This is a genomic window from Sphingomonas colocasiae (genome assembly GCF_019880585.1).
Taxonomy (GTDB): Bacteria; Pseudomonadota; Alphaproteobacteria; order Sphingomonadales; family Sphingomonadaceae; genus Sphingobium_A; species Sphingobium_A colocasiae.
Map to the genome: position 1 here is coordinate 284,679 of NZ_JAINVV010000012.1, position 55,140 is coordinate 339,818.

Genomic DNA, 55,140 nt, shown 5'->3' on the forward strand with positions numbered 1-55,140 from the left:
GCCCGTGGTGTTGCGCCCGAACAAGGTGCCTTGCGGTCCACGCAGCACCTCCACCCGATCAAGGTCGAAAAGGCCCATGCCATGGCTCGTGCGGGCCGCGATGTACACGTCGTCGATATAGACGCCGACCGGCGAAGCCTGGTTCGAATTATACTCGTTCGCGACGCTGATGCCGCGAAGCGAAAAATTCGGCTGCGTATTGCCATAAGGACTGCTGACCTGAAGATTGGGGACAGCGGTAGCCAGTGCGGCGGAGTTGGATATGCCCTTGTTCTGGAGCGTATCTCCGCCAAGTGCCGATATCGCGAGCGGAACCCGCAACAGGGATTGTTCGCGCCGCTGCGCGGTCACGACGATATCGCCCGGTGCCTCGGGCTCGGCGGATTCCACGGCGGGCACCTCCCGCGACAAGGGGGCATTCGTCGCCTGGGCCAAGGCCGGAGAAGAGGCGGTGACCAGCAACACCAGGGCGGCGTGGCGCGGATGCGCGGAAAAATTCTTCATCAACCTCTCCCGTCATGATCGATCCGTCGTCTGCGGATCCTGAAACGATCGGATCTTATCTAGCGGGATGCACGGCGCCTGGCTTTGCACAGACTTATGGCGAGATTTGACAAAAATTGCGCACCGCTTGCGCGTCGGCGCGCTTGCGGGCTTTCCTTGTGGCGCGTGGTCCACACGCCAGGAACAAGACTGAGAGGATCTCGAATGCATCCGTCGGCCCATGCGCGCTCGATGCCGCTGAAACCGGCGATCATCATCGCGGAATCAGGCGAAACCATCGATTATGCCACGCTCGACGCGCTCGCGAACCGATCGGCGCACGCCTTGCGGTCGCTCGATCTGAAGCGCGGCGATATCGTCGCGACGCTCTTCGACAATGGACCGGAGGTGTTTATCTTCGGTCTCGCGGCGCAGAGGACCGGGCTCTATCTCACGTCCATTTCGAACAAGCTGAGCGCCGCCGATATCGGCTATATCGTCAGGGATTGCGGCGCCAGGCTGCTCATCGCCAGCGATGGGTTTCGCCGCCTTGCCAAGCAAGCGCTCCCCGATTGCCCCGGCGTTACCCTGATGACCTGGTCCGATCGATCGGACCAGGAACAATCGTGGCAGGCATTGGCCAGGAGCCAACCCGCGTCGGCAATCGCCGATCAAAGCCCGGGCACCGACATGCTCTATTCCTCAGGGACCACCGGCCGCCCCAAGGGGGTCAAGTTTCCACTCCCGGAAGGCGACATCGACCATCCGACGCCGCTGATGTCGATGGGGAGCGCGCTCTACGGGATGGGCCCCGGTTCGATCTATCTTTCGACATCCCCTCTCTATCACGCAGCCCCGCTTCGATGGGCAATGACGATGCACCGACTGGGAGGAACGGTGGTGGTCATGGAGCGGTTCGACGCGGAACGGGCTCTTGCATTCATCGAGCAATACCGGATCACCCATGCGACCTTCGTGCCCACCCATTTCATCCGCATGCTGAAACTGCCCGAAGAGTCGCGAACCCGCTACGATCCCTCGTCGCTGCAGGCGGCCATCCACGCCGCGGCGCCCTGCCCCGTTCCGGTCAAGCAGGCCATGATCGATTGGTGGGGACCGATCCTGCACGAATATTATTCAGGCACCGAGCAATGCGGAATCACCGCCCTTTCCTCCAGCGAGTGGCTCGTCAGGCCAGGTTCCGTGGGCAGGGCGGTGCTCGCGACGCTGAAGATCACCGACGAAGCGGGCAACGAGGTACCGACCGGCGTCGACGGGAATGTCTGCTTCGCCGATGGGCCGGCGTTCCAATATCACAATGATCCCGACAAGACCGCCCAAGCCTATGACCGCAACGGCTGGGCGACACTCGGCGATATCGGCCATGTCGACAAGGATGGCTATCTCTTCCTGACCGACCGCAAGAGTTTCATGATCATCTCCGGCGGGGTCAACATCTATCCGCAGGAGATAGAGGATTGTTTGATCACACATCCGAAAGTCATCGACGCGGCGGTCATCGGCATCCCCGACGACGAGATGGGCGAGAGTGTCCTTGCCATCGTCCAGCCAGCCCCCGGCACCACGGTCGATGCGGCGCTTCGCGATGAATTGCGCAACCATGTTCGAAGCGCGCTGGGGGGTGTGAAGACACCGAGATCCTTCGAATTCCGAATGCGATTGCCTCGCGAACCCACCGGCAAACTCATGAAGCGCACGCTCATCGACGAGTTTCGGGCCAATCCGTCAGCGTGCGATGACATGACCGGTTTCAGACAGTTCCGGTGATTTCGATCGCGTCCCCCTCCCACGCACAGCCATTGCGGGGCAGCCTTTGCGCACGATGCCCTGAACCGCCGATTTTCATCAGACCGAATGGCGCGCGGTGGACGTGGTTCGCGTCAGGCCGGCAGAACCCCACCCGCCTTCACCAACATTTCTCGCCCAGACGCGCGGGTATCATGCCACCGTCGACCCGCAGGTCGGTTCCCGTGATGAATGAGGCCTGGTCGGACGCCAGAAATGCGGCCGCCATGGCGATATCCATCGGAGCGCCCCAGCGCCGCAGCGACGTCTGTTCGAGAACGGCGGCGGCCGCCTCGCCATGCTCCACCTCATAACGCCCCATGGGGGTGTTTATGATACCCGGCGAAATGGAGACAATGCGTGCGCCCTTTTCCGCCCACCGCGCGGATCGCAAGGCGGCCGCGCGGATCGTCGCGCGTTTCGAAAGGCCATAGGCGGGGCCGCTCAGCCCCGAATAGTGGAACGAATTGTCTCCGATGCCGCCGCCCGCATCGACGAGAATATGTTCGACCTGATCGAGAAGATCCCCGGCATAGGGCGCATCGAGCAGCCGATCGACCTCTCCGTCCGCCGGCGCGAGATGACCTGCAACGGATGCGACAAGAACCGCGACCGTTCCGTTGATCAGAAAAGCTTCCATTGCGTCGAGCAGAAGCGCCGTGCCAAGCACGTTGGTGCGGATGATCGTTTTCCAGTCGGCCATGCCCGACGACACCCCCGCGGTATGCGCGATCACACCGAGCATTCCATGATCGCGAACCAGGGCCGAGAGCGAGGCCAGCGTCTCGCCGTCCGCCAGATCCCCTGCCACGCTTCCTACAATGCGATGCCCTTCCTCCGTCAATCTCCTTGAAAGCCGATCGACCCTTTCGGCCGAGATATCCGCCAGCACCAGATCATGGGTTCGCCCGAATTCGCGAGCACAGGCGACGCCGATGCCGCCGCATCCCCCCGTCACCACCGCCAGCCGCCGACTGATCGCCGGTTCCATCCCGCCCTCCTCTTTCGCATTATCTATATATCTTGTTATATTATTGATCGGCGGGGATCAACAGTCGCCGACTTGCCCCGGCGGCGGCGGCCACGCAGTTGCCAAATGCCGGGGACAAAGGCATCGAGGATGCGGGCGGCTTCAAGGCCGGCCCGGCGCGAAAAGACGGCGAGATCAAGGGATGCGAGCAACCACACGGCGCGGATCGGCGGATGGCGAGACCGAAGCACTCGGCAAGCAGCGCGCCTATAACAGCCAGTCGATGACCGAGCGGCGCTCCCGGATCATTGCCGCGACGCTTGCGACGATCGAGGAAAACGGCCTCGCCAAGACAACGATCCGGACAGTCAGCAAGCGCGCGGGCGTCGCGCTGCGGACGCTGTACCTGTATTTCGACAATCGCGAGGCGATGATCAGCGTCGCGATCAAGGAGTTTTTCCACCAGTCAGTGGAAGCGGGAAAAGACGAGGACGGTCCGGCCACCCTCGACCAGATGCTGGAGCGGTTCGATCGGTTGAGCGACGTCATCAAGAATTCGCGCGCCTATTCGGCGGCGCTCGCCCCGATCTATTTCTCGACCAATCTCGACAGCCGTATCTACGACATATTGCGCAACATCGCGCTGTCGCACGTCTTCCCATATCTCGACATCTGCCTGAAATCGGCGCGCATGCGCCCGAGCGCGCAGATGAAGGATCTGATCTGCACGCATATCGCCAACACCGAATATGCCGTGATCAACGATGCCCTGGCGGGCAGGCTGCCTGAAGCCAGGCTTGCGCTCTGCCTGAAGATCGCCGTCCTGTCCTGTATCGCGGGCTTCATTCCCAAACCGCCCAAGGATCTGGTCACCACGCTGCAGGAATTGCAGTCCACCCTTTGATACCAGGGTGGGGGATGCTGACGCATCCGTACCCCGCACCGCTCAAGCGTCACGCCACGCCTCGATGATCGGCCCGAGCGTCGCGCGGCATGCCGCACGCGCCCCGTTCCGCGGCATGCCCGGTAGCGATCACGCCACACATGCGGGAGCCGGCACGGTTTCGCGCGACGCCCGGAGATGAAGGCTCGGCAAGGCCGATCATCGTGCATCGACCGATCATCATCGCATGCCTTCCCACGCTTCGGCCACCCAACCCCGATCATGCGCTCGCCCGGGCCCGCATCGGGCTCCCCACTTGAACATTATATCAAGATATATATTCTTGCCTTTGGAAAGCGGCTGAGTCGCTGTGCAAGGGTGGAGGAGAGGATGGCCGATCGCCGGCACGAAGATGATGGAATCCTGGACGTTCTCGTGCTGGGCGGCGGCTTTGGCGGGCTGCACAGCCTGTATCGGCTGCGCGAGGACGGGCACCGGGTGCTGGTGCTTGAGGCCGCACCGGATGTTGGCGGCGCATGGTATTGGAACCGCTATCCGGGTGCGCGCTGCGACGTTGAAAGCCTTGTCTACTGCTATACTTTTTCGCCGGTCATCGATGCCGAATGGCGGTGGAGCGAGCGCTATGCGGCGCGCGACGAGATCGTGCGCTATCTTCGCTGGGTTTCGGAACGGCTCGACCTGAGAAAGGACATCCGCTTCGATTCGCGGCTTGCCAAAGCGCATTACGACGCGGCGGACAATCTCTGGAATTTCGAGACCGAAGGCGGCGATCGCTACCGGGCACGGCACTTCCTGTCCGCCGCCGGCCCGATCTCCGCCCCGATCATGCCGGACATCCCCGGGCTCGACCGATTCCAGGGGGACATCATCCACACCGCACGTTGGCCGGAGGCCTATCCCGATTTCGCCGGCAAGCGCGTCGGGATCATCGGCACGGGATCTTCGGGCACCCAGGTGATCCCGATCGTCGCGCAACAATGCGAAAAGCTCACCGTCTTCCTGCGCACGCCCAATTTCTACTCGCCCGCGCGCAACCGGCCGCTGACCGATGCCGACCATCAATGGTGGCAGCAGAATCGCGACCTCACCCGCGAGCGCCTGCAGCAGGGCCGGCGCTGGGGCGGCGGCGACATCATGCTCGACGACGAAATCAACGACGCGATGTTCGAACCCGCCTCGAACTTCACGACCGAGCGCCGCCGTGAAATCTATGAAGCGCGCTACGCCAATGGCGGCGGCGTCGTCGGCTGGGCGTTCGCCGACGCGATGGTCAGCGTCGACGCCAACGAGGAAGCCGGCGATTTTCTGCGCGAGAAGGTGCGCGACGCCATCGTCGATCCCGCGATCGCGGACAAGCTCACACCGCGCGGCTTCGCCTATGGAACCAAGCGGGTCACCGTCGGCACCGATTTTCCCGAAACCTTCAATCGCGACAATGTCGAACTTGTCGACGTGAAGACCGAAACGCTGGAGGGGTTCAACGAACGGGGCGCGATCGTCGCGGGGCGCGAGATTGCGCTCGACTATCTGATCGCCGCGTCGGGCTTCGACGCGTTGACGGGTGCGCTGACGACGATCGACGTGCGCGGCAAGGACGGCCGCTCGCTCGGCGAGATATGGGCGGACGGCCCGCAGACCTATCTCGGGATCAGCGTTCTCGGTTTTCCGAACATGTACATGATCGGCGGACCGGGCAGCCCGTCGGTTCTGACCAATGTCGTGATGACCAACGAAATGCAGGTGGAGTGGATCGCCGACCTGATCAACCATGTCGAAGACAATGGCTATGTCCGGTGCGAAGCGACCGCCGAAGCGCAGAACGAATGGACCGAAAAGGTCGGCGCGCTGGTCCGGGGCAATTTGTGGGAGACCGCCGAAAGCTGGTATGTCGGCGCCAATGTTCCCGGCAAACCGCGCGTGATCCTCGCCTATGCGGGCGGCTATACCGCGTACAAGGCCGAATGCGCGGAGATCAGCGCCGCCGGTTATCCCGGCTATCGCTTCACAACCGAGAACGGCCATTAGAGTGATTTCGAAGCAGGCGCCCCCACCTGTCGGTTCGCGGCCATCGGGCCGGCGGAGCCAAGTGACGGGAAACAAGATATTCAGAGTCGGCCCGGTTCGATCTGAACCGGATCGACTCCAGCCTTGATGAAGGGACGGCGCCAAGGCGCCGCCCCCTCTCCCCCTTTTCGAGAGCGCAATGGCTTGGAGTCTGTTTGAAGATGCGCCTTTGGCGCATTGCTGCGCCAGCCTTGGAAATGTGCTCTTCCGCGCATTTCCAAACGGACTCTCAATCCAGCCAGGCAGGCGCGCGCTTTTCGATAAAGGCGCGCGCGCCTTCACGCGCATTGGGCGAAGCGAGCACGTTCGCGATCGCCTCTTCCTGCGCGGCTAGAACGGCGGTCTCGTCACGATCGGCGGCGAGCCGCGTCACCCGCAGGCTTTCCCGAACCGAGCTGGGCGCATTGCCGGCAATGGCCTGTGCGATCTCGACGGCGGCCGTGATCTCCTGCCCGGCGGGCACCAGCCGGTTCGCCAGCCCGAACGCGCAGGCGCGCTCCGCCGACAGGCGTTCGCCGGTCACGACCATCTCGATCGCCAGCGCCCGCGGCAGCGCGCGCGCGATACGGTGGCACCCACCGGCGCCGGCGATCAATCCGCGCTTCACCTCGGGCAAGGCAAAGACCGCATTCTCGCCGGCAACGATCATGTCGCAGGCAAGTGCGAGTTCCATCCCGCCGCCAAAGGCGCCGCCATGGACCGCGGCGATCCAGGGTTTGGCCCTGGGCGCATAGACGAAGCCGGCGAAGCCGGCGCCGAACGGCATGAGTTCGTCCACGCGCCCCGCGGCGACCACCTTCAGGTCAACACCTGCGCAAAAGGACTTGCCGCGCGCCGCGAGGATCGCGACGCGGATCGACGGATCCGCCTCGATCCGCATCGTATATTCGCCGAGTTGCCGCGCGAGCGCGCCATTGACCGCATTATGCGCCCCGGGCCGGTTGAGCGTGAGCAAGACGACGTGATCGCCGATACGCTCGAACAGAACCTCCGCCTCCTGCCCGTCCGCCTGCACATCGATCGCCATCGTCAGTCCCTCCAGCTCACAAGTCCGTCGAGCGCTTCGATTTCGTCGCCGCGGATCAGGATCGGGTTAATCTCCAGCGATTCGAGATCGGGGCCAAGCCGCAGCGCCTCGTCGCCGATCCGCGCGATGATATCGGCCAGCCGGTCGAGATCGGCGGGCGGGATGTTGCGGAAACCCTGAAGCAGGCGGAACCCCCGCAGCTTCGCCAGCATCGCCCGCACCTCTCCCGCGCTCACGGGGAGCGGCGCGGTCGCGGCATCGGCGACGAGTTCGACCAGGATGCCGCCCAGTCCCACGGTGATCGTCGGCCCCCAATTGGCATCGCGGGTCACGCCCACCAGCAGTTCCACGCCGCCTTCACGCATGGGCGACACGATGACCCCGTCGACCCGCGCATCCGGCCGCGCGGCAGCGACCGCATCGACGATCGCGTCGAATGCTTCGCCGAGCACCTCGCGCGCGACATTGAGGCGGACGCCGCCGGCTTCGGTCTTGTGCGCGATATCGGGCGAAAGAATCTTCATCGCGAACGGCCCGGCATCGCCGATCGCCGCCGCTTCGGCGCGCGTCTTCACGACATAGGCGGGAATGACCGGGATCGATCGGGCGGCGAGATGATCGAGCACGGCGCGCTCGGTCGCGAGCGGAGGGCGTTCGGCGGGATCGATCGCGGCCTGGGCCAGCAGCAGCGATGGCGCCGCCGTATCGAGCCGCGCCGACCACCAGGCGGCCTTGCCGGCGGCACGCAGCATGACATCGATCCCGCAGACGATGTGCGGCAAGCCATGTTCGGCGATCGCCCGACGCGTCACATCGGTCAATGTCCTCGCGGTGGTCAGCACCATGATCGCCGGCTTGCCGAGCGTCGCGACCGTGCGGCCGATCGCGGTCAGCGCGCCGGGCAAGGTCGCCTGCCCCTCCACCACCGGAACCGCCAGATTGACCGCGATGAGGCCGATATCGGGTGATGAGGCGGCGATCGGCAAGACCCGCTCGAACAGCATCTCGTCACGCACCGCCGCACCGGTGACGTCGAGCGGATTGAGTGTCGATCCGAAGCCCGGCATGACCGCCGCAAGCGCCGCCGCGACGTCCGCCGAATGCGGCGGCACGCACACGCCCGCATCCTCGGCGCCATCGGCGACCAGGGTGCAGGCACCGCCGGAGATCGAGATGAATTCGAGCCCGGAGGCAGGCAAAGGGCCCGTCGCCGCCAGCAGGCCGGCGGTGACGATCAGATCCTCGGTCGAAAAGACCCGGATGATGCCAAGCCGCTCGCACACCGCGTCGAACACCGTATCGTTTCCGGCAAGCGAGCCGGTGTGCGCCTTCGCCACCTCGGTCGCCAGTGCGCTACGACCGATTTTCAGGATCACGATCGGCTTGCGGCAGGCGCGCGCGCGCGCCGCGGCCCGTTCGAAGCGCGCAGGGTCCCGAATGGATTCGGCGAAGATCGCGATGGCACGCGTCTCGTCATGGTCGACCAGATAATCGACGACATCCGCAAGCGTCAGCTGGCCTTCATTGCCCGTCGCGGCGACGAAGCTTGTGCCGATATTCTGGCTGTGCGCGAATTCGTTGAGTTCGCTCGCCGTCGCGCCGCTCTGCGACACGATGGCGATGCTGGGCGGCAACAGCGGCAGCAGCGCGGGGATCGCGGACACCGGCGCCCGCGCGGTGACATTGTTGAATCCCAGCGAATTGGGTCCCCAGACATTCATGCCAAGCGCGCGCGCCTTCTCGAGCAAAGCCTGCTGCGAAGCGACGCCCTCGCTTCCCGCCTCGGCATAGCCCGCGGTCAGGATGACGGCATTGCGAACACCCGCCGCCGCGGCATCGTCGAGCGCATCGAGCACCGCCGCCTGGGGAACGGTGACAAAGGCCAGATCGATCGGCGCGCCGACCGCACGGCATGACGCGAAGCCCTTCATTCCCAGCACGTCGATACCCGCGCGATTGATCGCGAAGACCTTGCCCTGATAGCCGAAGTCCCGGAAATTCTTGGCGATGAATCCGGTCCATGGCGATTTTTCGGTGGCGCCGATCACAGCAATGCTCGTCGGCGCGAACAATGTCGCCAGGGGATGGCCGGCCGCCGCCGCATTCGTCATCGCATCCATCCTCACGCCCCGCCCTCAACCGCAGCCATCAGCGTCTCGATGGCATCGGCGAAATCCTGCTTGAACTCCTGAACGACCGCCGTGGCGGAGCGGATGCTGTCGACCAGACCGACACCCTGGCCGACCCAATAGCTCGAAAGCGCCTTGGCCTGCGGATTGCCGGCATCGGCCGCGCGCTCGATGCGGGCGAAGGTCGGCACGCTGATCAACGCCATCATCGGCATCGGCAAGGCACCGGGGCTTTGCGGCCCATCCCATGCGTCGTGCCATGCCGAGCGAAGCTGGCGGCTCGGTTTGCCCGTCCGCGTGCTCGAACGGATCGTATCGCGCGACGTAGCGGCGACCATCTTGTCCTTGAAGGTTTCGCTCGTCTCCGCCTCGGTCGTCGCCAGCCAGATCGATCCGGTCCACGCGCCGGCGGCCCCCATCGCCATGCACCCGGCCATCTGCGCGCCGGTCATGATCCCGCCCGCAGCCAGCACGGGCACGTCGCGGATCGGTTTGACCGCCTTGATCACTTCGGGAACGAGCACCAGCGTCGAGACCTCGCCGCAATGGCCACCGGCCTCGCCACCCTGGGCGACGAGCAGGTCGACACCGGCATGAACCTGGCGCACCGCATGCTCCTTCGCACCGACGAGCGCGCCGACGGGCACGCCATGCCTGCGCGCGCGGTCGATCATCGAAGCAGGCGCGATACCGAGCGCGTTCACCATCAGCCGGATCGGATGCCGGAACGCGACATCCATCAGCGCCTCGCCCGCTTCGGGCAGGGTGGGCAGGAACAGCTTGTCCACCACATCTTCGCGATTGGCCTGGATCTGATGGTTCCGCAGAAGATCGACCGCGAAATCGATATGTTTCTGCGGCACCCGCGCGACGATCTCGTCGATATCGATATCGGTGCCCAGCGCCTGGTTCTCGGGGATCAATATGTCGACGCCATATGGCTTGCCGTCGACATGATCGTCGATCCAGCGGAGCTCCTCCTCAAGCGATTCCGGCGTAAACGAACTGCCGCCAAGCACCCCGAAGCCGCCGGCCCGGCTGACCGCCGCGACGACATCGCGGCAATGGCTGAATGCGAAAAGCGGGAAATCCGCGCCGACGAGCTTTCGGATATTGTCCATTACGATATCTCCAATGAATATGTGCAGGGCGCGCGGTCACCGGCCCGGGGCGCGGCGATATGCCTCACCCCCCAAGCCCCAGGCCGCGCATCGCGATCAGCGTGCGCTGGATCTCGTTGCTGCCGCCGCCGACGACGTACATGATCGAAAGCCGCAGGATCTCCTCGACCAGCCCGTCCGCCGGCGCATCCGGGGCATCCGCGCCGAGAAGCGCCTGCCCACCGAGCAGATCGAGCCCGGCCTCGCAGATCGCCTGAGCAAGCTCGCTGGCATGGATCTTCGCCGCCGCCGCCTCGACCAGCGGGGGAACGCCGTCATCCATCATGCGAAGCGACGCCATCGCCAGCTCGCGCCCCGCCATCAGGCTGGCGGCGAGTTCGCCGATGCGCTGAACGATCGCCCGATCGGCGCGCAAGACCGCATCATCGCGGATCGCATCGATGATGCGGCCGAGCACGACCGCGAGACGCGATACGAACGCCCCCATCGTGATCCGCTCATTGGCCAGCGCGTTCGACAGGATCGCCCAGCCCTGCCCCTCCTCACCGAGCCGATACGCCGCCGGGATGCGGACATCGTCGAAGAAGATGCTGCAGAAGACATGGCCGTGCAGGCCCGTCATCGGGCGGACGCTGATCCCCGGCGTGTCCATCGGCAGGATGAACAGGCTGATTCCCGCACGCCTGGCATCCGGATCGGTGCGGGCCGCGAGGATCATGTGCGACGCGCGCTGCCCGTCGGTGGTCCAGATCTTCTGCCCGTCGATGCGATACTCGTCCCCGTCGCGGCGCGCACGCGTCCTGAGGCTTGCAAGGTCCGATCCCGCCTCCGGCTCGCTATAGCCAAGGCAGCCGGTCACGCGGCCCGCACGGATCAGCGGCAACAGCTCGCGCTTCAGCCGCTCGCTGCCATGTGCGATGATTTCGGGCGCAATGATGCGGCACGGGCAGATCATGGCATGCCCCGGAGCATCGGCCAGCTGCATTTCCTCAATAAATGCAAGCAGTTCGAAAGCCGTTGCCGCCATGCCGCCGGCGTTTTCCGGCCAACTCAGCGTCGTCCAGCCGTCGCGGCCCAGGCGCGCGGCGAAATCCAGATCCCAGTCACGTTCCTCGAAGGGCCGCGCGGCAAGCGCGGTCCGATCCGACAGCGTCCAGTTCTCGGCCAGCCAGTCGCGGAAACGGGCGCGGAACCGCATCGCGGGATCGTGCGCGGGCGCCAGCAGCGATTCCAGCGCGGATGCGCCGTCATCGACCAGGACCGCGCCCAGCGCGGCGGCCGCCCGGGTGGCGCCGCCCAGCCGTGCGGTGTCGCCATGCACGCGCCGGAACAATCCCGGCGCTTCATGCTCCTCTGCGAAGCCGATCGCGCCGAAACAATGCTGGGTCTCGAGCGCGACCCTCCGCAAGGCGGCTCCCGCAAAACCGACCGCCGAAGCGGCAAGCATCTGCCAATGCGGCGCGGCCGCATCCTGCCCACGGGCAGCCGCAAGCAACATCAGCCGCGACGCATCGAGCCTGATGCGACCATCCGCGAGCTTGTGCTGCACCGCCTGGAAAGACCCGATCGCCTGACCGAACTGGCGCCTGATCCGGGCATAATCGACGACCGCGTCGAAACCGCGCAGCGCGGCGCCCAACGCACGCGCGCACAGGGCGAGGCGCATGGTCCACAACAACGGCGCGACGCCCTCGGCCAGGTCATGGGTCCGCTCGAGCGCCACCGCCTCCAGCCGGAGATCGCACAGCCCGTCGACAAGCGCCGCCACCGGCGCGACCGTCACGCCCGGGCTGTCGCGTCGGACGAGGCCCGCCCTTCTCCCTTCGCCGTCGAAGAGCAGGATATGATCGGCTTCGCGCGCGCCGTCGACGAGGCGCAGCCTGGCCGAAACATGACCATCGGCGAATTCGGCACGTCCGGCGCCGATATCGCCGGTTTCGCCAAAGGCGATCGCGACCCGGCTTCCCTGGGGAGCGAAACCCGGCAGCGCGATATTGAGCGATATGCTTTCCGCGAGCGGAATGCCCGATCCCGCGCGCCCAAGTTCGATCAGGACGCGCAGTCCGTCCTCGAAACGCCCCATATCGGGGGATTCGCAAAGCAAGGGCAGGCCGAGATCCAGCGCACGCGACCATGCGCCGCCCTCCACCGCCGGGCCGGCAAAGCTTCGGGCCACCGAGTCCAGAAGCATCCCGATATCGAGTGCAGCTTCGCCCTCTCCGTCCAGGCCACGCTCCTCCGTCGCGACGGCGCTCATGCCGCGCGCCAGTGGCGATAGCCGTCCGGCGCTTCGAAGACGTCTCCGGCCATGCCGACGGGCTCGACACCCGAGAGCAGCATCCGCAGCGTCGCGTCATCCTCGCGCGGGACACGAGCGACGAAGCGGCTGCCCTGCGGAGCGCGGCCGACGATGGTGGCGAACGCCGGTGTGCCATCGCGGCGAAACGGCACACTCAAGGCTTCGATACGACCTGGCCCGATATGATCCTCGTCAAGCCGAGGCACCGGACCGCGCAGCCGGTCGGCATCGGCCTGAACGTCGAAATCCTGCGGAAAAAGCGGTTCGCGCGGCTGGGTGCGCGACAGGATGATCGTGTGATTGTGCGTCGCGAACCCGCCATTCGCGAAGATCAGGCCGTGGCGCGCGCCGGCGCGCAGCGTTCCGGCCATCGCGGCCGCGGCATGCATCATGCAGTTCCCGATCGGCCCACCACCGAAGGTCAACCCGCCGTAGACGCTGGGCAGCCGTTCAAGCGGCCAATCGAGCACCCGCCGCGCCATCTTCGGAATGCAGGGGAAGCAGCTGTACAGTTCGACGCAATCGAGATCCCGCGCGGCAAGGCCGTTCATCTCCAGCGCACGGCCGATCGAGGCGATCATCGCCGGTGAATGCGCATAGCTGTCGCGTGCAAGGAAATCCTCGTCCTCATGGGCCGCGGCCCCCGCGCCGACGAAGACGATCCTCTCGTCCGGCACACCGCGTTCGCGCGCCACTTCCAGACTGGTCACGATCAGCGCCGCGCCCTGGTTGACCGCGCTGTTCGCCACCATCAGCTTGCTATAGGGATAGGCGATCATCCTGTTCCGCGGCGTCACCTCCAATATGGCGTCCGGTTCATGGACGGCGCGCGACCAGGCATAGGGATTGGCGGCGGCCGCCTGCGAATAGGCGGACCAGAGCCGCGCGGTTTCCGCCTGGGCCTCCGCGAATGTCTGCCCCCAGGCCGCCCGCGTCGCGGATTCGTACAGGGGGTAGACGTCGGTCGGCGTCATCAGTCCGTATTTGCGAAGAAAGGGGCGCACCGACGCATCGAGAAGATCGCGCATCGCATCCGGCTTCTGCGCGTCGGGTGCGGCCTTCTGCGCCGCCAGCGCCGCGCGATTGGCGGCGGTCCGCAGCGCTTCCGCCCCGGTGATCGCGGCGATGCGCGCTTCGCCCGAAGCGATGAGATTGGCGGCATGGTTGAGCAGGAAGATCGGCCCGTCGCCACTCGGCTCGCGGGTCAGCAGGCTGGCGCGGGGATGGATATCGAGACGCGCCAGGAGATGGGGCGTGATCGCTTCATCGCCCGGCCATGGCGCGACATCGCTGCTGATCTGATTTTCGATGCCCAGGAAATCGGCATCGGCCAGCCATGATCCACCCGCATCGCGCTCGGCGCGATCGAGCGCCGCCTGCATCAGATCCAGAACGCTCGGGCCCGGAACCTCATCCTTCGCATGATCGCTGATCTGGCCTGCGCCCACGATCACCGGGGTCCGGGAAGCTGTCGTCATCTCTGTCTCTAAACTCGTTACGGTGCGGGCGGAACGAGGCTCGATCCGCCCGCGCATGGTTTCATCGTCAGAATCGGGAGGTCAGCTGCAGCATCACCTGCCGCCCGCGATTGGGGAGGCCCATCAACTGCGAGGTGATTCCGGGTGTCACGGGTGCGCCCGGCTTTTCCGCGACATAGGAGGAATAATATTCGTTGCTCAGGTTGCGGCCGATCAGCGCGACTTCCCAGCGCTGGTCAGCCGATCCCAGCCGGACCGATGCGTCGAACAGCCAATAGGATGGCTGGATGCCAGCGGGATTGCCGTTCTCGAGCGCGAAATATTTGTCGCTGTAGCGGGTATTGCCGGTCAGTCCGAACAGCAGGCTGCCCGAAACGGGCACGTTGACGTCGAACCCGGCATTGGCCGTCCAATCAGGCGCGCGCGCCAGCGCCACGCCGCTGAGATCCTGCGAGAAGGTGCCGTTGCCGTTGGAGACATTGCAGCCCAGCGCCGCGGTCTGCCCCGTCCAGCAGCCCGCGATATAATCAAGGAAGCGCGCATTGCTGTAGGCGATGCCGCCATTGAGCGTCAGCCAGTCATTGGGCCGTGCGTTGAAATCGAGTTCAACGCCCTTCACCCGCGCCGAAGCGGCATTGGTGATCCGGAAACTCGTCGTCGCGGCATCGAACGAATTCACCTGAAGGTTCGAATAGCGATAGGAATAGACGCTGGCGGTGACGGTGGCGCGACGATCGAAGACACGCGCCTTGATACCGCCTTCGAAGCCCTTGATGCGCTCGGCATCGAACCGGATCGAGTCGACGGTGATGGTGGCGGGAATCAGGTTGGTGCTGATCCCGAATCCGCCCGATTTATAGCCGGTCTTGTACGCGACATAGGTGGTGAGGTCGCTGGTCGGGCGCCATGTCAGCGTGATTTCCGGCGAATAATTGCTGTCGGAATAATTGTCCGCGAACAGCTTGCCCTGCGGGGCGAGGACGACACCCGAGAGCGGCGGGTGGACATAGGTGTTGACCAGTGTCGAGTCCTTGGTTTCGTGCGTGTAACGCACGCCGCCGGCAAGTTCGAGTTCGGGGACGATCTTCCAGATCAGCTGCCCGAACAGCGAATAGGTATCGCCATCGGTATGGCCGGGCTTTTCCCAAGTGTGATATTTGCCCGTGGCCGGATCGACGGGCAGCGGCGCGATCAGCACGGTATTGATGAAATCGAGCTTCGTGTTCTGATAATAGGCGCCGACCATGAAGTTGACCGGACCATCGAAGGTCGAGAGCAGCCGCAGCTCCTGGCTCAACGAGGTGAATTTCTCCGTCTCGGCGGAGTCATAGGCCATGTAGACGGTCGCATCATAATTGTCGGAATATTTCGTGTTGCTCTTGAAGAGGCCCGTCACCGATGCGATGTTGAAATTCTCGGTTTCGTAATTGGCCTGCAGGCTGCCGAGCAGCATCTTGATCTTGCTATAGGGATTCTGCTTCGCGGTCGGCCAATTGTCCGCATAGCCGTTGGGCAGCGCACCGTTCGAATAATTGCGGTTGAATTTGCAATCGCCGAAGGGGTCGACCGCGACGGCCGGATTGCCCGCATAAACGACGACCGGCGTCGCGAAGGCGCCGCAATTGTAAAGCTGCTGGCCAGCGGATGGCCCGTCATTCTCGTTGATCATGCCCGCGATCTTCAGATTCGCGCTGAACGGGCTGTCGACAGGTTCGAATGCGAGCGTGACGCGACCGACAAATTCCTTGTCGCCGGGGCGCGACGTCCTGGGCGCCTGTGGCAGGTTATTGGGCCCGGCGAAGGGCGAACTGGTGAGCTGGCCCGCGGTATTCCGCAACCAGCCATCCATGTTGCGGTAGCGGACCGCGACGCGCGCGCCGAAAACATCCGACAGCGGCCCCGATACCGCGCCTTCCACGATTGCCTCGTCGGCGACGAATTCATAACCGATCCGGCCATAACCCGACAGCTCCTTGGTCGGGTTGGCCGAACTCATGTTGATGACGCCCGCCGGGCTGTTCTTGCCGAAGAACAAGGCCTGCGGCCCCTTCATCACCTCGACCTGGGCAAGATCGAGCAGACCGAGCGTCACGATGCGCGCGCGACCGGTCTGGACGCCGTCGACATTCACCGACACCGCCTGATCGAAACCGGCATTGGAGGGCGACGTCCCGATACCGCGCAGCACGATCACGCCGCCGCCGCCGCTCGTCGACTGGCCGATCGACAGTGACGGCGCGAGCTTGGCGAGGTCGCGCGAGTCGGTGACGCTCAGCCGCGACAATTGCTCGCCGCCGATCGCGCTGACCGCGACCGGCGCCTCCAGCAGGGTTTCCTTGCGCTGGCGAGCCGTCACGATGATGTCGGCGCTGTCGATACCGGATGATGCTTCGGCCTGACCGGCCGGTTCCTGCGCCCGGGCCGGCGCCGCGGCCATGAGCGCGGCCCCAGCAACCGACGCGCAGAGCAGTCCGAGCCGCAATCCCCCCGAAGATCTTTTGACCATTTCAGACATATCCAATCCTCCACCCTTATATGTTCAGCTTGTTCATGGACTCAGGTCGAAATCTCGCGCAGCTCCCCGATCGCCCGCTCCAGATGGGGAATGCCCGATGGAATGACTTTTCGAAGCGTCGCAATGCCATGCACATGGCCGGCCGCCTCGACATGCCGAACCACCACGCCGGCGGCGCGGCAGGCCTCGACATAAGCGCGCCCCTCATCGCGCAGCACGTCATGGCTGCAGGTCAGGACGACAACCGGCGGCAGCGACGCGGCAGCGACGCCCAGCAGCGGCGAGCAGTCCGGATCGGAGCGCCGTCCCGGATCGGGCGCGTAGCTGGCGATGAAATACGCCATGTCGTCCGCCGTCAGCAGATGCCCTTCGGCGAACGCGGCATAGGATGGTGCCCGGCGCGACAGATCGAGCACCGGATAGAGAAGAAGCAAAGCGCGAAGATCGAGCCCATCCGCCTTGCCGCGTGCTCCAAGTGCCGCGGCGAGCCCGCCGCCCGCGCTGTCGCCCGCGAGGACGAGTCCATCCGCCCGACCCAGCGGAGACAGGCCCGATGCGACCCAGCGCGCGGCGGTCCGCATATCGTTCAGCGCCGCAGGAAAAACGGCCTCGGGAGATCGCCGATAGTCGACGCTCGCCACCCGCAAGCCCGCGTGCGTCGCGAGGAAGCGGCAGAAACTGTCGTGACTGTCGAGATCGCCGGTGACCCAGCCTCCGCCATGCGCGAAGAGGACGACCGGCCCTTCGGCGACGGCTCCGGCCGGCGTGTAGAAACGCAGCGGAACCGCATGCCCGTCCGCCGCGCACAAGCCATCCGCCGCATCGACTCCGGCAAGCGGCGCATCATCGAACGACGCGCCCATCTGCCCGACCGCGGCGCGCGCATCCTCGACGGACATGCCGCGGAACGAAAGCTCCGGCCCCTGCGCGAGCAGCGCCAGCAGCGCCTGGGCATCGGGCGCGAGGCTAACGGCCACCGGCACCCCCTTTTGCCCTGCCCGCGGCGGCGCGCGCCTCGGCCTGGACATAGAGCCGGATGCTTTCCGCATCGTCCGGGCTGAGCGAGGCACTGAAGCTCACCATGCCCCGCTCCGCCAATATCCCGTCCAGAACGACCGAGCGCCAGCCATCTCTGTCGGGAAGCACCCCGCTGCGCCGCAAATCCGGCGTGACGTTCGCAGAGAGCACCGCCGCGGAATGACAGCCCGAGCAGCGATCGGCATAAAGCGCGGCGCCCTTCTCCACCGCCGCCGGGGGCAGCGCCTCGCTCGTGAGGGCGAAGGGCAGCAGATCCGGACGCGGCGGCAGCTTCGCCTTTCCGCCCAGCTTGAAAACGAGCAGCCGGCCGTTCATGCGCGGGCGCGGATCGAACAGGTCGGGCAGCGCCAGCGCCATCGCGCCGCCATATCCGGCAAGGACCGCGACATATTGGGTGTCGCCGATCCGATAGCTCATCGGTGCCGCGACAATTCCCGACTGGCTGTCGAACCGCCAGAGCGGCGTGCCGTTGCGGTCGTCATAGGCGACGAACGCGCCGCCGCCCTCACCCTGGAAGACGAGCCCGCCGGCAGTCGCCAGCACGCCGCCATTTACCGGGCGCGGATGATCGACTTTCCAGGCCAGCGACTGCGTCATCGGATTCCAGGCGATAAGCGCGCCGTGCAATGCCTCGCGCGCGGCCTTCATCTCGGCGGGCGTGCGCGGCGGCGGGGCGGCGGCGAGATCGACACCCAGATTCCAGCGGCCGGGCCGATAGACGAAATTCTTCTCCTCACGGTAGAGGAAGGGGATCGATTGGGCGGGGATGTAGACGAGGCCGCTGCTCGGGCTGTAGGCCATGGGCTGCCAGCTATGCGCGCCGGGGCTGCCGGGCAGTCCGAGTTCGGGCTTCTCGTAGCGTGCATTGGCGGTTTCGATCGGCCGGCCGGTCTTCATGTCGATGCCGCTCGCCCAGGTCACCGGCACGAAATTCTTCGCGGAAACGAGCGCCCCGTTCGTCCGGTCGATGACGTAGAAAAAGCCGTTCTTGGGCGCCTGCATCAGCACCTTGCGTGCCTTGCCCTCGATCGTCAGGTCGGCGAGTATGATCGGCTGGGTCGCCGTGAAATCCCAGGTTTCGCCGGGATTCTGCTGATAGTGCCAGAGATATTCGCCGCTGTCGGGATCGAGCGCGACGATCGAGGTGAGGAAGAGATTATCCCCCTTGCCGTTCGACCGGATGCGATGATTCCAGGGCGATCCGTTGCCGACGCCGATATAGAGCTGATCGAGTTCCGGATCGTAGACGATCGCATCCCAGACGGTGCCGCCGCCGCCATATTTCCAGTAATCGCCCGCCCAGGTCGGCGCCGCCCTCGTTCGCAGCACCTCATCCGACGCCGCGCCATCGGGGCCCTTCGCGGGATCGCCCGGCACCGTGTAGAACCGCCACAACCGCTTGCCCGTCGCGGCATCGTAAGCCGAGACATAGCCGCGCGCGCCGAGGTCGCCGCCGCCATTGCCGATAAAGACCTTGCCTTTCGCGACGCGCGGAGCGCCGGTGATCGTGTAGGGCCAGCCCTTGTCGAGCGTATCCGCGCTCCAGACGAGCTTGCCCGTCTTCGCATCGAGCGCGATGAGCCGTCCGTCGAGCGTGGCCGAGAAGATCTTGCCATCGGAATAGGCAGCGCCGCGGTTCACGACGTCGCAACAGGCCTTGATCGCCGTCTCGCCCGGCACGTGCGGATCATATTGCCATATGAGCGCGCCGGTGGCCGCATCGACCGCGATCACCTTGCTCCAGGCGGTGGTCGCGTACAGCACGCCGTCGACGACGAAGGGTGTCGCTTCCTGGCCGCGATCGGTATCGAGATCGAGATGCCAGGCCAGGCCCAGGTCGCCGACATTGTCGCGATTGATTTCGCCGGCCTTCGAATAATGCTGTTCCAGCGGCGAACCGCCGCGCGACGACCAGCCGGCGGGATCCGCATCGTGCGAAGCGGCGGCACCACCCACGCCGTTGCAAGCCGTGAGCGCCAGCGACAGGATGGCGGGCAGGAAAAGTCCGGCCGAACGCATCGCTCAGCCCTCGGCCAGATCGATATAGACGGATTTGGTCTCGAGAAAGGCCGCGAAGCCCTCTTCGCCCAATTCGCGGCCGAGCCCCGATTCCTTGAACCCGCCGAACGGCATCGCCGGATGGGTGACGCCATAGCAGTTCACCCAGACATTGCCGGCGCGCAACCGTCCGGCCAGGCGATGTGCCGTCCCGACATTGCTGGTGAAGATGCCGGCGCCGAGGCCGTAATTGGTATCATTGCCCAATGCCGCGACCTCCTCGATCTCGTCGAAGGGGGTCGCCACCACGACCGGCCCGAAAATCTCCTCCCGCACGATCCGCGCACTTGCGGACAGATTGGTGAAGACCGTCGGCTCGATGAAGAAGCCGTCGCCGCCGATCGCCTTGCCGCCGGCGACGATCTCGCCGCCTTCGGCCCGCCCCAGCGCGATATAATCCTCCACACGCCGGCGCTGCTCTGCCGAAATCAGCGGCCCGATCTGCGTTTCCGCATCCAGGCCACGCCCGACACGCAACACGCGCGCGATCTCCGCGACGCCCTCGACCACGCGATCGAACGATGCGCGCTGCACATAGAGCCGCGATCCCGCGAAACAGATCTGCCCGGTATTCGCGAATATCGCCTGCGCCGCCCCCGGGATCGCCCTTGCCATGTCCGCATCGTCGAAAATGACGCAAGGCGATTTGCCGCCGAGTTCGAGCGTCACGCGCTTCACGGTGTCGGCCGCCGCGCGCAGCACGGATTTGCCCGTCGCGGTGGAACCCGTGAAGGAGATCTTGTCGACGCCGGGATGCGCGACGAGCGCGGCCCCGGCATCGCCGAAGCCGCTGACGACATTGAGCACGCCGGGAGGCAGCCCCGCCTCGCTCGCCAATTCGCCAAGCCGAAGCGCTGTGAGCGGCGTGTTCTCCGCGGGCTTCACCACACAGGTGCATCCCGCCGCCAGGGCCGGAGCGACCTTGATCATGAAACTTGCGATCGGCCCGTTCCATGGAATGATCAGGCCGACGACACCGACGGGTTCGAGCGCCGTATAGGCGTGAAAGGCCGCACCGCCGCCGGAAACCGCAGCCGAGGTATGCCGTCCGACCAGCCGACCCGCCATGCCCGCGAAATGGCGGAGCCAAGCGGCCGATGCGGCCACGCCCCATTGCGCGAAGCCAAGCGGCATGCCGTTGTTCAGAACCTCGAGCTCGGCGAGTTCGGCGGCATTGGCCTCAAGAAGATCGGCATAGCGCCACAGCAGGCGCGATCGGGCATCGGCGGCGATCCCGCGCCAGCCATCCGCCTCGAAGGCGGCACGCGCCGAAACGACCGCACGATCGATATCGGACGCTCCGCCACGCGCGGCACGCGCGATCGCGCGCCCGGTCGCGGGATCGAGAACATCGAACGCTTCATTGCCATCCGCCGGGCTGGCCGCGCCACCGATCCAAAGCCGGGGGGCGGCATTCGATACACGCGGATGCACATGATCCATATCAACGGCGGAACTGTCGGCCACCAGCATCCTCCTCCCTGCCGGTGCCGCCAGGGGCGCACCGAAATCATCGCGCGGCATTGTGACCCACATCTCTGCGGAAAGGGCCTATATCTACCGTTTCGTTCGACTGGTAGAAATTATGGCGAAAGGCGACAAACTGTCAATACTGTATATCGGCGCGCAATATTGGAGCCCGTCAGAACCGCCGCGAAGCCATCCCAATTTTTGACAAATAATCATTTAAAATCATTTATTTATATCATATTCAAACAGCCGATTCCGGCAATTCTGGTCATCATATGATCAGTCGAAAATCGTATCCTCACGACACATCGCCGATAGCACGCGCTTGACTCGCCGTAGATCATATTTCATGATTTCGACCTATCGGTAGATTATTGACCGGCGACGAGCCGGACGGGGAGCGGACGTGCCGACAGGCGATGCAGTTGATTCGCACGGTTTGCAGCCGCCGGCGCTGGCGATCTTTCGCCGCTATGTGACCGAGTTCGTGAACCGGCATGATTTTTCGGTGCTGCCGCGGATCATGCAGCCGGACTACACGCTTCACACCTCAGGATTGCGGATCCAGGGGCGTGACGGGCCGTATCGCAACGCGGTCGCCCGGCAGATGGAGCAGTTTCCCGGCCTGCAATTCACGCTCCACCGGCTGTTCGTGACCGGCGACGCCGTCGGCGTCCACTTCACCGAACATGGCGCCTCGCGCCTGCATGGAGGCGCCAGGGCCGCCTGGCCCTCTATCGCGATCTATGAGTCGCGCGATGGCTTGCTCGCGCAGTGCATGATCGAGCAGGACTATTACTCGCGCCGACGGCAACTGGCTTCGCGGGCGCCGGTGGCTGTCGCCGCGCCCGCCATCGCGCCATGGGACGAAACCGACGCCGAAACCGACCCGGCAGCCGAGGCCGCGGTCACCGCATGGCTCCAGGCCGGACGCTGGCTGGAGAGCAGGGATATCGACATCGACGATTCCGGCGCCATGGGCGCGATCGAGGCGGTGCTCGACCATGGCGACGTCGCGCTGACCCGCATGATCTCCGGACGAACACGCTCGGGCGAATCGCACGTCGTTTTCCATGCGCTCCAGAGTGGCCCGGTCAGCCCCGCATTCGCCGCGGCGGCCGGCGGACGGGCCGGCGAGGCGGCAAGCCTGCACCTGAGCGGCTTCGTCACCCTGCGCGACGGCAGAGTCGCCGAAGGCAACATCATCCGCGATCGCTGGGGCCTGTTCCGGCGACTTGCCAATTCGAACGATCGGCACGGCGCATAACGGCCGACCGCTCCAGACATCAGAACAAGGAACGAACAGAGTGACGGAACACGCAAACGCATCTCCGCTGGCCATGAATCTCGAACTCCCCGAAGAACACCGCGCCTTTCGCGACATGGTCGAAAGCTTCGTCGCGGCGGAACTGCCCAAGGATTGGGCGCGCGAACTCGAGCGGCGCGAGCATGACTATCCGTTCGAACTGTGGGACAAGTTCACCAAGGCCGGCTTCCACGGACTGGGCATTCCGGAGGAATATGGCGGCATCGGCGGCGACGTGCTGATGCAGATGATCCTCGCGCGCTCGCTCGCCCGCACGCTGGGCGGCCTTTCATGGATCTGGGGCCTCACCTCCTTCGCCGGCATGAAATCGATCGGCGTCTATGGCACCGAGGAACAGAAGCGCCGGTTCCTGCCGGACATCGCGGCGGGCAAGCTCCGCGCGGGCATCTCCTTCACCGAGCCGGGCGGCGGCACCGACGTGCTCGGTGCGATGCGCACCTATGCGACGAAGGTCGACGGCGGCTGGAAGATCAATGGCGAGAAGATCTGGAGCTCGTCGGCACATGTCGCCGATTATCTGCTGCTGCTCGCCCGGTCGGACCGCACCGTCGAGAAGAATCATCATGGCGTGACCCTGTTCTGGGTGCCCGCCAAGGCGCCGGGCATCACCACCACCGAATTGTCGAAGCTCGGCATGCGCTCGATCGGAAGCTGCCTCGTCCATCTGGAGGATGTGTTCGTATCCGACGATCTTGTGCTCGGCGAACCGCATCAGGCCTGGCGCATGCTGCTGCCGACGCTCAACAACGAACGCATGATGGTCAGCGCCTTCTGCCTGGGCATCATCGACGGCGTGCTGGAGGATGCGCTCGACTATGCCGGACAGCGCAAGGCCTATGGCAAGGTGATCGGCCAGTTCCAGGCGATCCAGCACATGATCGCCGAGATCAAGATGGCGCAATATCAGGTCGAATGCATGCTCACAGATTGTGCCTGGAAGATCGCGGTCGGCAAGGATTCGCTCGTCGAGACGACCGCGCTGAAGGTGATCGCCTCCGACCAGGCCAATCGCTGCGCCGATATCGGCCTGCAGATCCTTGGCGGCATGGGCTATTCGGCGGAAACCGACATGCAGCGCTATTGGCGCGACAGCCGGTTGTGGCGGATCGGCCCCATCACCAACGAAATGGCGCGCAACGTCATCGCCGAAAATCTGGGCCTGCCCAGGTCCTTCTGACCGCGCCGCAGAGGGAGCATCGCCGATGATCGATTCCCCAGGGGCGGACGACCGTCCCGACACGCTGGCCGCGCTGTTCACGCCCTTCGAACAGGCGGGTCTCTCGCTCCGGAACCGGATCGTGATGGCGCCGATGACGCGCTGGAAATCGCCCGGACAATATCCCGCTGCGGACGTGGCGGGATATTACCGGCGCCGCGCCGAGAATGAGGTGGGCCTGATCATCACCGAAGGGACGACGATCGGCCATCCGGTCTCCTCCTATTCGACGCGCGTTCCCGCCTTTCACGGCGAGGCGCTGTCCGGCTGGCGGCGCGTCGTGGAGGAGGTGCACGATGCCGGGGGCAAGATCATCCCCCAGCTCTGGCATGTCGGCATCATGCGCGATCCGCGCAGCGGCGATTATCCCAATCCCGATCTGCCGAGCGCCAGCCCCTCCGGCATCTACAAGCCCGGCGGCAAGGCCGTATTCCCGCCGATGACGCGCGCGGATATCGCCGCGGTGATCGACAGTTTCGCGGAAGCCGCCGCCGCCGCGCGCGCCACCGGCTTCGACGGGATCGAGATCCACGGTGCCCATGGCTATATCATCGACCAGTTCCTGTGGGATGCGCTCAACACGCGCGACGATGACGATTATGGTGGCGGCCCCGTCGAACGGACGCGCTTCGCGGTCGAACTGATCGAAAAGGTTCGCGCAGCGACCGGCCCGGACTTTCCGATCCTGTTGCGCATATCGCAGTGGAAACAGCAGGACTATGCGGCCCGGCTCGCCGAAACGCCCGAACGCCTCAAGGCAATCCTGGATCCGATCGCCGCGGCCGGGGTCGACATCTTCCATTGTTCGGAGCGTCGCTACTGGAACAGGGAGTTTCCGGGATCGGAGATGAATCTGGCCGGATGGGTCAAGCGCCTCACCGGGCGGCCGACGATCACTGTCGGCAGCGTGGGGTTGGCCGGCCCGATGTCGGTGACCAATATCGGCGAAGCCACCGAGGTTTCCGCCGATCTCGCGCCGCTCGCCCGGCGCATCGCGCATGGCGAGTTCGACCTGGTCGCTGTCGGACGGGCCCTGCTGACCGATCCCGGCTGGGCGCGAAAGGTGAAGCAGGGCCGCTTCGACGAATTGCGCCCGTTCACCAAGGATGCGCTCGACATATTGACCTGAAGGCGGCCGCCGGTTCGAACGCCGCCCCGCCCAGGGTCCGGACCCTAGGAGTCCGCGACCGGATCGCCGAGACGCGCGACGAACGCGAGAATGGCTTCGGCATAGGCGTCGTTGACGTCGCCCGTCAGCATATGACGCGCACCGGCGATGGTCACCGCCTCCACGCCGGGCACCGCATCGCGGAAAGCCTCGATCTCGGCGGGACTCGTCAGGTTGCTGAGTTCCGCCGCCATCACCAGGACGGGAACGCGGAGCCCGAGCGCCTCCGATACGAACAGTCCCTGCTCGCCGCCGCGCCGGATCTGCGCGTCGTTCAGGAAGCGCATGTCCCATTTCCAGCGCAACCGTCCACCGTCGCCCACCCGCATATGCCGCAGAAGGCGGGCCGGATCGGCAACCGCGGCCGGGTCCCCATGCAGACGGGCGATCATGGCGGCGGCATCCTCGACCGAAGCGAAGCCGTCCGCCGAAGTCCGCAACGTATCCCGGAAATGGTCGCCCACGGTTTCGTCGATCCACGGCGTGACGTCGGCGAGCAGCAGCGCCCGGCAGAGATCGGGCCGCCGCGCCGCCGTCAACATCGCGACATGACCGCCGAAGGATGCACCGACAAGGATGGCAGGCGCGCCGACCGCCTCGACGGCGATCACCAGATCCGCCACGAATGCATCGAGCCCATAGGCGGCATCGGGCGACCAATCGCTGTCGCCATGTCCGCGCAGATCGAGCGAACAAGCCCGATAGCCGGCGGCGGCGAGGCGGCGCGCGGCGCCACGCCATGCGGAACGGCTCTGCCCGCCGCCATGGAGCAGCAGGATCGATTGCCCTTGCGCGACGCCGCAGACGTCTCCGGCAAGCCGCAGACCGTCCTCGGAAACAAGCTCGATCTCGCGAAAGGCCAACGCCCCGCCCATGCTGTCCGCACTCACGCCTCGAATAGCAACCAATCGGTCGAAAAAGTCAACGACATGCAGCCTCGACATTTCTCGACAATCGCTGGTTTTGTGCTTTCGACTGAGAATCATTCGCCAAACCGTTGACAACCGATCGGTTGAAAATGCATCAACCAAGCAATGATCGAGCCGAGCGGCATTGCGCGGCCGCGCATGAGCCATGGAGAGGAACGTCATGCTGAAACTCGACATCCCCCTGTTCGAGGCGGAGGAGACGATACCGGATCTTCTCGCCCGGCAGGCGCGCGTGCGGCACGACAGCCCCTATGCGCATTTCCCCGATCGCAGCATCTCCTATGGAGCGCTTCACGCTGCGGCGATGCGCTGGGCCCGTGCCTTTCATGCCGCCGGCATCCGTGCCGGCGACCATGTCGCCACGCTGATGCCGAACTGCGCGGACTGGCTGCCCGTCTATTATGGCGCGCTCGGCGCCGGCGCGGCCGTGGTCGCGCTCAACGCGCGCTACAAACGGCAGGAACTGGCCTATACGCTCGGCCACAGCCGATCGCGGATCCTTGTGACGACCAATGATTTCGCCGAACATGTCGATTACGAACCGCTGCTGCGCGACGTGCTGCCGGACTTCGAAGGGCAAACGCCCTTCGACCTGAGGACAGAGGCCGCCCCCGACCTGCGCGCGGTCGTGATGTGCGGCGACGGACCCGCAGGCCCCTTTCCCGCCGCCCATGCCTTTCTCCAGCGCGGGGAAAGCGTGGACGCCGCCGATGTCGCGGCGGAGGCCACGCTGCGCCGGATCGACGACACGGCCGCCATCATCTACACGTCGGGAACCACGTCCAATCCCAAGGGATGCGAGCTTTCCCATCGCGCGCTGCAAAGCTGCTGGTCGACCTTCTCGAACATCGTCGATCTTGGCGCGGACGAAAGCGTGTGGCTGCCCATGCCCTTCTTCCACACCGGCGGCATCGGCCCGATGACGACGATCCTGGCGCGTGGCGCGGCGCTGGTGTCGCAACCGCATTTCGATCCCGATATCCTGCTCGAACTGATCGAGCGCCACCGCGTCAACCATCTCTATTCTGGATTTCCGCAGCTGAGCTTTCCGGTGCTGGAGCATCCGCGTTTCGACCGGATCCGCTTCACGCATGTCCGCACGATGCTCAATGTCGGCCCGGCCGCCATGCAGATGCGCGCGCAGCAGTTGCTGCCCGAGAACGCCACATTGCTCAACCTGTTCGGGATGACCGAAGGTTCGGGCATCGTCACCTTCACGCCGATCGACGCGCCGCTCGAAATCCGGGCAAGAAGTTCAGGCCTGCCGCCGCCGCACAGCGACGTACGTATCGTCGACCCGGACACCCTCGCCACCTGCGCTGACGGGGTTGCGGGAGAAATCCAGTTCCGCGGCCCCGGCGCCTTCACCCGCTATTATCGCGATCCGGACGCAACGAACGCGACGATCATCGAAGACGGCTGGGTGCGGACAGGCGATCGCGGAGAGATCGGTCCGGACGGACATCTGCTTTTCCTGGGGCGGATCAAGGACATACTCAAGGTCGGCGGCGAGAATGTCGGCGCCGTCGAGATCGAGGCATTTCTGCAGACCATTCCCGAAATCCAGCTCGCCCAGGTCATCGGCATGCCGGACGACCGAATGGGAGAGGTGCCGATCGCCTTTGTCGAGCGCCGCCCCGGAATGGAGATCGGCCAGGATGAAATCATCGCCGCATGCCAGGGCCAACTCGCCAGGTGGAAGATACCACGCCGGATCCTGTTCGTCAGCGAATGGCCGATGTCGGCAACCAAGGTCCAGAAGTTCCGCCTGAAGGAACTGCTGGCATCGGGATCAGAATCATGAGCTTCGACCTATCCGACGGCCACCGCTTCCTGCAGATCATGAAGCGATATTGCATCGATTATGTGAATGTCGGCGATCAGGCGGTAACGCGCGACCTGATGGTCGAGGATTATGTGCTCCATATGGGCGCATACGAGGTCGTCGGGCGCGACACCGCTTATTTCGACGCCACCGCGTCGCTTATGGCCCAATATCCGGGATTGATGCTGACCCTCCATGAGATCGCCACATCGGGCGAGCGACTGATGATGCGGTTCAGCGAGCATGGACGGCGCGCGAAGGATGGCGCCTTTTGCGCCTGGGGCGGGATCGCGCTGTATCGCTGGAACGGGGACAAGCTGGTCCATTGCTCGGTCGAGCAGGATTACTGGTCGCGACGGCGGCAGATCGAGACCGGCCGTGTCGACCCCATCGACGCGCCCGCGCCGGCGCCATGGCGGGTCGACCCGCAGCCGGCATCCCCCGATGCGGAAGCGGTGGTGCGTGCGTGGCTGATCGGCGGCGGCCTTGCCATCACGCCGGCGGTGCGGTGCGACGATACTTGGGCGACCGGACAATCGATGCGCGCGCTCGATCAGGAACGCATCGATATTCTCGATATTTTCTCGGCCGGTGAAAAAGTGGCTTTCCGCGTCGAACAGCATGGCCGGGTCGCCGACGATTTCGCGATCGGGAAACAGGGGCAAGGCGCATCGCTCCACGCGACCGGCATCGTCCATGTCCGCGACGGGCGCGTGCACGCGGGCCGCGCGATCCGCAACCGGTTCGACATGGGGAAGCGCCTGGGCGTAGCGACCAGCATCGGGGCCTGAAGGCGAGGAGGCAAGGATGACGCAAAGGCTGATCATCACCGGTTCGGCGAGCGGCATCGGCCGCGCCCTGGCTGAAAAGCTTGCCGACCGGGGCGATGCAGCCTTGTTCCTGGTCGATCGCCAGGCGGACGCACTGGCGGATCTCGCACAAAGGCTCGGGCAGCACTGCCCGGTGTTCTGGCGCGCCGGAGATCTCGGCGAGGTCGCGTTCTGCGAACAGGTGATCGCCGACGGCGCCGCCACGCTTGGCGGCATCGACGGCATCGCCAGCAATGCCGGCGCGATGAAGGGCGGCCCTTTGCTCGAGCTGTCGCCCGAGGATTTCGACTATCTGTTCCGCGTGAACACCCGCCCGACCTGGTTGCTCGGCCGGGCGGCGCACGGTCACCTCAAGGCCAGTGGCGGTGCGATCGTGGCGACGGGCTCGATCGCGGCCGAACACCCGGCGCCGCCGCTCGGCAGCTATTCGGCGAGCAAGGCCGCGCTGCTGATGCTCGTCCGCCAGATGGCGATCGAATGGGGCCCGGACGGCATCCGTATCAATTGCGTCTCGCCCGGCCCGACATTGACGCCGATGGTCGCGGGTTATGACGACGAACGGATCCGTCAGCGCAGCCGCAAGATCCCGTTGCGGCGGATTGGCCTCCCCGTCCAGGTGGCCGACGCCATCGCCTTTCTGCTCGGCCCCGAAGCCGCGCATGTGACCGGCCAGAATCTGGTGGTCGATGGCGGCCTGGGGTCGGCGTTGATGCCGCTCAGCGGCAGCGGAGAAGGCCAGCCGCAACGGGGGTAGAGCGATCCCGCGACCCGATGGTCACGGATCCGGGGCGATATCGATGACGACCTTGCCCCGACCATGACCGTTTTCGAGATGACCGAGCGCTTCGGCCGCAGAGGCGAACGCAAAGCGTTTCTCGATCTCGGGAACAAGGCGATGGCGGGCCGTGAAATCGAGCATCGTTTCGAATTCCGCCGCATTGCCGACATTGGTGCCCGTCACCACCCAGTTCTTGAGGAACAGTTCGGGCGCGGACAGCGGCACCGATGCTCCCCCGGTCGATCCGTACAGGACGATGCGCGCACCCATCGCCAGGCTTCGCGAATAGTCCCGGAAGCCACCGGCAGGTGCCCCGTCGAACACGACATCGAATCCGCCCGCCTGCCGGCGCAGCGCCTTGCCCCAGTCATCCGTACGATAATTGACGCCACCGGCCGCCCCCCGGGCCCGGGCCCAGGCGATGGTTTCGTCCGATCCGCTCGTTACCCAGGTTTCCGCCCCCATCGCGATCGCGAAGGCGAGCGCCTGCGCGGCGACGCCGCCGCCCGCGCCACAGATCAGCAACCGCTCGCCCGGCAGCAAGCCCGCCTTGGTGACGAGCCCGCGCCATGCCGTGATCCCGGCGAGCGGCAGCGCGGCGGCCTGTGCGAAATCGAGATGATCCGGCTTCGCGACCGCATTGGCGGCGGGCACGGACACATATTCGGCGATCGTGCCCGGCCCCGGCATACCGAGCAACCCGAATGCCGGCGCCGGGAACCGGGGATCATCCCCCCAGCCCAGCCCGGGATAGAGCATGACCCGTTCGCCGATCCGGGCCGGATCGACGCCGCGTCCGACGGCCGCGATGACGCCCGCGCCGTCTGCGCCGAGCGTCGCGGGCAGCACCATGCCGGGATATTGCCCCTTCGCGATCCAGAGCTCGCGATGATTGAGCGCCGCGGCGACCATCCGCACCAGCACTTCGCCTTCGCCGGGCACCGGATCCGCGACGTCCCCGATCGCCGGCCCGACGCCGATTTCACGCAACAACAGAGCTTTCATTCGCCAATCGCCTTTCAGGTCAACAGGGCCGTCACGGCCCATTCACAACGCGCCGGGACGTCAGGCGAGCTTGCGCTCGTCCAGGCCCAGGCCACGGCCGATGATTTCCTTCATGATTTCGCTGGTGCCCGCGAAGATCCGGCTGATCCGGGCGTCGCGATACATGCGGCTGATGCGATATTCGTCCATATAGCCGGCGCCGCCATGAAGCTGGAGGCAGGCATCCATCACCCGCGCCTCGAGTTCGCTCGACACCAGCTTGGCGCCCGCCGCATCCTCGGGCGACAGATCGCCGCGATTGAGCAGCAGCACGCACTGGTCGATGAAAGTCTGGGCCATGTCGAGCTCCGCACGCAGCCCCGCCATCACGAAACGGCTGTTCTGAAAGGCGCCGATGGGCCGGCCGAACGCGCGGCGATCCTTCACGAAATTCAGCGTGAGATCGAAGGCGGTCTGCGCGGTCGCCATGAAGCCGATCGCCGCCACCAACCGCTCCTGCACGAGCAATTGCGCGAGCCCGGCAAAACCCTGCCCCGCCACGCCGAGAAGATTGGCCTTCGGCACCCGGACATCGTTGAAGAACAGCTCTGCCGTGTCCTGGCTGTCGAGCCCCATCTTCGCCAGCTTGCGCCCGCGTTCGAACCCGGCCATGCCGCGCTCGACCAGGAACAGCGAGATCCCGTGCGGCCGATCGGGATCGGTGCGCGCCGCCACCACCACGAGATCGGCGAGAATGCCGTTCGAGATATAGGTCTTGGCGCCATTGAGCAGCCAGTGATCGCCGGCATCGACGGCGCGCGTCTTCATGCCCGCAAGATCGCTGCCCGTCGACGGTTCGGTCATCGCGACCGCGAGGATCGTCTCGCCCGAGACGATCGCGGGCATGAAGCGGTCCTGCTGCTCGGCCGTCCCGAGCTTGGCGATATAGGGGGCGACGAGATCGCTGTGCAGGTTGATGTAGAAGCCGATATCGCCGTGGCGCATATTCTCCTCGATGATGATCTGCTCGAAGCGGAAATCATCGATCCCGGCGCCGCCATGGCGCTCTTCGGCCCAGGTGCACAACAGTCCGGCAGCCCCCGCCTTCGCGTACAGCGCGCGATCGACGATGCCGTCCTCGCGGAAGCGTTCGGCATGCGGCGCGACCTCGCTCAGCATGAAATGGCGAACGCTGTCCCTGAATTGCTCATGCTCCGCCTCGAAGATCAGCCGGCGCATCACCAGCCGAATCCCGTGCCGGCCGCGGCCATATCGCGAAGCCGGCGGGTGGGCGCGAACCGTTCGCCGTGGCGTTGGGCAAGCTGGTCGCATTCGGCGACGAACGCGGCGACGCCGACGGTTTCGATCAGCGACAGCGTGCCGCCGGTCCAGCCCGGGAAGCCCCAGCCCAGCACCGCGCCAAGATCGCCATCGGCAGGATGGGTGAGCACATCCTGTTCCAGGCAACGCGCCGTTTCGAGCGCCTGGACATAGAGCAACCGCTTGCGGACCTCTCCGGGATCGGGCTGTTGCGCCGCCACCGGGAAATGATCGGCGAGGCCAGGCCAGAGACGTTTCGGCCCGTCGGCCGGATAGTCGTAAAACCCCGCCCCGCCCTTGCGCCCGGGCCGGCCAAGACGATCGACCATCAACTCCATCACATCGGCCGAGGCAGGCCGGCGATAGGCGGGATCCTCGCGTTCGGATTCGCGTACGATCTTGAGCGGGAGTTCGATCGACGTCTCATCGATCACCGCAAGCGGGCCAACCGGCATGCCGGCCTGCCGCGCCACATTTTCGATGAGCGCGGGCGCCACGCCCTCGTTCAGCAATTGCATGCCTTCATGGATGAACGTCTGGAACACGCGGCTGGTATAGAAACCCCGGCTGTCGTTCACGACGATCGGCGTCTTGCGCAACTGGCCGACGAGGTCGAGCGCGCGGGCCAGCGTCTCGTCGCTCGTCCGCCGGCCGCGGATCACCTCCACCAGGCCCATGCGATCCACCGGCGAGAAGAAGTGCAGTCCGATAAAGTTTTCGGGCCGCCCGAAAGCCTCTGCGAGATCGGTGATCGGCAGCGTCGATGTGTTGGACGCGAACAGCGCGTCGCTTGCGATCACGGCCTCTGCCCGCGCCGTTACATCGGCCTTGATCGCGCTGTCCTCGAACACTGCTTCGATCACGAAATCGGCACCGGCGAGATCGTCATAGCGGGTCGTCGGGCTGATGCGCGCGAGCAGCGCCGCTCCATCGGCCGCCCGGATACGGCCCTGCTCCACCTGCCGGCCGACGAGCTTTTCGGAATAGGCCTTGCCCCGCTGGGCCGCCTGCGCGCCGGCATCGAGCAAGACGACCTCGATCCCCGCCTTCGCCGCGACATAGGCTATCCCCGCCCCCATCATGCCCGCACCGAGCACCGCCAGCCGATCGACCTTGCGTACCGGATAGCCGGCCGGACGCCGGGCGCCTTTCTCCGCAAGCCCCTTGTTCACGAAATTCGTCCGCACGATGTTGCGGGCGACCGGATCGGTCACGAGCCTGGCGAAATAGCGGCTCTCGACGACAAGCGCCTTGTCGAAAGGGAGCTGGACCCCTTCGAACAGGCAGGCGAGGATCGCGATCGGCGCCGGATAATTCTCGCCATATTTCGCGGACAGTCGCGCCGTCATGCCCGTGAAGAACCCGGCGGTCGCCTGTTTGAGCAGGCCATCGGACTCGGCAAGCGCAAACCCCTTGCGGTCCCATGGGCGTACCGGATCGGGGCGCGAGGCGAGCCAGGCGCGCGACGCTGCAAGCAACTCATCCGGCGGCACCACGGCGTCGACCAATCCCGACGCCAGCGCGGTTTCGGGACCGTAGCTCCTGCCTTCGAGCAGGACTTCCGCCGCCTTTTCGACACCGATCAGGCGCGGCAGGCGCTGGGTACCGCCCGAACCGGGCAGAAGCCCGACATTCACCTCCGGCAGACCGACCACCGCGCGCGGATCGTTCGCGATGATCCGGTGCGTGCAGGCCAATGCCAGTTCGTAGCCACCGCCCAGCGCGAAGCCGTTGATCGCCGCCACCACGGGTTTGCCGCAGCTTTCAACCAGCCGATGCATGCGCGACGCGCTTTGGCTGAACGCGAAGGCCTGCGCGGCGGACATGCCGACCACGTCCGCCAATATATATTTGAGGTCGGCGCCGGCCATGAAGCCGGTCTTTGCCGAGGTGACGATCACGCCGTTCACGGAGGCGTCGGAGCGCACGGCTTCGAATTCGGCGGCAAGCGCATCCACCCAAGCCGGCGAAACCGTGTTCACCGGGGCATCGCGATCATCGAGCAGGATCGTCAGGATCGCCCCCTCGCGGCGCGTCGAGAAATAGTCAGCCATGATGATCAAACCCGTTCGATGATTGTGGCCGTGCCAAGGCCATTGCCCGCGCACAGCGTGATGAGGGCGGTCGACAGGTCGCGGCGCTCGAGTTCGCGCAGGACGGTGCCGAGGATCATGGCGCCGGTGGCGCCGAGCGGATGCCCGAGCGCGATCGCGCCGCCGGCCACGTTGACGCGGGCCGGATCGAGATCGAGCGCCGCCATGTAGCGCAGCACGACGCTGGCAAAGGCCTCGTTGATCTCGAACAGGTCGATATCTCCGATGGCCATCCCGCTGCGCGCGAGCAGCTTGCGCGTCACCTCGGCCGGCGCGGTGAGCATGATCGTCGGTTCGGAACCACAGTTCGCGAAACTCCGGATTCGCGCGCGCGGCCGCATATCCGCCGAGACGCCGAAACCCGCATTGCCGACCAGCACCGCCGCCGCGCCATCGACGATCCCCGATGAATTGCCGCCGGTATGAACGTGCTCGATCCGCTCCACCTGCGGATAACGGCGCATGGCGATGGCATCGTAACCCGCCTTGCCCAGTCCGGTGAAAGCCGGCTTCAGCGCCCCCAGGCTCTCCATCGTCGTGTCGGGACGCGGATATTCGTCGCGATCGAGAACGACCTGGCCGATCACGTCGCGCACCGGCACGACACATCGATCGAACGCACCGCCGGCCAGCGACTGAGCGGCGCGGCGCTGGCTCTCGACAGCATAGGCGTCGACATGTTCGCGGCTGAATCCGTCCAGCGTCGCGATGAGATCCGCGCCGATGCCCTGCGGCGCGAAATGATTGTGATAGCTGCACCAGGGATCGGCGCTCCAGGCGCCCGTGTCGGCGCCGATATAGGTGCGCGACATGGATTCGACACCACCGCCGACCGCCGCATCGGCGGCGCCGACCATCACCTGCGCGGCGGCCGCATTGACCGCCTCCAGCGCGGAGGCGCAGAAGCGGTGGACCTGCTGCCCCGCGACACCCTCGCTCCAGCCCGCCGTGAGCAGCGCGGCACGCGCGATATTGCCGCCCTGCTCGCCCACCGGTTGCGCACAGCCATAGATGACATCGTCCACCAGCGCCGTGTCGAACGCATTGCGCTCCGCCAGCGCCCGCAACGGCGTCGCGGCCAGCTCGACTGCCGTGATTTCGCGCAGCGCGCCGTCGGCCCTGCCACGGCCACGCGGTGTCCTGACGCAATCATAGATGAAGGCCTCGTTCAACGCACTCTCCCCAGGGAATCATTTTCGACCGATTGGTTGATTATAATTGACCTGCCAGCGCTGCGGGTTTAGGTCAACCGTCATCGTAAAGCGCATCGGCGAGCGCTGGCGGCAGGTTGAGGAGGCGAAGATGGCGGCACGCTGCATATCCCGATTTTCCGGCTGTTGTTGTGGACCGGCTACACCGATCGGGTGACGGCTGCTGCCCCTGCCAGCGCCGTGCTCGGCCATTGACCGCGCATCCATGCAAGGGAAGCAGACCACCTTACCATAATCTACCGTTTGTATGTTTTTGTTGAAAACCATCGCGACGCCCGCCCCTCTCGCCAGACGGAAGCTGCATGATCGATTCACTCTTCTCGCTTGCCGGAAGAAACGCCCTGGTCACCGGCGGTGCACGCGGCTTGGGCCGCATGATCGCGCAGGGATTGATCGGCGCGGGCGCGAATGTGTTCATCACCGCCCGCAAGGAGGAGGACTGCCGGACCGCCGCCCTGGAGATCGGAACGGGCTGCACGGCGCTGCCGGGCGATGCCGGTTCGCCTGAGGGCATCGCGGCGCTCGGCGCGGCTTTCCGTCAGTCGGGCGAGCAGAGCCTCCATATATTGGTGAACAATGCCGGCCGGACCTGGGGGGCGCCGTTCGACGATTTTCCCGACAAGGCATGGCCGGGCGTGATGGCGGTCAACGTCCAGGCGCCGTTCCGCATGGTGCAGGAGTTCATGCCGGAACTGATTGCGTCCGCCACCGCCGCCGACCCGGCGCGCGTCATCAATATCGGATCGATCGCCGGGCTTCGGACCACCGGCCTTTCCGCCTATAGCTACGCCGCCAGCAAGGCGGCGATCCACCATCTCGGGCGGCAACTGGCGCGAGACCTGGTCGACCGGCACATCAATGTGAACACGCTGCACCCGGGCTATTTTCCGACGGCGATGACCGCGCATCTGCGCGATTCCCCCGATGCGGCGCTGGAAGCCCATATCCCGATGCGGCGCCTCGGCCGGCCCGCGGACATCGCCGGGGCGATCGTCTTCCTGGCCAGCCCGGCAGGCGCCTATGTCACCGGCGCCGGCCTTTCGCTCGACGGCGGCATCGAGGGTTGCAGCTGAGCCCCGCGACTTGGAGACAGAATCCGGATGAACGCGACACAAGACGATATTCCGCCTCCGCCGGAGGTTCGCGGCATCGTCCTCGACGGCGCCGAACCCTATGTGATCAAGGCGGACGAGAATGCCGCCCTGTGCCGCTCGACCGGGATCGAACCGGCGGGCGACGGCACCGCACACCCCATCTACCACTTCATCGCAACGCAGCTCGGCATGAAGCATTCGGTCGCCGAGTTCTGCGCATTGTTCGATTTCGACGTCGCGGATGGGCCCATGATCGTGGGCTCGATCGTGACGTTCCATACCCCGCTCAGGGTGGAGACGCCCTATTGGGTGCGCGGCGAGATCCTGAGCATCACCCGCAAGCAAAGCCGCAAGCTCGGCACGATGGATGTCGCCGACTATCGGCTGGCGCTGCTCGACGGCGAAACGTCCGTCGCCGAAGTGACCAACAGCTGGATCTTCCCGCGAAAGGCACGGACATGACGCCCGGTACATTGCTGACCCCCTTTGTCGTGGAGGCCGTTTCGCCTGGCGCGATGCGGGAATGGTCGGTGTTTCTCGCCGACCCCAATCCGATCCATCTCGACGCGGAGGCGGTCAGGGCGGCGGGCCTCGGCGATCGCCCCATCAATCAGGGGCCCGCCAATCTCGCCTATCTCATCAACCTGTTGTCGCTCAATTTTCCGGAGATGGACATCGTTACGCTGGAAACGCGCTTCAACGGCAACGTCTTCGCAGGCGACCGCTGCGTCGCCGGCGGACATGTGATCGAAGTCGGCGAGACCGGCGTGCGCTGCGAGATCTGGCTCGATGTCGATGGCGGGGGCCGCGCCGTCAGCGCGAACGCCAGCGTGCGGAAGCGCGCGCGGCCCTGACCATGCCGAATGCCCGGCCTCGCTTGGTTCAGCCCGCAGACCGATCGTAACAGGCCAGCCCTTGCACCATGATGCCGGCCGACTGGACCGCGATCTGCTCGATCGGCAGCGGCCCGCCGGGGCTGTACCATTGCGAGATCGAAACCACGCCCCGCATCACGACCTGGCCGATTGTCGGGATATCGAAGGATGCGGGCACCTGGCCCTGCCGCACCGCGAGCTCGATCAGGCGGACGAGCGTGTCGTAATAGATGCGTCGTTCGGCGAGAATGGCGTTCTGCTGGCTTTGATCGAGATAGTCGAAATCGCGGGAATAGATCGCAAGCCGATCGGCATGTTTACCGGTGTAGATGCAGAGCTGGACGAGAAAGGCGCGCAGTTCGCCAAGCGGATCGGTGGTGCTGAAGTTCACGCTTTCCGCCAGCGCGATGCCGCCGAGATGAAGATCCTTCAGGATCTCGAACAGCAACTCCTCCTTGGAATCGACATAATAATAAAGACTGGCTTTCCGGATCCCCACCGCATCGCTGATATCCTGCATGGAGGTGGCGAAGAATCCACGCCGATTGAACAATTCGGTGGTGACGCGCAATATGTCCGCCCAGCGTTTCCGCGCCTTCGCGCTCTGGCGAGGCGCATTTTCGATTGCGGCCGGCACATGTGCCGCATCATTGCCTGGCAGCGTCCGCGATCTGGCTCTCATTTGTCTTCCTTGTGCATCGGCAGGACGCCTGCGCAACCTATCGCGCGGCCATGGGCATTTCCAGCGGAAGTGCCGGGTGGGGGGCCTGCGGTCACGCGATGGCGACCCCGGGCGGCGTCCATGCATCGCGGTCGACGAACAGGTCCAGCGTCAGCGGCATGCCGGGCACATCCTGATAGGCGTCGAAATCGCGATGGCCGGCCTCCCAGAGCACTTCGTCGTCGAGGAAGAAACGCCCCGTGCATGCGCGCGCGTCGCGCTTGAAGATCGTACAGGCGGCTTCGGCCATGATCTCGGGCCTGCGCGCGACGATGCCCGCGGATTGCTCGCCGCCCATGCCGAGCGCGGCGGTCGCGATCGCCGTTCGCGGCCACAGACCGTTGAAGGCGACGCCCTGCGCGCGGAACTCCTCGGCCATCGCCATCATGTAGATGCTCATGCCGAACTTCGACAGCGCATAAGCGGGAAAGCGGCCGAACCAGTGCGGCCGCATGTGCGGCGGGGGCGAAAGCGCAAGGACGTGCGGATTGGCCGACCGCAGCAGATGCGGCAGACAGGCCCGGGATACAAGATAGGTGCCGCGCGCATTGATCTGATGCATCAGATCATGACTTTTCGCGTTGACCGCGAGCGTGCCGCCAAGATTGATCGCCGACGCATTGTTGACGCAGATATCGACGCCTCCGAAATGCGCTACCGCTTTTTCGACCGCAGCGTCGATAGCATCCCCGTCACGGATATCGACGGCGATCGGCAACGCCTTGCCGCCGGCTCGTTCGATCGCGTCGGCCGCCGTGAAGATCGTACCGCTGATGCCCGGACGCGGCACGGAAGACTTTGCCGCGATCACGATATTCGCGCCTTCCCGCGCCGCACGCAGGGCAATGGCCAGGCCGATCCCACGGCTCGCGCCCGTGATGAACAGCGTCTTGCCGCACAGATCGGCCATTCCCGCCACTTCCTTCGTCAATTGCGCTTCAAGAATATTGTTTTCGACCAATCGGTAGATTACAAGCATGGACAAGACAAGAAATTTCGCGAGCGCGGCGCAAGCGATCAAGGGAGCGGACGGCATGTATCTCACCCAGACCCTGCACCGGCTGAAACGACAATCGCCCGACAGCACCGCGCTGATCGCGGACGGCGCACGCGAAAGCTGGGCAGAGCTTGCGGATCATGCGGCGCGCTTCGCCGGCGCGCTGCGGCGCCTGGGGCTCGCGGCCGGTGACAGGGTTGCGCTGCTCGCGCCCAGCGGCATTCCCTATGTCCACTATCTTTACGGCACCTGGTGGGCGGGTGGTGTGCTCAATCCGGTCAACACGCGCTGGTCCGCCGCGGAGATCGGCTTTTCCCTGATCGACTGCGGCACGGAGATCCTGATTGTCGATCCCGCTTTCGCCGCGCTCGTACCGGATATCCGCAAGCACGCGCCCGATCTGCGGCATGTGCTGAGCCTGGGCGAAGAGGGTGCTGCCGACCTGACGCCCCGTAGCGCATGGCTCGACGATGCGCCCGCCATTCCGGACGCGTTGCGCGCGGGTGATGATCTGGCGGCCATTCTCTATACGGGCGGCACGACCGGGCGGCCCAAAGGCGTCATGCTCACGCATCGCGGCATCATGACATCATTGCTGGCGACGCTCGCCTTTCCCGGCGCGACACCCGGCGACATGTTCCTCCATGCCGCGCCGCTTTTCCATATCGGGGGCATGGGCGGACTGCTCTTCGCGCTGCTCGCCGGCAAAAGCTGCGTCTTGTTGCCCGCCTTCGAGCCGGCCGCCGTGCTCGCGGCGGTCGAGACCCATGGCGTCAGCGATGCCTTTCTGGTGCCCACGATGCTGCGCATGGTGATCGACCACCCGGCCTTTGCCGGGCATGACATGTCGAGCCTGCGTCTTGTCCGCTACGGCGCCGCGCCGATGGACGAAGCGCTGATGGATCGGCTGGTCGCGGCGCTGCCGCAAGCATGTTTCCTGCAGGCCTATGGCATCACCGAGCTGTCGCCGACCTGCTGCATGCTCGGCCCCGCCGACCATGGCCCGGAAGCATTCGCCGACGGCCGGGGCCGATCGGCCGGGCGCCCCATCGCGGTGCTGGAAGTCAGGATCGTCGACGCGGAGGGCAATGAGGTGCCCCGCGGGGAGGCCGGCGAGATCGTCGCGCGCGGGCCCACCGTGATGGCCGGCTATTGGGGACGCCCCGAGGAAACGGCGTCAGCGATACGCGACGGGTGGCTGCATACCGGCGACATCGGCCGGTTGGACGCGGCCGGCTATGTCACCATCGTCGATCGATTGAAGGACATGATCGTCTCGGGCGGCGAGAATGTCTATTCCGCCGAAGTGGAAGCGGCGCTTGCCGGCCATCCGGACATCGCGATGTCGGCAGTCATCGCGGCATCGGACGAAACATGGGGTGAGCGGGTACATGCCGTCGTCATTGCGCGACCGGGCCAGGCCATCGATCTCGCCAGTGTCCAGGCCCATTGCCGCAAAACGCTAGCCGGCTACAAGATTCCGCGTTCGATGACGCTTGTCGACCAACTGCCCTTGTCCGCCGCCGGAAAGATCCTGAAGAGCGAGCTTCGTCAGCGATTTTCGGGATGGGACGGCAAATCCGCGTGACGATCGCGGCGCCCGCCATCCGATTGCCGGGGCGGGGCCTCAGCGCACCGATCGGGCGCATGTGAAATTGCCGGCGGACCGCGTGGCCCCCGATCCGCGATAGACCGCTTTCGCGGGATAGGGACAGATCGGCCGCTGCATTTCGATCGCGCTCTTGTCTTCGCCTGAGAATTTCGTCGTGATGATGCGGTCGGGCGCAGCCCCTGTGTCGGTCCACGCGATCAGGGCCGAGAAGATGTCATGCTCTGCATCGTCCACCGGCGGACGCGGCGGAATGCCGAGCGTCGCGTTGAAAGCATCGGGGCCCGCGCCGCCACCGCAATGCATCATACCCGGCGCCAGGAACAGGCGCGCATTGTCCTCGAGCTTGCCGGCACCACCGAGTTGCGCGGCCTGCCGCTCGTAAAAGGCCACCGACTGCCCGGGCGCCACCAGCGTATCGGCCAGGCCGTGATAGATGATCAGCTTGCCCCCGCGCGCGACGAACCCCTGAAGGCTGCCGCGCGTCGCATCGTTCACGATCCCGTCCAGGCGCGCCTGGACCTCGGGCATGTCACGATCGAAATCGAAGCGCTTCCAGTCCCAATCGGCACCGAAGACCCATTTGAAAAGTCCCCCGAAGGGTGGCTGGCCGTTGATCGGCGTCTGCAGGAACGACCAGCCGAAGGTGTCCGGCATTTCGCTTCCCGGCAGCCAGCCGAAATAGCGCGGCCTGCCGTCACGGCTCGTCGGCCCCGAGTAGAATGCGCGCGCGGTCGCGACCTCGCCTTCGGTCAGGCAATTGTCGGATACGGTACCCTTGCATTGCAGCAGGCCGGGATCGAACTGGCAGCTCATCGGATCCGAAACGAACGGATCCCCGGCCAGTCCATGCCCCTGGCGCCAGCAGGTCGCGATGGCGGCCTTGTTCAGCAGTTTGAGCTTGCCGGCCGAAAGCAGGCTGGCCGGCGTGCGATGCGCGGCCGCATAATCCCAGAGCACCGCCGCATGGCCCCATGTCCGGTTGATGACCGGAGCACCCACGAGGATGCCGTCATAATCGGCCGGGTAATACAGCGCTTCTATCAGGCCCTGCTGACCGCCCGTCGAACAACCGGTGTAATAGGCACGCTTCGCATCCCGGCCATAAAAGGCCCTGGTGATGGCCTTGCCGGTGACGGTCATCGCATGCGTCGACAGGCGGGCCCAGTCCCGCCACTTGCGCGGCTGTCCGATCAGGGCGTCTCCCTCCAGCGGGGTTGCCGGTGCGGTGCCGGTGTCGGTCGTCGCGGTGGCGAATCCGCGTCGCAACCCATCGGCCATGCCCGAATAGCCGGAGGCGAGAATGCCGGCGAAGCCGCCATTGCCGTTGCCGTGGAAGACGCCGGCCCACCCTTCCACGGGCAACCAGATCTCCACGCCGACATCGGAGCCGGGCGCCGAACGCACGCGCGCGACGACGCGGCAGAAACTGCGATAGCCCGGCGCCTCCCCCACGACCGTCGTCTCGGCGGCCTTGGCGGGAACAAGCGCCGCACTCACGATGCTTGTGTCGGGAAGTCGTAATTTTCCGAGCGCCTCGCAACGTGCGGCCATCGCCTCCGGCGCCGGTGCCCGAACCAGCGCCGCGACCGCCGGAGGCGGCACGGCCGGCGCCGCCATCAAAGCCGCCGCCACGACGACAGCCCGCCTCCGACGCATGGATCGTCTCGGCGAATCCGACTGTCCCGTCATGCACCAAAGCGCCATCAACCGGGCTACGGACCTCATGCGCATCCCTTTCCTGCCACGGGCAGCACCGGAGCATAGGCGCCGACGCGCCAATCCCACGACTGGGCGCCGCTCGCGCGACGCCGGCACATGATCCGTTCGTGCAGGTCGAAAACACCCGGCATGAACTTCTGCGCCATGCGCGGCCCGCCTTCGAAGCGCATGAACGCATTGTCGGTGCCGAATGGCAACCACTCGGATGCCCCTTGCGCAATGGGACGGCCGGTGCGGGCGAAGCTCGTCCAGTAATCGAGCATCGCGTCGGCGATCCGCCGCTGGCCCGCATCATCGGGAATTCTGGGCCAATTGGGCGGCGTGGCCTGGAAATTCCCGAATATGAACGGAACCTCCGACGCGTGAAAGCCGGTCAGGCCCGCTTCATCGGCACTGGGATAGCTGTGGCTGAACAGATAGAGATAGGATGGCTGGCCAAGCCTTGCCTGGGCGCGGGCCAGTCGTTCCATCGCCCAGGAATATATGCCGTCGCGGCTCGCATCGAGCCGTGCCTGTTCCGGGTCCGTGGCGGGATAGAGCCGCAGATAGGCATCCGACGCATCGCCATAGCGCGCCCGGATATCGGCGGTGTAGGCATCCGCACTGGCCGGCAGCGGCGGCAGGAGCTGGCGCAGGCTGCGGGTTTCACCACTGTTGAGGCCCGCGATCAGCGGTACCGGTGCCTGCTCGCCGCGATCGAACGTGTCGACGAGCTGGCGCTTCAGAATATGCCCGTCGATCGTGCCATAAGGCAGGAAGCCGGCCATGGCGGATGCAACGCTCAGTTTGCGCGCATCCATTGCACGCAAGTCCGCGATCGATTTCGCGCCCAATTTGCCGGCAAGCGCTACGCCGATCGCCTCGGCGGATTGCTCGCCATAACGCGCGTTCCGCAGCTCCGGCATGGTGAACATATAGCCGCTCTGCGCGACGGCCTTGCCGAACAGTCCACGCGCGTGCGGCGACGCCATGAGATATTCGACGCTGAGCGCACCCGCGGACTCGCCGAAGATCGTCACATTATGCGGGTCGCCCCCGAATGCCCTGATATTGCGCCGGACCCATTGCAGCGCCGCGATCTGGTCCTGCAGGCCGTAATTGCCGGAAACGCCCTCCGCCGTTTCCCTGCCGAGCTCGGGATGCGCCAGATAACCGAGCACGCCGAGCCGATAGTTTATCGAAACGAGGATGATGCCGCGTTTCGCGAACTCACGGCCATCATACATGGCCGACTGGGCACTGCCCCAGATCAGGGTGCCGCCATGAATCCATATCATCACCGGAGCGTTCCGGGCATTTTCAGGGGCCGTCACGTCGAGCGTCAGGCAATCCTCGCTCATGTCGATCGCGCCGCGATCATAGGGGCCCTGCGCCATTGGCGGCTGAATGCAGGCGGCGCCCCGGCTTTGCGCAGCCCTGATCCCCGCCCAGCGCGGCAAGGGTTGCGGCGCTCGCCAGCGCAGCGCGCCGAGCGGCGGCTTCGCATAGGGGATCGCGCGGAACTTGCGGGCATTGTCCTCGATCACGCCCCGCACCGATCCGGCGGGCGCATCGACCACCGGATCTTGCGCCGCGCTCCGCTCACCCGTGCCGGCAGGAACCGCCGTGGACAGGGCCAGGCCGACAAAGCCGATCAACGCACGAACCGGTATTTTCATGATCAGCTCCGCTCCGGGCTGGAAGACGCGCGTTTGATCAGCCGGGCAAGCCACATGAACAGCAGCGCCGCGATGAGATACATGGGCGCGAGCGCATAGAGGCCCATCTGCAGGGCGTGCTCTCCATGATACGGACGGAAGAAGTCGCTCGCCATGCCGACGAATGTCGGCCCCAGGCCAAGCCCGATCAGGTTCATCACGAGCAGCAGCAATGCGCCGGAAATCACCCGCGCCCTCGGATCGACCTCGCCCTGGACGAACGTGACCGTCGCGGGGAGGAAGACGGAATTGAGGAACAGCGGCACGCACAGCAATATGAGCGCCACCTCCCAGCGATCCGCGGCGACGAAGCCCAGGAAGAAGGGCAAGGCGAGCACAAGCGAGAGCGCTGGAATGGTGGCGTAGGCGGCCTTGTTCCCGACACCGAAGCGATCGATGAGGCGGCCGGAGACGAAGATCCCTGCCCCCATGCCGATGCCGACGGCCAGCGCATACCAGATCGCGACCTGCTCCAGCGCCATACCCTTCTCGCGCATCAGGAACAGGGTGGCGAAGTTGCTGAGGCCATAGGTGATGAAATTGGCGGCACCGCTGGCCAAGGCCGCGACCGCCAGGATCCTGTTGCCGAAAAAGCCACGGATCGCCTGTCCGAAGCTTTCGTCGCGTTCCGGATCAGCCGACGAAACAGGAGCCGGGTCGAACCGGCCACGCTCGGGCTCTGGGACGATCATGTACACAAGCACCGCGGTGAGCACGCCGATCGCGCCGACGACATAGAATGGCACGCGCCAGTCATAGGCGGCGGCGAGCGATGCGCCGAATGCGACGCCCAGCGCGGAGCCGAGCGGCGGGCCGAGATTGAAGATTCCCATCGCCGTGCCGCGCTGTTCGCGCGGAAAGGTGTCGGAGATGATCGCATAGGATGGCGGCACGCCACCCGCTTCGCCGACGCCCACCGCCATGCGCGCAACCACCAACTGGCCATAGTTTCCGGCCATGCCGCAGGCGGCCGTCGCGGCGCTCCACAAGCCGCAGGCGATTGAAAGCACCTTCACGCGGCTCGTCCGGTCCGCCAGCCAGCCGACCGGGATCGCGATGAAGCAGTAGAAGAGCGCGAAATAGAAGCCGGTGATGCGGCCAAGCTGGCTGTCGGTGATCTGCAGTCCGTCCTGGATCGGTTTGGCCAGGATCGAAACGAGCTGGCGATCGAGAAAGTTCAGCACATAGACGAAGCACAGCATGCCGAGCACCAGGCCGCGATTGCCGGATGTGCGCTCGCCGGCGCCGATGCCACCCGTTTTCACAATGCCCCTCCCGCGCCTGGCCCCATGGTTGCCGCATCGTCATCCTGCCAGATCCGTGCCCGGTCGATATACCAGGGCAGGACCTCCGGCGTGGCGGTCGCGTCGGGGTTGATCACTTTCGCGACCGGCCATCCCGCGAACAGCCGCTTGATCGGCAATTCCTGCTTCTTGCCCGAAAGCGTGCGGGGAATGCCCGGCGCGGCGATCAGCCGGTCGGGCACGAAACGTGGCGACAGGCTGGCGCGGATTGCGCCAGCCACCTCGGCCTCCATCGCCGCATCCAGCCTGTGCCCTTCGGCGGGCACGACGAACATGATCAACTGGCTGTCGCCGTGCGCGCGCTCGACGTCGATGATCATGGTGTCGGCGATGGCGGCAAGCCGTTCGACCGCCGAATAGATCTCCGCCGTCCCCATGCGCAGGCCGTGCCGGTTGATGGTCGCGTCGCTGCGGCCCGAAATCGTACAGCCGCCATCGGCACCGATCGTCAGCCAGTCGCCGTGACGCCAGATTCCCGGCCATTCCGCGAAATAGGCGTCGCGATAGCGGCTGCCATCCTCGTCCCCCCAGAAATAGAGCGGCATGCTGGGAAAGGGGCGCGTGCAGACCAGTTCGCCGACCTCGCCGATCACCGGCTCGCCCCGCTCGTCCCAGGCCTCGATCGCCGCGCCGAGATGACGGCATTGCAGCCGCCCGGGCGTGTCGGGCAGTTCGGGATTGCCGGCCATGAAGGCGGCGGCGATTTCGGTGCCGCCGCTGACATTGCACCACCAGATATCCGGCCGGCCCATCGTCGCGAACTGCGCGGTGCCCCAGCGCTGGACGTCGGGCGGCAGCGGCGATCCGGTGCTGCCGAGTGCGCGGATATGCGCGAGCCCGCCGATCCGGGGCAGATCCAGCCCGGCCTTCTGGCAACTGGCGAAAAAGGCCGCGCCGGCACCGAACCAGGTCGTCCGCGTCCGCGCCGCGAAATCCCAGAGCCGGCTCCAGTCCGGATCGGTCCTGGGGCCACTGGGTGATCCGTCGAACAGGCAGATGGTCGTGCCGCTCAGCAGTCCGCCGACCTGGATGTTCCACATCACCCAGCCCGTCGCGCTGTACCAGTGGAAGCGATCGCCGAAATTGTTCGGAGCGTAGCTCGGCCCCAGATCGAAATGAAGCTGCCCCGCGCAGGTCGCGAGCAGCACCCCGCCATGGCCATGCACGATCGGCTTGGGCAGGCCGGTGGTCCCGCTGGAATAGAGGATCCATAGCGGATGGTCGAAGGGCAGCCACTCGGGCTCGAACGCCGCGACCGCCGCATCGTCGCGCGCGACAGCCTCTTCGAACGGGCTCGCACCCGGCACGTCACCCTTGCCGAAACCGCTGGCGATGACGAGGAACAGGTCGATGTCGGAAAGCCGGTCCCGGATCTCGGAGATGGCGGCGCTGCGATCGATCGCCTTGCCCGCGTAGCAGACGCCATCGACCGCGATCAGCGCCTTCGGCCTGATCTGCCGCAGACGATCGAGCACGGCGTTGCTGCCCATTTCGGGCGAACACAGCGTCCAGATCGCGCCCAGGCTGGCGCAGGCGAGCAACCCGACCACGGCCGCGGGGATATTGGGAAGATAGGCCGCGACCCGGTCCCCCCGCGTGATACCGCCCCGCCGCAGCTCGATCGCCAGCGAGGCCGCCTGGCGCCGTAGCTCGGCCCAGCTCAGTTCAATGCTTTCGCCCCGCTCGTTCTCGGCGACGATCGCCGGCTGACCCGCGGCGTCGGCGGCGGCGGCGTGGCTGAATATATGCCGCGCGTAATTGACCTCCGCGCCTTCGAACCAGCGCGCCTCAGGCATGTCGCCCCCGCTCAGTACGGCGGAGAACGGCGTCGGGGATTCGATCCGGCCATAATCCCAGACGGCGCGCCAGAACCCGTCCAGATCCGTCACCGACCAGCGGCGCAGATCCTCATAGTCCGTGAAATCCACCCCGCGATCGGTGCGAAGCCACTCGGTGAACAGGCGGACCTGGGGAACGGGACCGGAAACGATCACGCTGTTGCCGGCATCACTCATCGAACGAAAAACCCTGCTTCTTCGATAGGGAGGAGGGTTCTTGCCGCACATCCCATGACTTTTTCGAACGCCTTCGCACCGTCAAAAGGCGGTGCGAAGGCTCATCGCCGCGTAGCGGCCGATCGCGTTGTAGGTTCCGCCGATGCCGTCCGTGCCCGGGAAATAGGGCGGCGTGGCGTTGAAAAGATCGTTGATCTGCAGCGCCAGTTCCGACCCCTTCGCGAAACCGGTGTCCGGCAGCCTGACCGACAGGCGCAGATCGACGGTCGTGTAGCTCTTCGCCTTGTAGACGCTCGTTCCGGTCGGGGTCGCGAAGGGGGCGGTGACCCCGCTGCGGTGATTGACGAAGTTGACGAACGTCACCGGCCCGGCGGTCAATCCCAGCGTGGTCCGCAAGGTCGTCCGCGGAATGCCGGCTTCCAGCGAATTGCTGACTGCCGATGTCGGCGACAATTGCGTCCGGTATTTCAGGATATAGTTACCGGCGATGCCGCCGAACACGCTGCCGAAACCGGTCGTGCTGCGATAACGCACATCGAAGTCGATGCCGTTGGTCTTGCGGATGCCGAAATTGCCCTGGCGCAGGTCCAGGATGTTGCCGATCGTCGGCACCGCCGCAAAGGTGTAGAAGAACGGTACCGTGTCCGCGATCGCCGAACTGACCTGTGCGGCGCTCGGGTTGCGGACCACCAGCGACGCAAAGGTCGGATCGGTGAAGATCAATGCGCCCAGGCCCGACGGCGTTCCGATCACATCGTCATATTTGATGTCGTAGAATGTCGCCCCGGCACTGAATCCGGGCGCGAATTGCGGACGAAGATCGACGCCGAGCGAGAAGGTTCGTGCCTTTTCGGGCTTCAGATTCTGATTGCCGCCGAACAGCAGGATCGTGTTCACCTGTGTCGCGCCGCGCAGGGGATCGCGGGCGCCGAACGCGTCGACCAGCGCCGCCGCGGCATAATAGGAACCGACGGTCGAACCAAGATCGCGCAGGCCCGGCGCGCGGAACGATCGGCCATAGCTGCCGCGCAGGTTGATGCCCTGAACAGGTTCCCAGGTGATGCCGACCTTCGGATTGGTCGTCGATCCGAAATCGCTGTAATGATCGTATCGGCCCGACAGCGAGAGAGCCAGGCTGTGGAACATCGGCGCGGCATTGTCCGCGCCGAAGAGCGGCACGAAGAGTTCGGCGTACAGCGACTGGACGCTCCGCTTCAGATCCTCTGGAAAGCCCACGCCGCCGCTCGACCCGCGCTGCATATAGGTTTCGCGGCGATATTCGGCGCCGAGCGCGACCTTGACCGCCCCGCCCGGCAGATCGGCCAGCGATCCGTCCACCTTCCCGGCGGCGATCCAGGTCCGCTGGCGATTGGTGAAGTCGGTCGGGTTGTCCAGGATGGCCGCGACGACCGCCGGACTGGTCCCGGTTCCGAAAGGATCGAGCGCCGTCGCGGTCGTGGTGCCGGCGGCGGCGGTCGACAGGGCCGTGGTGTTGATGCCGGGCTGGAAGGTGTCGTTGCGCGACCAGTTATAGGTGCCGAACAGGCTGGCCTTGAAATCGCCGGGCAACGCGACGTCGATCCCGGCCGTCGCATTGCCGGCGCGGACGCGGAAGCTCTGGTCGAAATGATCCGCGCCCACCAGCCTGTCGGGCCGGAAATCGACGAATTCGAACAGTGCGCCCGTCCCCGGAGGCGCGCGGAAGAAGGGGTTGGCCGGGGTCAGCAGGATCAGGCTCTGTCCGGGAAGCGCCGCCTGGACCACATCCTTGCGGTCCGAATAAAGCAGATCGCCCCACAGGGTGACACCCGACGACAGATCCTGCCGCGCGGAGACGAACGCGCTGTGCGTCCGGTTGGTGGGAACAAGATCGACCGGGCCGCGCGGGTCGCAGGTGTTGATGCCGGGGGCCAGGCTGGGCGCGGCGTAGATCGTGCCGGCGAAAAGATTGACGTTCGCGTCCGGGCACACCGTCGACCGTGTGTCGACGCCGCCCGCCGCACGGAAATCGAGCGAGCGGTAACGGCGGTCGGCGCCCGTGATGTTGCTGTTCTCGGAATATTGATAGGCCGCGACGAACGATCCGCTGCCCCAGTCGTGACCGAAGATGCCGCCCGCGTTGAAGGCATGATAATCGTCCGCGAAGCCGTAGCGGACATTCGCCTCGAACCCCGAGACGCGCTTGCGGGTGATGAAGTTGACCACGCCCGCGACAGCGTCCGATCCATAGATCGCGGACGCGCCGTCCGCGACGATCTCGACGCGCTCGATCGCGAGTTCGGGAAGGAACGGATAGTCGGGATTGGTCTGCTGCGTGCTGCCCGAGATCAGGCGATGTCCGTTCATCAGCGGCAGCGTCGCGCTGGGCGGCAGGCCGCGAAGCCCGGGGGCGAAGGAGCCGAGCCCGCCATTGCTGGTGCGCGGCGCGGTGTTGAAGCTGTTGAGCTGGGGCACGGTCGCGAGCAGTTCCGGCGTGCTGGCCGCGCCGATCAGCTTGGCATCGTCGCGCGACACGCTGATCAGGCCCGATCCCGTCGGCGGGATGCCGCGGATGCTGGTGCCGGTGACGACGATCTCCTTGTCGGCGTCCGCGCCATCACCTTCCGCCTGTGCGCCGGTGTCGGCGGCCTGGGCATGAACGGCGGCAGGCACGCCCAGCATCGCGGCCGCAATCGCGGATCCGCACAGCATGCGCGCACGGTGTCCCGTGAGAATGCCCGCGACTATGGTTGTGATCGACATGATGTTCCTCTCCCCTGGCTACGCCTTCTCGGCGGCGGATGCCTCCGCTGCCGGGCTGTGCCGGCTTGATATCCTGTTTATGGTTTGCCAGAGCGGTTCGTAAGAGCATCAGCGGACATTGATGTGTCTTTAGCGGACATCCGGTGTCCGGGGACGGGGATCATGGCGGTCGACGACGAACGGGGCGGAACGGCGAACCGCAATACGCGCGCGGGATTTCCTTCGCTCAACCAGCGCCTCTTCGCGCCGTTCAAGCTGGCGACCGTCATCGACACCGTGGCGAGCCGCGGGATCGCGCCCGAGACCGTGCTCGACCGCACCGGGCTGACGCTGTCCGAAGTGCGCGATCCGCATACGCTGACCTCGATCGGGCAATATCTGATCGCGTGCGAGAATATCGTGTCCGCCGGCGCCCAGTTCAGCGATGCGTTCGCGATCGGCTCGCGTCTCCACCTGTCGGCGTACGGCATGTACGGATATGCGCTGATGTGTTCGCCCACCATGCGCGACTTTTTCGATTTCGCGGTGCGCTACCAGCCGCTCGCCACCCCCACGGTGCGCCTGGGCTGGCGGACGGAGGGGGATGTGGCGATATGGCGGTTCCACGAAATCTATCGCGACGTGATGAGCAGCGACGTGCGCACCTTTCTCGTCCGCCAGCAGATGAAGATGACGTACACGCACATCCGCGACACGGCCGGGGCGGACAATCTGCCGGTGCGCGCGCTGTTCGCGCTGGCCGAGGACGCCCATTCCGCGGAGGATGCGCGCGAACTCTCCTGCCCATGCCTGTACGCACAGCAGGCCAACGAGCTCCACTTCCCGATCGGGATCCTCGATCAGACGCCGGCGCTGGGCAACCGGCTCACACGGACGATGCTGGAGGAGACATGCGACCGGCTGATCGGACAGTCGCGGATTTCCTCGGGTCTGTCCGGCGAAGTCTACCAGCTCCTGCTGCTCGCGCCGAACCATTTTCCGTCGATGACGGCGATCGCCGAACAACTCGGCCTGCAGGAACGCACTCTGCGCCGCCGCCTTTCGGCCGAGGACACCAGCTATGGCGAGATCGTCGACGACGTCCGTCGCAAGCTGGCGATCGAATATCTGCAGACGACGCGCATGAGCGTCGACGACGTGGCCTGGAAAGTGGGTTTCAGCGACAGCGCGAACCTGCGCCGCGCGATCCGACGATGGACCGGCCAGACCATCAGCGAGATCCGTGCGGGATAAACGGTTCGCATCGGACCGGAAACGCCGCCGATGGTCAGGCGCAGCCGGTCAGGCCGCCGTCAAGCACGAGTTCGGCACCGGTGACATAGGCGCCGGCCCGGCTGGACAGGAAGATCACCGCGCCCGCGACATCCTCGGGCGTGATGCATGCATCCGATCCCGCAAAATGCGCGACCCACTCGTCGCGCGTGCGGGCAAGGAACAGGTGCTCGAAGATCGCGCCGGTCGCCGGATCGCCCTGCCGGTGCATATCCGGATCGAGGCCCAGCCCCTTGAGCAGCGCGGCATGGAAATTCGGCTCGATCGCGCCCACCGCGACATGCCGGCCGTCCGCACAGACATAGCAGCGATAATAGGGCCGGCCGCCATCGAGCAGATTGTCCTGGCGCGCATCGCTCCACCCTCCGCTGCCGCGAAAGGCGTGGAACATGGCGCTCAACGCCGCGACGCCATCGGTCATGGCCGCATCCACCACCTGCCCGCTGCCCGTTGCGCGCGCCGAATGGAGCGCCGCGAGCACACCGGCGATCAGGAACATCGTGCCGCCCGCATAATCACCGATCAGATTGAGCGGCGGCGGTGGCGGCATGCCGGGCGATCCGATCGCGGCCAACACGCCGGTAAGCCCGAGATAGTTGATGTCATGCCCCACATCGTTCGCCAGCGGCCCGCTCTGCCCCCAGCCGGTGATGCGCGGCATGGCGTCTTCGCTCTATATTCTCACCATCACCGTCATCGGCCTGGGCGTCGGGCCCACCGCCGTCGCGCTGATGACCGACTATGTCTTCGCCGATCCTGCACGGGTGGGCGAGTCGCTCGCGATCGTGACGTTGATCTCCGCAGTCCTGGGCACGCTGCTCCTGTGGCGCGGCGCCAGGGGATTTCGCGACATGCCACAATCCGCTCTTTCATAGCCGCACCACTCCACCGACAGCCGGAGCGGTGTACGGCTGCCCCTCCCTTCGCACGAAGATGCGATCCCGAATATCGGGAGCGGATTGCGGCGCCCCTGGCCGATCGACCGCATTCAGGGGCGCGGCCGCCCCTCCGCCCCCTCCTCATCGCCAAAGCTGAACGCCACCGGATCAACGATCAGCACGGGAACCGGAGCCGCGCTGTCGACCGAATGAAGCGGCACGTCCGGACTCCGCGGCAGCGCGCCGGCGCTCGCCGGCGGTTTCGGTCGATACCCGGCAAATCCGGCTTCATGTTCGCCGCCCGACCGGTTGCTTCGCGAAGCGATCGGCAGGATCGATGTCATGCCCCGGAAACGGGCCGGCGCACCATCGCCGGCAAAGACGATCCCGGACAGATCGACCACGGCCAGCGCGGCAAGTGACGGGTCCGGAGTCTCCGCCACCGGTTCGACGGCAAACAACCGAACCGAAGCGGCAGCCCGCGCACGCAGCAGCGACTCCAGATTGTGACGCGCACGCACGGCATCGGCACCGCCCTCGCCGAACTGGCGCACACGGGCATCGACGACATGCCGGAGCATCACCTCCGCCTCGTCGAAACGCCCGCGAAGCTGATAGAGCCCGGCGAGATTGGTGAGCGACACCAATGTCAATGGATGATCGGGGCCGTACACGCGCTCGTGCGAGGCGAGCGCGCGCCTGAACAACGGCTCCGCCGCATCGAGCCGCCCCAATGCGTCATAGTTGAGCGCCAGGTTGTTCGCCGACATGATCGTGCGCGTATCCTGCGAGCCGAAGCGCTGCTCGGCGAGCGCGAGCGCTTCCGCGCCGAGCTCGGCCCCCCGCTGATATTGCGCGTCGCGATAGGCCTGCTGCACCTGTGCGTTGAGCTCCGCCCAGGCATCGGCCGGCCGCTCGGCGACCTGCGCGAAACCGGTCGCGCAGGTCGCCAGCAATGCCGCGGCCAGGCTAGACGATATTCGCCAGCGCGAAGAGGAATGTCGCGCTGTCGGCATCGCCGGCATAGTCATGCCCAGGCGAGGTGCTGCCGGTGTTGTTATAGGCATCGAGCTGATTGTGCATCGATGCCGCCGAAACATAGGCGCCATAGCCACCATCCCCCGGCATGTTCCAGCGCGCGTCGTTGGTCTTGATCGCGTTCGCCTTCGCCAGATCCATGATATTGTCGTGATTGGCATCCGCATAGGTCTGGAACCAGTCGACCGCGTCCTGAAGCAGCGCCTTGGGGCTGTTCGGGTCGTTCGCCTCGCCGATATTGTTGCCGGCCAGATAGTTGAGCCAGGTCGCGACCGCGTCGCGGCCAAGCATCCAGCGACCGTCCCCCTGATCCTTCTGCGATGCGTCGATCAGTTGCTGGGCCAGCGCCAGCGGGATGAAGATCGTATCCTCGCCGCCATTGGTCAGCCCGTTCCCGTCGAAATCGCCGAGCAGCAGCCCGGCCTGATCGCCGGCGCCGATCGACCCGTTGCGGTTCGAATCGACCGCGTAAAGCAGTTCGTGATCGGCGAAGCCCGGCTGGCCGGCCTGTTTGGGCAGCCCCGCCTTGCCATCCCAGAAGCCGAAGCCGAGATTGGACCAGAAACCCGGTGTCCGCACGCCGGGGCCGTCATTGACCAGCCCGAAATAATGCGCGGCATCCGAATCGGTCGCGCCCTGCCCGGTGGTCACCGACGCGACATTGACATGCTGGCCGGTCTCATAGGGCAATGTATAGAGCAGGATGCCCTGCTCGCCAGGCGCGAGCGAGCTGACGACGGTGGTTTCGTTCGCGTCGAGCACGCTGTCCTTGTCCGCATCCAGATAAAGGGGCGCGCCCGCCAGATCATATTTGGTATCGGCGAGCACGATGCTCGTCAGCGTGACATTGCCGGTGTTCGCGACGGTGATGCGGAAGATCACCGGCGCGTTGAGGCTGGTGGTCGGGCCGGTCGGATTATCCTCGTCGGTGAAGGTGACACCGCCATCGACCGAGACATATTTTTCCAGATCGACCTTGGCGTTGTAGACCAGTGGCGTCTCGGCATCGTCGCTATCGGGCGGGCTTTCGGTGCTGTCGGCCGTCGCGGTGTTGACGAACACGCCTTCACCATTGCCCTTGGCGTCGAGTTCGGCCTGGGTGACGGTGTGCGTCGCCGAATAGGTCCAGATCTCATCGACCTCGAGCAGATTGTCGCCATCGTCGAGCGCCGAGGGCTGGACGGGAATGATCCGCTGGATGCTGTTCGCGTCGGCCGCCGGATCGGTGACGGTCACGCCGGTCAGCGTGATGTTGCCGGTGTTGGCGACGGTGATGTGGTAATTGATGACATCGCCCGCCTTGTCGGCCTTGTCGCTCTTGGTCTGGTCGGCATTGGTGACGTCGACAAAGTCCTTCTCGATCGCCAGCTTCGGATCATAGACCAAAGGCGTCTCGGCATCGTCGCTATCGGGCGGGCTTTCGGTGCTGTCGGCGGTCGCGGTGTTGACGAACACGCCCTCACCATTGCCCTTGGCGTCGAGTTCGGCCTGAGTGACGGTGTGCGTCGCCGAATAGGTCCAGATCTCGTCGACCTCGAGCAGATTGTCGCCATCGTCGAGCGCCGAGGGCTGGACGGGAATGATCCGCTGCATGCTGTTCGCATCGGCCGCCGGATCGGTCACTGTCACACCCGTCAGCGTGATGTTGCCGGTATTGGCGACGGTGATGTGGTAATTGATGACATCGCCGGCCTTGTCGGCCTTGTCGCTCTTGGTCTGGTCGGCATTGGTGACGTCGACGAAATCCTTCTCGATCGCCAGCTTCGGATCATAGACCAAAGGCGTCTCGGCATCGTCGCTGTCGGGCGGGCTTTCGGTGCTGTCGGCCGTCGCGGTGTTGACGAACACGCCCTCACCATTGCCCTTGGCGTCGAGCTCGGCCTGGGTGACGGTGTGCGTCGCCGAATAGGTCCAGATCTCATCGACCTCGAGCAGATTGTCGCCGTCGTCGAGCACCGAGGGCTGGACGGGAATGATCCGCTGGATGCTGTTCGCATCGGCCGCCGGATCGGTGACGGTCACGCCGGTCAGCGTGATGTTGCCGGTGTTGGCGACGGTGATGTGGTAATTGATGACATCGCCCGCCTTGTCGGCCTTGTCGCTCTTGGTCTGGTCGGCATTGGTGACGTCGAC

At 65.5% G+C, this 55,140-nt stretch carries 42 protein-coding genes (1 of these 42 cut by a window edge); 15 read left to right on the forward strand and 27 right to left on the reverse strand.

Going from position 1 to position 55,140, the window contains the following annotated elements:
* Window positions 1-504, reverse strand: partial view of a TonB-dependent receptor gene (locus K7G82_RS25150; protein ID WP_222992708.1) — the start only. 1,767 nt of this gene lie to the left of the window's left edge; the window shows 504 of its 2,271 coding nt (coding positions 1-504); its start codon is at window positions 502-504; the stop codon falls past the left edge of the window.
* 231 nt (window positions 505-735) lie between these two features.
* Between K7G82_RS25150 and K7G82_RS25155 the strand changes: the two genes are divergently transcribed.
* Window positions 736-2,271: an acyl-CoA synthetase gene (locus K7G82_RS25155; RefSeq protein WP_343228646.1), complete on the forward strand. Its 1,536-nt coding sequence runs from the start codon at window positions 736-738 to the stop codon at window positions 2,269-2,271.
* A gap of 139 nt (window positions 2,272-2,410) precedes the next feature.
* Here K7G82_RS25155 and K7G82_RS25160 read toward each other — a convergent pair whose 3' ends face one another.
* On the reverse strand, window positions 2,411-3,280 hold the full coding sequence (locus K7G82_RS25160) for an SDR family oxidoreductase (RefSeq protein WP_222992710.1): 870 nt from the start codon (window positions 3,278-3,280) through the stop codon (window positions 2,411-2,413).
* A gap of 181 nt (window positions 3,281-3,461) precedes the next feature.
* Here K7G82_RS25160 and K7G82_RS25165 point away from each other — a divergent pair, with 181 nt between their 5' ends.
* Together K7G82_RS25165 and K7G82_RS25170 are read left to right on the forward strand one after the other, a co-directional pair.
* Window positions 3,462-4,163: a TetR/AcrR family transcriptional regulator gene (locus tag K7G82_RS25165; protein WP_222992711.1), complete on the forward strand. Its 702-nt coding sequence runs from the start codon at window positions 3,462-3,464 to the stop codon at window positions 4,161-4,163.
* A 369-nt stretch (window positions 4,164-4,532) separates the two neighbouring features.
* Window positions 4,533-6,188, forward strand: coding sequence for a flavin-containing monooxygenase (locus K7G82_RS25170; protein WP_222992712.1), 1,656 nt, complete (start codon window positions 4,533-4,535; stop codon window positions 6,186-6,188).
* Window positions 6,189-6,456: 268 nt separating this feature from the next.
* On the opposite strand, the gene K7G82_RS25175 is transcribed toward K7G82_RS25170, so the two are convergent.
* From K7G82_RS25175 to K7G82_RS25215, 9 genes are all read right to left on the reverse strand, one after another.
* Window positions 6,457-7,254, reverse strand: coding sequence for an enoyl-CoA hydratase-related protein (locus tag K7G82_RS25175; protein ID WP_222992713.1), 798 nt, complete (start codon window positions 7,252-7,254; stop codon window positions 6,457-6,459).
* Window positions 7,255-7,256: 2 nt separating this feature from the next.
* Window positions 7,257-9,365 (reverse strand): acetate--CoA ligase family protein, encoded by a 2,109-nt coding sequence (locus K7G82_RS25180; RefSeq protein WP_222992714.1) that lies wholly within the window; start codon window positions 9,363-9,365, stop codon window positions 7,257-7,259.
* Window positions 9,366-9,376: 11 nt separating this feature from the next.
* Window positions 9,377-10,504, reverse strand: coding sequence for an NAD(P)H-dependent flavin oxidoreductase (locus K7G82_RS25185; protein WP_222992715.1), 1,128 nt, complete (start codon window positions 10,502-10,504; stop codon window positions 9,377-9,379).
* 64 nt (window positions 10,505-10,568) lie between these two features.
* Window positions 10,569-12,761, reverse strand: a complete 2,193-nt coding sequence (locus K7G82_RS25190; RefSeq protein ID WP_222992716.1) for an acyl-CoA dehydrogenase family protein — start codon at window positions 12,759-12,761, stop codon at window positions 10,569-10,571.
* Window positions 12,758-14,281 (reverse strand): acetyl-CoA acetyltransferase, encoded by a 1,524-nt coding sequence (locus K7G82_RS25195; protein WP_222992717.1) that lies wholly within the window; start codon window positions 14,279-14,281, stop codon window positions 12,758-12,760. Before K7G82_RS25195 ends, K7G82_RS25190 begins: the two co-directional genes overlap by 4 nt.
* A 67-nt stretch (window positions 14,282-14,348) precedes the next feature.
* A complete protein-coding gene (locus K7G82_RS25200) occupies window positions 14,349-16,718 on the reverse strand; it encodes a TonB-dependent receptor (RefSeq protein WP_222992718.1) in 2,370 nt (789 codons plus the stop codon).
* 119 nt (window positions 16,719-16,837) lie between these two features.
* Complete coding sequence (locus K7G82_RS25205) at window positions 16,838-17,773, reverse strand: alpha/beta hydrolase fold domain-containing protein (protein ID WP_222992719.1); 936 nt, start codon at window positions 17,771-17,773, stop codon at window positions 16,838-16,840.
* Window positions 17,763-19,853: a PQQ-dependent dehydrogenase, methanol/ethanol family gene (locus K7G82_RS25210; RefSeq protein WP_222992720.1), complete on the reverse strand. Its 2,091-nt coding sequence runs from the start codon at window positions 19,851-19,853 to the stop codon at window positions 17,763-17,765. Before K7G82_RS25210 ends, K7G82_RS25205 begins: the two co-directional genes overlap by 11 nt.
* Before the next feature lie 3 nt (window positions 19,854-19,856).
* Window positions 19,857-21,359, reverse strand: a complete 1,503-nt coding sequence (locus tag K7G82_RS25215; RefSeq protein WP_343228643.1) for an aldehyde dehydrogenase family protein — start codon at window positions 21,357-21,359, stop codon at window positions 19,857-19,859.
* A gap of 409 nt (window positions 21,360-21,768) precedes the next feature.
* Here K7G82_RS25215 and K7G82_RS25220 point away from each other — a divergent pair, with 409 nt between their 5' ends.
* From K7G82_RS25220 to K7G82_RS25230, 3 genes are read left to right on the forward strand one after another with little or no spacing between them, the layout of a single operon-like run.
* Window positions 21,769-22,629: an ester cyclase gene (locus tag K7G82_RS25220; protein ID WP_222992721.1), complete on the forward strand. Its 861-nt coding sequence runs from the start codon at window positions 21,769-21,771 to the stop codon at window positions 22,627-22,629.
* 40 nt (window positions 22,630-22,669) lie between these two features.
* The gene (locus K7G82_RS25225; protein ID WP_343228644.1) at window positions 22,670-23,866 is read left to right on the forward strand and encodes an acyl-CoA dehydrogenase family protein; all 1,197 of its coding nucleotides are present in this window, start codon (window positions 22,670-22,672) and stop codon (window positions 23,864-23,866) included.
* A 25-nt stretch (window positions 23,867-23,891) separates the two neighbouring features.
* Window positions 23,892-25,034, forward strand: coding sequence for an NADH:flavin oxidoreductase (locus tag K7G82_RS25230; protein WP_222992722.1), 1,143 nt, complete (start codon window positions 23,892-23,894; stop codon window positions 25,032-25,034).
* 44 nt (window positions 25,035-25,078) lie between these two features.
* Here K7G82_RS25230 and K7G82_RS25235 read toward each other — a convergent pair whose 3' ends face one another.
* Complete coding sequence (locus K7G82_RS25235) at window positions 25,079-25,948, reverse strand: alpha/beta fold hydrolase (RefSeq protein ID WP_222992723.1); 870 nt, start codon at window positions 25,946-25,948, stop codon at window positions 25,079-25,081.
* A 214-nt stretch (window positions 25,949-26,162) separates the two neighbouring features.
* On the opposite strand from K7G82_RS25235, the gene K7G82_RS25240 reads away from it, so the two are divergent.
* The 3 genes from K7G82_RS25240 to K7G82_RS25250 are packed head-to-tail and all read left to right on the forward strand — an operon-like array spanning window position 26,163 to window position 29,411.
* Entirely contained in the window at window positions 26,163-27,806 is a 1,644-nt protein-coding gene (locus K7G82_RS25240) for a class I adenylate-forming enzyme family protein (RefSeq protein ID WP_222992724.1), read from the forward strand.
* Complete coding sequence (locus K7G82_RS25245; RefSeq protein ID WP_222992725.1) at window positions 27,803-28,618, forward strand: nuclear transport factor 2 family protein; 816 nt, start codon at window positions 27,803-27,805, stop codon at window positions 28,616-28,618. Before K7G82_RS25240 ends, K7G82_RS25245 begins: the two co-directional genes overlap by 4 nt.
* 16 nt (window positions 28,619-28,634) lie before the next feature.
* Complete coding sequence (locus K7G82_RS25250; RefSeq protein ID WP_222992726.1) at window positions 28,635-29,411, forward strand: SDR family NAD(P)-dependent oxidoreductase; 777 nt, start codon at window positions 28,635-28,637, stop codon at window positions 29,409-29,411.
* Window positions 29,412-29,432: 21 nt separating this feature from the next.
* On the opposite strand, the gene K7G82_RS25255 is transcribed toward K7G82_RS25250, so the two are convergent.
* Genes K7G82_RS25255 through K7G82_RS25275 form a run of 5 tightly spaced genes read right to left on the reverse strand, consistent with a single transcriptional unit; the run spans window position 29,433 to window position 35,310 of the window.
* The gene (locus K7G82_RS25255; protein ID WP_222992727.1) at window positions 29,433-30,440 is read right to left on the reverse strand and encodes an alcohol dehydrogenase catalytic domain-containing protein; all 1,008 of its coding nucleotides are present in this window, start codon (window positions 30,438-30,440) and stop codon (window positions 29,433-29,435) included.
* 60 nt (window positions 30,441-30,500) lie between these two features.
* The gene (locus K7G82_RS25260) at window positions 30,501-31,658 is read right to left on the reverse strand and encodes an acyl-CoA dehydrogenase family protein (RefSeq protein WP_222992765.1); all 1,158 of its coding nucleotides are present in this window, start codon (window positions 31,656-31,658) and stop codon (window positions 30,501-30,503) included.
* The gene (locus K7G82_RS25265; protein ID WP_222992728.1) at window positions 31,658-33,793 is read right to left on the reverse strand and encodes a 3-hydroxyacyl-CoA dehydrogenase NAD-binding domain-containing protein; all 2,136 of its coding nucleotides are present in this window, start codon (window positions 33,791-33,793) and stop codon (window positions 31,658-31,660) included. Before K7G82_RS25265 ends, K7G82_RS25260 begins: the two co-directional genes overlap by 1 nt.
* A gap of 5 nt (window positions 33,794-33,798) precedes the next feature.
* Window positions 33,799-35,004 carry an acetyl-CoA C-acetyltransferase gene (locus tag K7G82_RS25270; protein WP_222992729.1) on the reverse strand — a complete coding sequence of 402 codons (1,206 nt, stop codon included), beginning with the start codon at window positions 35,002-35,004 and terminating at the stop codon, window positions 33,799-33,801.
* 18 nt (window positions 35,005-35,022) lie between these two features.
* Complete coding sequence (locus tag K7G82_RS25275; RefSeq protein WP_222992730.1) at window positions 35,023-35,310, reverse strand: hypothetical protein; 288 nt, start codon at window positions 35,308-35,310, stop codon at window positions 35,023-35,025.
* Window positions 35,311-35,345: 35 nt separating this feature from the next.
* Here K7G82_RS25275 and K7G82_RS25280 point away from each other — a divergent pair, with 35 nt between their 5' ends.
* From K7G82_RS25280 to K7G82_RS25290, 3 genes are read left to right on the forward strand one after another with little or no spacing between them, the layout of a single operon-like run.
* Window positions 35,346-36,116 (forward strand): SDR family oxidoreductase, encoded by a 771-nt coding sequence (locus K7G82_RS25280; RefSeq protein WP_246623848.1) that lies wholly within the window; start codon window positions 35,346-35,348, stop codon window positions 36,114-36,116.
* Window positions 36,117-36,143: 27 nt separating this feature from the next.
* A complete protein-coding gene (locus tag K7G82_RS25285) occupies window positions 36,144-36,599 on the forward strand; it encodes a hypothetical protein (protein ID WP_222992731.1) in 456 nt (151 codons plus the stop codon).
* Entirely contained in the window at window positions 36,596-36,991 is a 396-nt protein-coding gene (locus K7G82_RS25290) for a MaoC family dehydratase (RefSeq protein ID WP_222992732.1), read from the forward strand. Before K7G82_RS25285 ends, K7G82_RS25290 begins: the two co-directional genes overlap by 4 nt.
* 28 nt (window positions 36,992-37,019) lie before the next feature.
* On the opposite strand, the gene K7G82_RS25295 is transcribed toward K7G82_RS25290, so the two are convergent.
* Together K7G82_RS25295 and K7G82_RS25300 are read right to left on the reverse strand one after the other, a co-directional pair.
* Window positions 37,020-37,694 carry a TetR/AcrR family transcriptional regulator gene (locus K7G82_RS25295; protein ID WP_222992733.1) on the reverse strand — a complete coding sequence of 225 codons (675 nt, stop codon included), beginning with the start codon at window positions 37,692-37,694 and terminating at the stop codon, window positions 37,020-37,022.
* A 91-nt stretch (window positions 37,695-37,785) separates the two neighbouring features.
* Window positions 37,786-38,643 (reverse strand): SDR family oxidoreductase, encoded by an 858-nt coding sequence (locus K7G82_RS25300; RefSeq protein WP_222992734.1) that lies wholly within the window; start codon window positions 38,641-38,643, stop codon window positions 37,786-37,788.
* Window positions 38,644-38,710: 67 nt separating this feature from the next.
* Between K7G82_RS25300 and K7G82_RS25305 the strand changes: the two genes are divergently transcribed.
* A complete protein-coding gene (locus K7G82_RS25305) occupies window positions 38,711-40,318 on the forward strand; it encodes an acyl-CoA synthetase (RefSeq protein WP_222992735.1) in 1,608 nt (535 codons plus the stop codon).
* Between the two features lie 39 nt (window positions 40,319-40,357).
* Here K7G82_RS25305 and K7G82_RS25310 read toward each other — a convergent pair whose 3' ends face one another.
* The 5 genes from K7G82_RS25310 to K7G82_RS25330 all read right to left on the reverse strand — a co-directional run bounded on the left by K7G82_RS25310 (window position 40,358) and on the right by K7G82_RS25330 (window position 49,819).
* Window positions 40,358-41,959, reverse strand: a complete 1,602-nt coding sequence (locus tag K7G82_RS25310; protein ID WP_246623849.1) for a tannase/feruloyl esterase family alpha/beta hydrolase — start codon at window positions 41,957-41,959, stop codon at window positions 40,358-40,360.
* Window positions 41,960-42,063: 104 nt separating this feature from the next.
* Window positions 42,064-43,719, reverse strand: coding sequence for a carboxylesterase/lipase family protein (locus K7G82_RS25315; protein ID WP_222992737.1), 1,656 nt, complete (start codon window positions 43,717-43,719; stop codon window positions 42,064-42,066).
* 2 nt (window positions 43,720-43,721) lie between these two features.
* Window positions 43,722-45,023 (reverse strand): spinster family MFS transporter, encoded by a 1,302-nt coding sequence (locus K7G82_RS25320; RefSeq protein ID WP_343228645.1) that lies wholly within the window; start codon window positions 45,021-45,023, stop codon window positions 43,722-43,724.
* On the reverse strand, window positions 45,020-47,077 hold the full coding sequence (locus tag K7G82_RS25325) for an acetoacetate--CoA ligase (RefSeq protein WP_246623850.1): 2,058 nt from the start codon (window positions 47,075-47,077) through the stop codon (window positions 45,020-45,022). The genes K7G82_RS25320 and K7G82_RS25325 overlap by 4 nt, the downstream gene beginning before the upstream one ends.
* Before the next feature lie 81 nt (window positions 47,078-47,158).
* Window positions 47,159-49,819, reverse strand: a complete 2,661-nt coding sequence (locus K7G82_RS25330) for a TonB-dependent receptor plug domain-containing protein (protein ID WP_222992739.1) — start codon at window positions 49,817-49,819, stop codon at window positions 47,159-47,161.
* A 162-nt stretch (window positions 49,820-49,981) separates the two neighbouring features.
* Here K7G82_RS25330 and K7G82_RS25335 point away from each other — a divergent pair, with 162 nt between their 5' ends.
* The gene (locus K7G82_RS25335) at window positions 49,982-51,052 is read left to right on the forward strand and encodes an AraC family transcriptional regulator (RefSeq protein ID WP_222992740.1); all 1,071 of its coding nucleotides are present in this window, start codon (window positions 49,982-49,984) and stop codon (window positions 51,050-51,052) included.
* A 34-nt stretch (window positions 51,053-51,086) separates the two neighbouring features.
* Here K7G82_RS25335 and K7G82_RS25340 read toward each other — a convergent pair whose 3' ends face one another.
* A complete protein-coding gene (locus K7G82_RS25340) occupies window positions 51,087-51,752 on the reverse strand; it encodes an SDR family oxidoreductase (protein WP_222992741.1) in 666 nt (221 codons plus the stop codon).
* On the opposite strand from K7G82_RS25340, the gene K7G82_RS25345 reads away from it, so the two are divergent.
* Window positions 51,751-51,966, forward strand: coding sequence for a hypothetical protein (locus K7G82_RS25345; RefSeq protein ID WP_222992742.1), 216 nt, complete (start codon window positions 51,751-51,753; stop codon window positions 51,964-51,966). The two genes, K7G82_RS25340 and K7G82_RS25345, sit on opposite strands and share 2 nt — an antisense overlap.
* Window positions 51,967-52,079: 113 nt before the next feature.
* Here the strand turns inward: K7G82_RS25345 and K7G82_RS25350 are convergent, their stop codons facing one another.
* Both K7G82_RS25350 and K7G82_RS25355 read right to left on the reverse strand, forming a co-directional pair.
* The gene (locus tag K7G82_RS25350) at window positions 52,080-52,925 is read right to left on the reverse strand and encodes a tetratricopeptide repeat protein (protein WP_222992743.1); all 846 of its coding nucleotides are present in this window, start codon (window positions 52,923-52,925) and stop codon (window positions 52,080-52,082) included.
* 13 nt (window positions 52,926-52,938) lie between these two features.
* Window positions 52,939-55,140: DUF7507 domain-containing protein (locus tag K7G82_RS25355; protein ID WP_222992744.1), on the reverse strand; the 2,202-nt coding region annotated here is incomplete at its 5' end.

Coding starts and splice junctions, on each gene's coding strand:
- K7G82_RS25155 (WP_343228646.1), top strand. CDS start 736: ATGCCGCTGAAACCGGCGATCATCATCGCGGAATCAGGCGAAACCATC.
- K7G82_RS25160 (WP_222992710.1), bottom strand. CDS start 3,280: ATGGAACCGGCGATCAGTCGGCGGCTGGCGGTGGTGACGGGGGGATGC.
- K7G82_RS25165 (WP_222992711.1), top strand. CDS start 3,462: ATGCGAGCAACCACACGGCGCGGATCGGCGGATGGCGAGACCGAAGCA.
- K7G82_RS25170 (WP_222992712.1), top strand. CDS start 4,533: ATGGCCGATCGCCGGCACGAAGATGATGGAATCCTGGACGTTCTCGTG.
- K7G82_RS25175 (WP_222992713.1), bottom strand. CDS start 7,254: ATGGCGATCGATGTGCAGGCGGACGGGCAGGAGGCGGAGGTTCTGTTC.
- K7G82_RS25180 (WP_222992714.1), bottom strand. CDS start 9,365: ATGACGAATGCGGCGGCGGCCGGCCATCCCCTGGCGACATTGTTCGCG.
- K7G82_RS25185 (WP_222992715.1), bottom strand. CDS start 10,504: ATGGACAATATCCGAAAGCTCGTCGGCGCGGATTTCCCGCTTTTCGCA.
- K7G82_RS25190 (WP_222992716.1), bottom strand. CDS start 12,761: ATGAGCGCCGTCGCGACGGAGGAGCGTGGCCTGGACGGAGAGGGCGAA.
- K7G82_RS25195 (WP_222992717.1), bottom strand. CDS start 14,281: ATGACGACAGCTTCCCGGACCCCGGTGATCGTGGGCGCAGGCCAGATC.
- K7G82_RS25200 (WP_222992718.1), bottom strand. CDS start 16,718: ATGGCCGCGGCGCCGGCCCGGGCGCAGGAACCGGCCGGTCAGGCCGAA.
- K7G82_RS25210 (WP_222992720.1), bottom strand. CDS start 19,853: ATGCGTTCGGCCGGACTTTTCCTGCCCGCCATCCTGTCGCTGGCGCTC.
- K7G82_RS25230 (WP_222992722.1), top strand. CDS start 23,892: ATGATCGATTCCCCAGGGGCGGACGACCGTCCCGACACGCTGGCCGCG.
- K7G82_RS25235 (WP_222992723.1), bottom strand. CDS start 25,948: ATGGGCGGGGCGTTGGCCTTTCGCGAGATCGAGCTTGTTTCCGAGGAC.
- K7G82_RS25240 (WP_222992724.1), top strand. CDS start 26,163: ATGCTGAAACTCGACATCCCCCTGTTCGAGGCGGAGGAGACGATACCG.
- K7G82_RS25245 (WP_222992725.1), top strand. CDS start 27,803: ATGAGCTTCGACCTATCCGACGGCCACCGCTTCCTGCAGATCATGAAG.
- K7G82_RS25250 (WP_222992726.1), top strand. CDS start 28,635: ATGACGCAAAGGCTGATCATCACCGGTTCGGCGAGCGGCATCGGCCGC.
- K7G82_RS25255 (WP_222992727.1), bottom strand. CDS start 30,440: ATGAAAGCTCTGTTGTTGCGTGAAATCGGCGTCGGGCCGGCGATCGGG.
- K7G82_RS25260 (WP_222992765.1), bottom strand. CDS start 31,658: ATGCGCCGGCTGATCTTCGAGGCGGAGCATGAGCAATTCAGGGACAGC.
- K7G82_RS25265 (WP_222992728.1), bottom strand. CDS start 33,793: ATGGCTGACTATTTCTCGACGCGCCGCGAGGGGGCGATCCTGACGATC.
- K7G82_RS25275 (WP_222992730.1), bottom strand. CDS start 35,310: ATGGTTTTCAACAAAAACATACAAACGGTAGATTATGGTAAGGTGGTC.
- K7G82_RS25280 (WP_246623848.1), top strand. CDS start 35,346: ATGATCGATTCACTCTTCTCGCTTGCCGGAAGAAACGCCCTGGTCACC.
- K7G82_RS25285 (WP_222992731.1), top strand. CDS start 36,144: ATGAACGCGACACAAGACGATATTCCGCCTCCGCCGGAGGTTCGCGGC.
- K7G82_RS25290 (WP_222992732.1), top strand. CDS start 36,596: ATGACGCCCGGTACATTGCTGACCCCCTTTGTCGTGGAGGCCGTTTCG.
- K7G82_RS25295 (WP_222992733.1), bottom strand. CDS start 37,694: ATGAGAGCCAGATCGCGGACGCTGCCAGGCAATGATGCGGCACATGTG.
- K7G82_RS25300 (WP_222992734.1), bottom strand. CDS start 38,643: ATGGCCGATCTGTGCGGCAAGACGCTGTTCATCACGGGCGCGAGCCGT.
- K7G82_RS25305 (WP_222992735.1), top strand. CDS start 38,711: ATGGACAAGACAAGAAATTTCGCGAGCGCGGCGCAAGCGATCAAGGGA.
- K7G82_RS25310 (WP_246623849.1), bottom strand. CDS start 41,959: ATGGCGGCGCCGGCCGTGCCGCCTCCGGCGGTCGCGGCGCTGGTTCGG.
- K7G82_RS25315 (WP_222992737.1), bottom strand. CDS start 43,719: ATGAAAATACCGGTTCGTGCGTTGATCGGCTTTGTCGGCCTGGCCCTG.
- K7G82_RS25325 (WP_246623850.1), bottom strand. CDS start 47,077: ATGAGTGATGCCGGCAACAGCGTGATCGTTTCCGGTCCCGTTCCCCAG.
- K7G82_RS25330 (WP_222992739.1), bottom strand. CDS start 49,819: ATGTCGATCACAACCATAGTCGCGGGCATTCTCACGGGACACCGTGCG.
- K7G82_RS25335 (WP_222992740.1), top strand. CDS start 49,982: ATGGCGGTCGACGACGAACGGGGCGGAACGGCGAACCGCAATACGCGC.
- K7G82_RS25345 (WP_222992742.1), top strand. CDS start 51,751: ATGGCGTCTTCGCTCTATATTCTCACCATCACCGTCATCGGCCTGGGC.
- K7G82_RS25340 (WP_222992741.1), bottom strand. CDS start 51,752: ATGCCGCGCATCACCGGCTGGGGGCAGAGCGGGCCGCTGGCGAACGAT.